At 71.0% G+C, this 57,671-nt stretch carries 43 protein-coding genes, 2 pseudogenes and 1 riboswitch (2 of these 46 running past the window's edge); of the genes and pseudogenes, 25 read left to right on the top strand and 20 right to left on the bottom strand.

Going from position 1 to position 57,671, the window contains the following annotated elements; genetic code table 11:
- Positions 1-47, bottom strand: the 5' end (the start) of a protein-coding gene (locus AC067Z_RS18630; RefSeq protein ID WP_478790612.1) for a DUF456 domain-containing protein. The gene continues 436 nt to the left of window position 1, outside the view; 47 of the gene's 483 nt are visible here — the first part of the coding sequence; it begins with the start codon at positions 45-47; the stop codon falls past the left edge of the window.
- 17 nt (positions 48-64) lie between these two features.
- Positions 65-1,066, bottom strand: coding sequence for a helix-turn-helix domain-containing protein (locus AC067Z_RS18625; RefSeq protein WP_478790611.1), 1,002 nt, complete (start codon positions 1,064-1,066; stop codon positions 65-67).
- A gap of 191 nt (positions 1,067-1,257) precedes the next feature.
- On the opposite strand from AC067Z_RS18625, the gene AC067Z_RS18620 reads away from it, so the two are divergent.
- From AC067Z_RS18620 to AC067Z_RS18610, 3 genes are all read left to right on the top strand, one after another.
- On the top strand, positions 1,258-4,995 hold the full coding sequence (locus AC067Z_RS18620; RefSeq protein ID WP_478790610.1) for a S8 family serine peptidase: 3,738 nt from the start codon (positions 1,258-1,260) through the stop codon (positions 4,993-4,995).
- 137 nt (positions 4,996-5,132) lie between these two features.
- Positions 5,133-6,533, top strand: a complete 1,401-nt coding sequence (locus AC067Z_RS18615; protein ID WP_478790609.1) for a protein phosphatase 2C domain-containing protein — start codon at positions 5,133-5,135, stop codon at positions 6,531-6,533.
- Positions 6,534-6,591: 58 nt separating this feature from the next.
- A complete protein-coding gene (locus AC067Z_RS18610; protein ID WP_478790608.1) occupies positions 6,592-8,334 on the top strand; it encodes a pyruvate dehydrogenase in 1,743 nt (580 codons plus the stop codon).
- 24 nt (positions 8,335-8,358) lie between these two features.
- Here the strand turns inward: AC067Z_RS18610 and AC067Z_RS18605 are convergent, their stop codons facing one another.
- On the bottom strand, positions 8,359-11,454 hold the full coding sequence (locus AC067Z_RS18605; RefSeq protein WP_478790607.1) for an alpha-mannosidase: 3,096 nt from the start codon (positions 11,452-11,454) through the stop codon (positions 8,359-8,361).
- A gap of 106 nt (positions 11,455-11,560) precedes the next feature.
- Between AC067Z_RS18605 and AC067Z_RS18600 the strand changes: the two genes are divergently transcribed.
- A complete protein-coding gene (locus AC067Z_RS18600) occupies positions 11,561-11,995 on the top strand; it encodes an ATP-binding protein (protein WP_478790606.1) in 435 nt (144 codons plus the stop codon).
- A gap of 78 nt (positions 11,996-12,073) precedes the next feature.
- Here the strand turns inward: AC067Z_RS18600 and AC067Z_RS18595 are convergent, their stop codons facing one another.
- Both AC067Z_RS18595 and AC067Z_RS18590 read right to left on the bottom strand, forming a co-directional pair.
- Positions 12,074-13,168: a DUF2637 domain-containing protein gene (locus AC067Z_RS18595; RefSeq protein WP_478790605.1), complete on the bottom strand. Its 1,095-nt coding sequence runs from the start codon at positions 13,166-13,168 to the stop codon at positions 12,074-12,076.
- Positions 13,169-13,392: 224 nt separating this feature from the next.
- Positions 13,393-14,238, bottom strand: a complete 846-nt coding sequence (locus AC067Z_RS18590; protein ID WP_478790604.1) for a (2Fe-2S)-binding protein — start codon at positions 14,236-14,238, stop codon at positions 13,393-13,395.
- A 147-nt stretch (positions 14,239-14,385) separates the two neighbouring features.
- Between AC067Z_RS18590 and AC067Z_RS18585 the strand changes: the two genes are divergently transcribed.
- The 3 genes from AC067Z_RS18585 to AC067Z_RS18575 all read left to right on the top strand — a co-directional run bounded on the left by AC067Z_RS18585 (position 14,386) and on the right by AC067Z_RS18575 (position 16,848).
- Positions 14,386-15,150 (top strand): GntR family transcriptional regulator, encoded by a 765-nt coding sequence (locus AC067Z_RS18585; RefSeq protein WP_478790603.1) that lies wholly within the window; start codon positions 14,386-14,388, stop codon positions 15,148-15,150.
- Positions 15,151-15,161: 11 nt separating this feature from the next.
- The gene (locus tag AC067Z_RS18580; protein ID WP_478790602.1) at positions 15,162-16,403 is read left to right on the top strand and encodes a WD40 repeat domain-containing protein; all 1,242 of its coding nucleotides are present in this window, start codon (positions 15,162-15,164) and stop codon (positions 16,401-16,403) included.
- An 85-nt stretch (positions 16,404-16,488) separates the two neighbouring features.
- Positions 16,489-16,848, top strand: coding sequence for a hypothetical protein (locus tag AC067Z_RS18575; protein WP_478790601.1), 360 nt, complete (start codon positions 16,489-16,491; stop codon positions 16,846-16,848).
- Positions 16,849-16,857: 9 nt separating this feature from the next.
- On the opposite strand, the gene AC067Z_RS18570 is transcribed toward AC067Z_RS18575, so the two are convergent.
- From AC067Z_RS18570 to AC067Z_RS18555, 4 genes are all read right to left on the bottom strand, one after another.
- On the bottom strand, positions 16,858-17,370 hold the full coding sequence (locus AC067Z_RS18570; RefSeq protein WP_478790600.1) for a protein-tyrosine phosphatase family protein: 513 nt from the start codon (positions 17,368-17,370) through the stop codon (positions 16,858-16,860).
- Positions 17,367-18,179 carry a hypothetical protein gene (locus AC067Z_RS18565; RefSeq protein ID WP_478790599.1) on the bottom strand — a complete coding sequence of 271 codons (813 nt, stop codon included), beginning with the start codon at positions 18,177-18,179 and terminating at the stop codon, positions 17,367-17,369. Before AC067Z_RS18565 ends, AC067Z_RS18570 begins: the two co-directional genes overlap by 4 nt.
- 101 nt (positions 18,180-18,280) lie before the next feature.
- Positions 18,281-18,538, bottom strand: a complete 258-nt coding sequence (locus AC067Z_RS18560; RefSeq protein ID WP_478790598.1) for a hypothetical protein — start codon at positions 18,536-18,538, stop codon at positions 18,281-18,283.
- Positions 18,539-18,704: 166 nt separating this feature from the next.
- Positions 18,705-20,402 carry a PucR family transcriptional regulator gene (locus AC067Z_RS18555; RefSeq protein ID WP_478790597.1) on the bottom strand — a complete coding sequence of 566 codons (1,698 nt, stop codon included), beginning with the start codon at positions 20,400-20,402 and terminating at the stop codon, positions 18,705-18,707.
- 293 nt (positions 20,403-20,695) lie between these two features.
- Here AC067Z_RS18555 and AC067Z_RS18550 point away from each other — a divergent pair, with 293 nt between their 5' ends.
- From AC067Z_RS18550 to AC067Z_RS18525, 6 genes are all read left to right on the top strand, one after another.
- Positions 20,696-21,586, top strand: a complete 891-nt coding sequence (locus AC067Z_RS18550) for an FAD binding domain-containing protein (protein WP_478790596.1) — start codon at positions 20,696-20,698, stop codon at positions 21,584-21,586.
- A gap of 1 nt (position 21,587) precedes the next feature.
- A complete protein-coding gene (locus tag AC067Z_RS18545; protein WP_478790595.1) occupies positions 21,588-22,205 on the top strand; it encodes a (2Fe-2S)-binding protein in 618 nt (205 codons plus the stop codon).
- Positions 22,206-22,207: 2 nt separating this feature from the next.
- Positions 22,208-24,613, top strand: a complete 2,406-nt coding sequence (gene pucD, locus AC067Z_RS18540) for a xanthine dehydrogenase subunit D (protein WP_478790594.1) — start codon at positions 22,208-22,210, stop codon at positions 24,611-24,613.
- 254 nt (positions 24,614-24,867) lie between these two features.
- Positions 24,868-26,349 carry an NCS2 family permease gene (locus AC067Z_RS18535; protein ID WP_478790593.1) on the top strand — a complete coding sequence of 494 codons (1,482 nt, stop codon included), beginning with the start codon at positions 24,868-24,870 and terminating at the stop codon, positions 26,347-26,349.
- Between the two features lie 37 nt (positions 26,350-26,386).
- Positions 26,387-27,538 carry an XdhC family protein gene (locus AC067Z_RS18530; protein WP_478790592.1) on the top strand — a complete coding sequence of 384 codons (1,152 nt, stop codon included), beginning with the start codon at positions 26,387-26,389 and terminating at the stop codon, positions 27,536-27,538.
- Positions 27,539-27,687: 149 nt separating this feature from the next.
- Positions 27,688-29,181: a pyridoxal phosphate-dependent aminotransferase gene (locus tag AC067Z_RS18525; protein WP_478790591.1), complete on the top strand. Its 1,494-nt coding sequence runs from the start codon at positions 27,688-27,690 to the stop codon at positions 29,179-29,181.
- 119 nt (positions 29,182-29,300) lie between these two features.
- Here AC067Z_RS18525 and AC067Z_RS18520 read toward each other — a convergent pair whose 3' ends face one another.
- The 3 genes from AC067Z_RS18520 to AC067Z_RS18510 form a co-directional block, all read right to left on the bottom strand.
- Positions 29,301-30,578: an ATP-grasp domain-containing protein gene (locus AC067Z_RS18520; RefSeq protein WP_478790590.1), complete on the bottom strand. Its 1,278-nt coding sequence runs from the start codon at positions 30,576-30,578 to the stop codon at positions 29,301-29,303.
- A complete protein-coding gene (locus AC067Z_RS18515) occupies positions 30,575-31,921 on the bottom strand; it encodes an MFS transporter (protein ID WP_478790589.1) in 1,347 nt (448 codons plus the stop codon). Before AC067Z_RS18515 ends, AC067Z_RS18520 begins: the two co-directional genes overlap by 4 nt.
- 88 nt (positions 31,922-32,009) lie before the next feature.
- Positions 32,010-33,665: an amino acid--tRNA ligase-related protein gene (locus tag AC067Z_RS18510; protein WP_478790588.1), complete on the bottom strand. Its 1,656-nt coding sequence runs from the start codon at positions 33,663-33,665 to the stop codon at positions 32,010-32,012.
- A 515-nt stretch (positions 33,666-34,180) separates the two neighbouring features.
- Between AC067Z_RS18510 and AC067Z_RS18505 the strand changes: the two genes are divergently transcribed.
- Complete coding sequence (locus AC067Z_RS18505) at positions 34,181-35,368, top strand: DUF418 domain-containing protein (RefSeq protein ID WP_478790654.1); 1,188 nt, start codon at positions 34,181-34,183, stop codon at positions 35,366-35,368.
- 79 nt (positions 35,369-35,447) lie between these two features.
- Positions 35,448-36,476, top strand: coding sequence for a S66 family peptidase (locus AC067Z_RS18500; RefSeq protein ID WP_478790587.1), 1,029 nt, complete (start codon positions 35,448-35,450; stop codon positions 36,474-36,476).
- A gap of 263 nt (positions 36,477-36,739) precedes the next feature.
- Here AC067Z_RS18500 and AC067Z_RS18495 read toward each other — a convergent pair whose 3' ends face one another.
- The gene (locus AC067Z_RS18495; RefSeq protein WP_478790586.1) at positions 36,740-37,342 is read right to left on the bottom strand and encodes a histidine phosphatase family protein; all 603 of its coding nucleotides are present in this window, start codon (positions 37,340-37,342) and stop codon (positions 36,740-36,742) included.
- A gap of 325 nt (positions 37,343-37,667) precedes the next feature.
- Here AC067Z_RS18495 and AC067Z_RS18490 point away from each other — a divergent pair, with 325 nt between their 5' ends.
- Both AC067Z_RS18490 and AC067Z_RS18485 read left to right on the top strand, forming a co-directional pair.
- Entirely contained in the window at positions 37,668-37,895 is a 228-nt protein-coding gene (locus AC067Z_RS18490) for a CbtB domain-containing protein (RefSeq protein ID WP_478790585.1), read from the top strand.
- Between the two features lie 14 nt (positions 37,896-37,909).
- Positions 37,910-38,716, top strand: a complete 807-nt coding sequence (locus AC067Z_RS18485) for a CbtA family protein (RefSeq protein ID WP_478790584.1) — start codon at positions 37,910-37,912, stop codon at positions 38,714-38,716.
- A gap of 155 nt (positions 38,717-38,871) precedes the next feature.
- Here AC067Z_RS18485 and metE read toward each other — a convergent pair whose 3' ends face one another.
- From metE to aceA, 3 genes and pseudogenes are all read right to left on the bottom strand, one after another.
- Positions 38,872-41,190, bottom strand: a complete 2,319-nt coding sequence (gene metE / locus AC067Z_RS18480) for a 5-methyltetrahydropteroyltriglutamate--homocysteine S-methyltransferase (RefSeq protein ID WP_478790583.1) — start codon at positions 41,188-41,190, stop codon at positions 38,872-38,874.
- A gap of 163 nt (positions 41,191-41,353) precedes the next feature.
- Positions 41,354-41,574, bottom strand: a riboswitch (cobalamin riboswitch).
- A 234-nt stretch (positions 41,575-41,808) separates the two neighbouring features.
- Positions 41,809-42,315, bottom strand: a pseudogene (locus AC067Z_RS18475) (malate synthase A); the annotation flags it as partial.
- Between the two features lie 106 nt (positions 42,316-42,421).
- Positions 42,422-43,705: an isocitrate lyase gene (aceA, locus tag AC067Z_RS18470; protein WP_478790582.1), complete on the bottom strand. Its 1,284-nt coding sequence runs from the start codon at positions 43,703-43,705 to the stop codon at positions 42,422-42,424.
- A gap of 373 nt (positions 43,706-44,078) precedes the next feature.
- Between aceA and AC067Z_RS18465 the strand changes: the two genes are divergently transcribed.
- A complete protein-coding gene (locus AC067Z_RS18465; protein ID WP_478790581.1) occupies positions 44,079-45,485 on the top strand; it encodes a short-chain fatty acyl-CoA regulator family protein in 1,407 nt (468 codons plus the stop codon).
- Between the two features lie 252 nt (positions 45,486-45,737).
- Here AC067Z_RS18465 and AC067Z_RS18460 read toward each other — a convergent pair whose 3' ends face one another.
- Both AC067Z_RS18460 and AC067Z_RS18455 read right to left on the bottom strand, forming a co-directional pair.
- Complete coding sequence (locus AC067Z_RS18460) at positions 45,738-46,268, bottom strand: NUDIX domain-containing protein (RefSeq protein WP_478790580.1); 531 nt, start codon at positions 46,266-46,268, stop codon at positions 45,738-45,740.
- 1 nt (position 46,269) lies between these two features.
- The gene (locus AC067Z_RS18455) at positions 46,270-47,625 is read right to left on the bottom strand and encodes a tetratricopeptide repeat protein (RefSeq protein ID WP_478790579.1); all 1,356 of its coding nucleotides are present in this window, start codon (positions 47,623-47,625) and stop codon (positions 46,270-46,272) included.
- Positions 47,626-47,818: 193 nt separating this feature from the next.
- Here AC067Z_RS18455 and AC067Z_RS18450 point away from each other — a divergent pair, with 193 nt between their 5' ends.
- From AC067Z_RS18450 to AC067Z_RS18435, 4 genes and pseudogenes are all read left to right on the top strand, one after another.
- Positions 47,819-48,559: a hypothetical protein gene (locus AC067Z_RS18450; protein WP_478790578.1), complete on the top strand. Its 741-nt coding sequence runs from the start codon at positions 47,819-47,821 to the stop codon at positions 48,557-48,559.
- 75 nt (positions 48,560-48,634) lie between these two features.
- The gene (locus AC067Z_RS18445; protein ID WP_478790577.1) at positions 48,635-49,546 is read left to right on the top strand and encodes a phosphotransferase family protein; all 912 of its coding nucleotides are present in this window, start codon (positions 48,635-48,637) and stop codon (positions 49,544-49,546) included.
- A complete protein-coding gene (locus AC067Z_RS18440) occupies positions 49,547-50,236 on the top strand; it encodes a class I SAM-dependent methyltransferase (RefSeq protein ID WP_478790576.1) in 690 nt (229 codons plus the stop codon).
- Between the two features lie 14 nt (positions 50,237-50,250).
- Positions 50,251-50,876, top strand: a pseudogene (locus AC067Z_RS18435) (HAD domain-containing protein).
- A 101-nt stretch (positions 50,877-50,977) separates the two neighbouring features.
- On the opposite strand, the gene AC067Z_RS18430 reads toward AC067Z_RS18435, so the two are convergent.
- Positions 50,978-52,108, bottom strand: coding sequence for a magnesium and cobalt transport protein CorA (locus AC067Z_RS18430; protein WP_478790575.1), 1,131 nt, complete (start codon positions 52,106-52,108; stop codon positions 50,978-50,980).
- A gap of 140 nt (positions 52,109-52,248) precedes the next feature.
- Between AC067Z_RS18430 and AC067Z_RS18425 the strand changes: the two genes are divergently transcribed.
- Complete coding sequence (locus AC067Z_RS18425; protein WP_478790574.1) at positions 52,249-53,382, top strand: winged helix DNA-binding domain-containing protein; 1,134 nt, start codon at positions 52,249-52,251, stop codon at positions 53,380-53,382.
- Positions 53,383-53,475: 93 nt separating this feature from the next.
- Here the strand turns inward: AC067Z_RS18425 and AC067Z_RS18420 are convergent, their stop codons facing one another.
- Positions 53,476-54,288, bottom strand: a complete 813-nt coding sequence (locus AC067Z_RS18420) for a helix-turn-helix transcriptional regulator (RefSeq protein ID WP_478790653.1) — start codon at positions 54,286-54,288, stop codon at positions 53,476-53,478.
- Positions 54,289-54,431: 143 nt separating this feature from the next.
- On the opposite strand from AC067Z_RS18420, the gene AC067Z_RS18415 reads away from it, so the two are divergent.
- The gene (locus AC067Z_RS18415) at positions 54,432-56,108 is read left to right on the top strand and encodes an AMP-binding protein (protein ID WP_478790573.1); all 1,677 of its coding nucleotides are present in this window, start codon (positions 54,432-54,434) and stop codon (positions 56,106-56,108) included.
- Positions 56,105-57,671, top strand: the 5' portion of a protein-coding gene (locus AC067Z_RS18410; RefSeq protein ID WP_478790572.1) for an AMP-binding protein. The gene runs 44 nt beyond the window's last position; 1,567 of the gene's 1,611 nt are visible here — the first part of the coding sequence; the start codon lies at positions 56,105-56,107; its stop codon lies off the right edge, out of view. Before AC067Z_RS18415 ends, AC067Z_RS18410 begins: the two co-directional genes overlap by 4 nt.

Genomic DNA, 57,671 nt, shown 5'->3' with positions numbered 1-57,671 from the left:
CCCAGCAGCATCACCCCGCCCACCATCAGCAGCTGCCACACGCTCATCTGCCCAGCGTGCAGGATCAGGGGCGTTCCTGCAGGTCGCGAGCCACCCAGCCCTTCGCGTACGCATGCCAGCCCAACTGCAGCCGGGTGGTCACCCCGGTCAGCTCCATCAGCCCCTTGACCCTGCGCTGCACCGTCCGCAGCCCCAGATCGAGCTGCTTGGCCACGCTCGCGTCCGTCATCCCGGCGAGCAGCAGCGACAGGACCTCCAGGTCCGTGCTGTCGGGGCCCGGCTCGGCCTCCTCCACCACCGAATCGCCGGCGCGGCCCAGCCGCAGCGGCAGGGCGTCCCGCCACACAGCCTCGAACAGACCCATCAGCGACTCCAGCAGCCCGCTCGCGTGCACGACGAGCGCGGCCGGCTCGGCGCCGCGTCCGGTGAGCGGCACCATCGCCAGCGACCGGTCCGCGACCACCAGCTTGGTCGGGACCCGGTCGACCACCCGCACCTGCTCGTCACGGCCGAGCGCCGCGGTCAGCTCCGTGATCCCGTCCGGAAGCGTCAGCACCTCGCGCTCGACGACCACCCGGTACGCCACCCCGCGGGTGGACGCCTTCTCCTCGGCCTCGTTGTCCATCCCGCTGACCGCGATCGGCCTGCCGGTGACCAGCGCACACACTTCTTCCGTCGCGCCCAGCTGCAACTGGACGAACCGGTGCGTGACGGCGCTCGCCCCCGTCACCATCTCCACCAGGTCATGCACCGCCGGTTCGTCCGACTCCGTGCGGAACTCCTCCGCGAGCAAGGCCGCCGCCAGCTCGGCCTGCTCCAACTCGTGCCGCTGCTGGGTGAGCAGCGCGCCCAGCGCCACCCCCGGTGGCGCAGCCACCCAGCGACCGGTCCGCGCCGACGACTGCGCGGCCAGCCCCTGCTGCTCCAGCCGGCGCAGTGCGCGCTCGGTGTCCGGCTCCGGCAGGGCGAGCCGGTGCGCGAGATCGGAGATCTCCGCCGCCCCCAGCGCGACGAGCGCGCGGTACGCCGACTCCTGCCTCTCGTCGAGACCTATCGCTCCCAGCATCGTGGACCCCTCCCGGACCTGCCCTTACCCGCCGCCGTGGCGGAAATCGGCCACGGCGTAAACCCGCCGCCGTACATCATCCCCGTACCGGCCGGTCCTCTGCCAATGTGGCGCCCACCGCAGCACCAACAGCCTCCGGCAACCGGGCATTTGTGCCCATTTTTCGCGGCCGGATTCGGATTTGGAGAGCGATGCGCCCGATATCGCGTACGGCACTGGGAGCGGCCACCGCCGCCGTCCTCGCCGTCACGACACTCGCGCCGGCAGCCGCCGCGCCCCGGCAGGACCAGGCCGGCGAACGACCACTGACCGGCAGCGCGGCAGCGGCACGGCAGAACGAGCAGCCGGTCACGGTCACCCTCGTCACCGGCGACCGGGTCCTGGTGAGCCGGGACACCGCGGGTACTCCCGCGGCGACCGTACTGCCCCGCCCGGACGGCACCACGCCACTCGTCCAGACCCGCAGGGCGGGCGACGACCTGTACGTCTACCCGCAGGACGCGACTGCGGCGCTCGCCGCGGGCACCGTCGACGAGCAGCTGTTCAACGTCACCGGACTGATCCGTCAGGGCTACGACGACGCCCACTCCGCGTCCCTGCCGCTGATCGCCACGTACCGCTCCGACGTCGCCCGGACCGCGCCCGTCACCCCGCGCGGAGCCGACCGCGGTCTCGTCCTCGACGCCGTCGACGGTGTCGCGCTCAAGGCGGACAAGAAGAAGACCGCCGACTTCTGGGCGGACGTCACCAACTCCCGTTCCCGCTCCGCCGCCGGGCTCAAGAAGCTCTGGCTCGACCGCCAGGTCCACGCCGCCCTCGACCGCTCCACCAAGCAGGTCGCCGCCGACGCCGCCTGGGCCGCAGGATTCGACGGCAAGGGCACCAAGGTCGCCGTCCTCGACACCGGCGTGGACGCCGAACACCCCGACCTCAAGGGTCGGGTGACGGCGGCGGAGAACTTCACCGACTCCAGCACCCCCGACGACCGGCAGGGCCACGGCACCCACACCATCTCCACCGTCGGCGGCTCCGGTGCCGCGAGCGACGGGAAGAACAAGGGCGTCGCCCCCGGCGCCGACCTGCTCAGCGGCAAGGTCCTCAACGACTCCGGCTCCGGTGCCGAGTCCTGGATCATCGCCGGAATGCAGTGGGCCGTCGACCAGCAGGCCGATGTCGTCTCCATGAGCCTGGGCAGCCGGGAGCCCACTGACTGCACCGACCCCATGAGCGCGGCAGCCGAGGAACTCGCCCGGACCGAGCGCACGTTGTTCGTCGTCGCCGCGGGCAACGCGGGCCCGTCGCTGAACACCGTCTCGTCGCCGGGCTGCGTACCCGGCGTCCTCACCGTCGGCGCCGTCGACCGTGACGACACCACCGCGCAGTTCTCCAGCCGCGGACCGGCCGTCGGATCGCACACCCTCAAGCCCGAGATCGCCGCCCCCGGCGTCTCCATCTCCGCCGCGGCTGCAGGCGGCCGGGGCATGTACGCCTACCGTTCGATGTCCGGCACCTCCATGGCCACCCCGCACGTCGCGGGCGCCGCCGCCATCGTCAAGCAGCGCCACCCCGACTGGACGGCGCAGCAGATCAAGGCCGCGCTGGTGTCCTCCGCCAAGTCGTCCGTGCCGGGCGACGTACGCGAGACCGGAGGCGGCCGCCTCGATGTGAAGGCCGCGATCGACACCACGGTCACCGGCTCGCCCGCAGTTCAGGGCGGCACCTTCAACTGGCCCCAGGACAGCAGCGACCGCACCACCGTCCAGGTGCCCTACACGAACACCGGCGACAAGGCCGTCACCCTCGACCTGGAGGTGCGGGCGGTCACCGGCAACGACGGATCCCGCATCCGCTCCGGCCTCGCCCGACTCGGCGCGCGGAAGGTCACCGTCCCGGCGGGCGAGACGGTCACCGTCCCGCTCACCCTCGACCCGTCCGCCCGCATCGACCGTGCGCAGTACGGCGACATCACCGGCCGCGTCGTCGCCACCGCGAAGGGGGTCGGCGTCTCCACACCGTTCTCCCTGTACGTGGAGCCTGAGACCGTCACCCTGCGCGTCAAGCTCGTCGACCGTGCCGGCAACCCGGCGACCGGCTCCTCGTCGCTCGACGTCATAGGCACCGACACCGCGACCGGGGAGCGCCGCTTCAACGAGGGCGCGGCCGACCAGGTCTACCGCCTGCGGCCCGGCGCCTACCTGCTGTCCTCGTTCGTCACCTCGCCCGACGGCACGGTCGGCTACCTGGGCCGCCCGCAGGTCGAGCTGACCAAGGACACCACGGTCGTCCTCGACGCCCGCAAGGCGCACCGCCTGCGCATCGACACCGACCGCCGGTCCGAGACCCGCAGCGCCACGCTCGCCTTCGCGCGCAGCTGGGACGACACCTGGCTGCACGCCGGATCCGTCACGGGCTCCCGTCTGGTCACCGGCTACTACGCCGACGTGCAAGGCCGCGCGCACGACGGTGAGTTCGAGCTCAACAGCTTCTGGCGCGCACAGGCCCCCCTGATCGAGAAGCTGTCGGTCGAGGGTGGCGGGGAACTGCATCCGCTGGTCGCGAACGTCGGCTCCGTCAACCTCGACGGCACCGGCGAGGCCGACGTCGTCGACGCCGGCACCGGAACCCCCGCCGAGCTCGAAGCAGCCGGTGTGAAGGGCAAGTTCGCGCTGGTCCGGCTGCCGGACGGCAACCCGGCGGCAGCGACCGTGGCGCGCAACGCCAAGACCGCGGGCGCACTCGCGGTGATCGTCCACCGCACCGCCCCCGGCCGCTGGCTTCCCTCCACCGGCTTTGGCGCGGCGCCGCACCCCGTGCTCGGCATCGAGGCCACCGAGGCCGCGTCCCTGCTGGAACGCCTCGCCGAGGGCACCGTCACCCTGCGCTGGAAGGCCACCGCGAAGAGCCCGTTCGTCTACAACCTGGGCTTCACCGAGGACGGAACGGTCACCTCGGACCGGACCTACCGGGTACGTGACAGCACGCTCGCCAGGACCCAGGCCACGTACCACGCGGTGGGCGTGGAAACCGACTTCATCGACAGCGTCGTCGCCTACCGGCCGAGCGGTGCCGCCTCCTCGGTCGCCGTGACGGACCTGGTGCACGCACCCGGCACCCGCACCGAGTACCACACGCCGGGTGACACCGCCTTCGACCACCACGTCTCGTCCAGCTTCCCCTGGGGCGAGTCGATGATCTCCCCGGCGCGCACCCATCGCACGGGTGAGGTGCGCAAGGAGACCTGGTACGGCGGCGTCCTCACACCCGTCGCGCCCCGCGACGCCACCGGCAAGGCGGCGCTCGCGGCGGAACGACAGGGCAACCTCATCGGCATGGCGACCGCGTTCTGGGGCGACAGCGAGCACATGGGCGCGGCGGGGTCCTTCGGTGACATCGGCAATGTGCGCCTGCTGCGCGACGGCAAGGAGATCGGCGAGAGCTCCTACCCGTTCGGGGTGTTCGAGGTCCCGGCCGAGGACGCGGCGTACGAGATGACGCAGACCACGATGAAGGTCGGTCAGCCGGCCGCCGTCTGGAAGCGTTCCACGCAGGTGCAGACGACTTGGAAGTTCCGCTCGGAGCTCGACGAGAACATCTACTCGCAGGGCATTCCGATGCTCTTCCCTGGGTACGACATTCCGGAGGACGGCCTCAAGACCATCGCGGCGAGCGACGGTCAGAAGATCACCCTGAGCGCCGGCGGCCACGCGGGTTACCAGCCCGGTGCGCTGACGGCCGCGAAGCTGTCGTACTCGTACGACGGCGGCGAGACGTGGACCGAAGCGGCCACGCAGCAGCGGGGTGACGCCTGGACCGCAACCGTGAACCACGCGGACGCGGCGGGCAGGCCGGTCACCCTGAAGACCGAACTGACGGACGCCAAGGGCAACTCCGTCTCCCAACTCGTGGTCGACGCATACGCCGTGCGCTGATCACGACCGGTCCGCCGGGCGTCCTTCCCGTGGGGGGTTGGGGCGCCCGGCGGACCTCTTTACCGCAGACGCCGGTCGCACATCCAAATTTCCGGATGCCCCGTTTTCGGGCGCCCCTCGCGGTGGACAATAAGGGCATGAGCGAGCAGGGGGAGAGGCCGTCCCGGCCGGCCGGCGAGGACGACTGGTGGAACAAGCTCTATGACGACTCCGCCGCGGACACGGGCGCGTCCGAGCCGACGGGCGACACACTCGACGACCGCTTCGACTCCGCGTCGGGCACGGTGTCCCGCCCGAGGGCGTGGTGGGACCGAGCGCCGTCGCCGGCCGGCCGGGATCCGCAGGCTCCCGACGGCGTCGGCGTGCCCTTACCTCCCGTGCCCCCGCCCCGTGACGGCGGTGGGCGGCCGACCAGTGGCGGGCGCCGCGGCGCGGACAAGGCAACCGCACAGCCAGGAGGGGTCCCCGACGACCGCCGGGGCCCGGCGCGCGACCCGAGGGCCGGCGCCGACCCGCCCGCCCCAGCCTCCACCACCGCGCCCGGCGCGGACCCGCGGCCGGCCGTCCAGGTCGTCGGTGGCGGGCCGCCCACCTATGACCCCGAGCCCACCGCCCTGCCCGCCGCGCAGGCCGCCGAGCTGCACCACCTCGTCGCCGACACCGTCCTCGACGGCGCCCGGTACGGGACGTACACCCTCAGGGCCGCGTCCGTCAGAGGTGACTCCGCCCGCTTCCGGGGCGAGCCCCGGCGCGACGCCCTCCTCACCGCCAGGTTCGGCGCAGGGGCCGAAGCCCTTGTGCTCGTCGCCGTCGCCGGCGGCAGCAGGCACTCCGAGAACGCCCACCTCGCCGCCGCAGACGCCTGCCACTGGATCGGCGCTGCCGTCGGCCGCAGCCACGCCCGCCTCTGCGAGGACATAAGGGCCGGACGCCGCGGCGACCTCAAGTCCGGTCTGCACCGGCTCGTCGACCGCAGCCTCGGCAAGCTGCGCGCCCGTGCCGCCGAGCGCGGACTCGAACCGGAGGAGTACACCGCCGGCTTCCGCTGTCTCCTGCTGTCCGCCGACCCCGACTGCCGCACCCGGGTCTTCTTCGGAGTCGGCGGCGGCGGACTGTTCCGGCTGCGTGACGGCGCCTGGCAGGACCTCGAGCCCCTGGTCGACAAGCCCGCCGCCGAGCCCGGCCCGCCTGTCGTCGGATACGGGTCCTCGCCGCCCGAGGCCGGCCCCGACGGCGACCGGCTCACCATGGACCTGAACATCGCCACGCCTCCGTCGCCGTACATCGAAGCCCCGCCCCCACCACCCGCCGAACCCTTCCGCTTCCGCGCCTCCGTCGCCCGTCCGGGCGACACCCTGCTGCTGTGCAGCAACGGCCTCGCCGAACCGCTGCGCGGCGAGGCCGCCCTCGCCGACGAGCTGGCCGCACGGTGGAACGGCCCCGAGCCGCCGGGCATGACGCAGTTCCTCGCCGACGTCCAGCTGCGCGTGAAGGGGTACGCCGACGACCGGACGGCGGTCGCCGTCCGGGAGGCGTAGCCCGCCGGGCCATGGGTTCATGGGGAGCGAGGTCCACCCGGAAAGGGGCGCGCATCCCATGGCCAAGCAGAACGTGGCGGAGCAGTTCGTCGACATCCTGGTCCGTGCCGGGGTCCAGCGGCTGTACGGCGTCGTCGGCGACAGTCTCAACCCCGTCGTCGACGCCATCCGCCGTACCCCCGGCATCGACTGGATCCAGGTCAGGCACGAGGAAACCGCTGCCTTCGCGGCCGGCGCCGAGGCACAGATCACGGGCCGTCTCGCCGCCTGCGCCGGATCCTGCGGCCCCGGCAACCTCCACCTGATCAACGGCCTCTACGACGCGCACCGCTCCATGGCGCCGGTGCTCGCCCTCGCCTCCCACATCCCCTCCGGCGAGATCGGGCTCGGCTTCTTCCAGGAGACGCACCCCGACCAGCTCTTCCGGGAGTGCAGCCACTACTGCGAGCTGATCTCCAGCCCGCAGCAGATGCCCCGCCTCCTGCAGACCGCGATCCAGCACGCCATCGGCCGCAGCGGTGTCAGCGTGGTCTCGCTGCCGGGCGACATCGCCGACCGGTCCGCTCCCGAGAGGACCATCGAGCACGCGCTCGTCACCACCCGCCCCACCGTCCGCCCGGGGGACACCGAGCTGGACAAACTCGTCGCCATGATCGACGAGGCGGAACGGGTGACCCTCTTCTGCGGCAGCGGCACGGCCGGCGCACACGCCGAGGTGATGCAGTTCGCGGAGCGCATCAAGTCACCCGTCGGACATGCGCTCCGTGGCAAGGAGTGGATTCAGTACGACAATCCCTACGACGTCGGTATGAGCGGGCTGCTCGGCTACGGCGCGGCGTACGAGGCCACCCACGAGTGCGATCTGCTGATCCTCCTCGGCACGGACTTCCCCTACTACGCGTTCCTGCCCGACGACGTGAAGATCGCTCAGGTCGATGTCCGCCCCGAGCACCTCGGCCGCCGTTGCAAGCTCGACCTCGCCGTATGGGGCGACGTGCGCGAGACGCTGCGCTGTCTGATCCCGCGGGTCAGGGCCAAGACCAACCGCCGCTTCCTCGACAAGATGCTGAAGAAGCACGCCGACGCGCTGGAGGGCGTGGTCAAGGCGTACACCCGCAAGGTGGAGAAGCACGTTCCGATCCACCCCGAGTACGTGGCGTCCGTCCTCGACGAACTCGCCGACGACGACGCCGTGTTCACCGTCGACACCGGCATGTGCAACGTATGGGCGGCCCGCTACATCTCGCCCAACGGCCGACGGCGCATCATCGGTTCGTTCAGCCACGGCTCGATGGCCAACGCGCTGCCGCAGGCGATCGGCGCGCAGTTCATCGACCGCGGCCGACAGGTCGTGTCCATGTCGGGAGACGGCGGGTTCTCCATGCTGATGGGGGACTTTCTGACCCTGGTCCAGTACGACCTGCCGGTGAAGATCGTGCTGTTCAACAACTCCGCGCTGTCCATGGTCGAGCTGGAGATGCTGGTCGCCGGGCTGCCCTCGTTCGGTACCACCTACCGCAACCCCGATTTCGCGGCCGTCGCCCGGGCAGCGGGCGCCTTCGGTGTACGGGTGGAGAAGCCCAAGCAGCTCGTGGGCGCGCTCAAGGACGCCTTCAAGCACAAGGGGCCGGCCCTGGTCGACGTCGTCACCGACCCGAACGCGCTGTCCATCCCGCCGAGGATCAGCGCCGACATGGTGACCGGCTTCGCCCTGTCCGCCGGCAAGATCGTGCTGGACGGCGGGGTCGGCCGGATGCTGCAGATGGCCCGCTCCAACCTGCGGAACGTGCCGAGGCCCTGACCCGCGGGGCCCCGGCACGGGGCGTCACGCCGGTGTCAGCCGCAGGGTCAGGATCTGGAACGGTCGAAGCCGCAGGGTCAGCCCCTGCTCGCCGGTCTCCGCGTCGTGCAGAGGCCGCTCCAGCAGGTCGGTGACCTGGGCCCGCACGACGGGGAACCCGACCTGCACGGTCGACTCGGCGCGGCCGCCGCCCGATTCGTACAGCCGCACGATCACATCGCCGCTGCGGTCCTCGGCGAGCTTGACCGATTCGACGGTGACCGAGGGGTGCGGGATCTGCACCAGCGGGACGGCCGGCGGAACCGTAGCCGTGCGCAGCGGCAGGTTCAGCGCCAGACCGTCCCGCACCGTGTCCGCCAGCGTCCCGCCGGGCAGCAGCGCATACGTGAAGCGGTGCGTGCCGAGATCGGCCTCCGGGTCCGGGCTGTGCGGGGCGCGCAGCAGTGTCAGCCGCACAGTCGTACCGAGACCCGAATCGTGCGGCGCCCGGGTCACGTCGTGGCCGTACATGGAGTCGTTGAGCACCGCGACGCCGTACGCCGGCTCGGCGACCCTCAGCCAGCGGTGGGCACAGATCTCGAACCTGGCCGCGTCCCAGCCCGTGTTGTCGTGCGTGGCGCGGTGGACGTGGCCGAACTGGATCTCCGCCGTGGACCGTTCGGCATGGACGTCCAGCGGGAACGCCGCCTTGAGGACCTTCTCCGACTCCTGCCAGTCGACGTCGGTGACGAAGTCGATGCGACGGCCCTGCGCCAGGCGGATCTCCTGGGTGATCCGGGAGCCGCCGAAGGCGCGGACGACGCGGACCGCGGCACGCAGCGGCCCCTCCTCCACCACCTCGACGGACTCGACGGCCGTCAGGTCCGTGTGCTTGCGACGATAATGCTGGTCGATGTCCCACGCGTCCCACTGATTGGGATGGTCGGGGTGGAGCTGGAGAAGATTGCCTCGGCTGCCGGGCGCCAGGACCTCGCGACGGTCGGTGAGGTCGTACACCGACGAGAGCAGTCCGTCGCCGTCGACGACGACCCTGACCCATCCGTTCTCCAACGTGATGCTCCCGGCGTCCGCGACGGCTCGCACGGGTGCCTGCCCGAAGTCGCCGCACACACCCGGGGCGTGGGCAGCCGCCTCGACGGTGGCGAGCACACGGCCGTCGGCCAGCGCCTGTGCCGTCACCCCGTCCGGGACCTGGTCCGCTTCGAACGCGACCGGCTCCACGCGGGCGTACGGCGACGCGTTGAGCGCCGCCGGCGCCGCCCCGGCGCCGCCGCCGAGCGCCGCGACCGCCCCGGCGACGATCTCCTCCAGCTCGGCCCGCACCATCTCGAAGGTGTCCCGCGCTTCACGGTGCACCCAGGCGATGGACGAGCCCGGCAGAATGTCGTGGAACTGGTGCAGCAGCACCGTCTTCCAGATCCGGTCCAGCGTGTCGTAGGGATAGGCGTACGACGGGACATGCAGGGTGGCGGCCGTCGCCCACAGCTCGGCCTCCCGCAACAGGTGTTCGCTGCGGCGGTTGCCCTGCTTGGTCTTGGCCTGGGTGGTGTACGTCGCCCGGTGCAGCTCCAGATACAGCTCGCCGGACCAGACCGGCGCGGCCGGTCCGTACTCCCGCTCCGCCGCGGCGAAGAACGCCGACGGCCGCTCCACCGTGACCCGTGGCGATCCCTCCAGATCGCGGAGCCGGCGGGCCTTCTCCAGCATCTCGCGCGTCGGACCACCGCCGCCGTCGCCCCACCCGAACGGCACCAGGGAGCGCGTCGCCCGGCCCTTGTCGGCGAAATTCCGCTCGGCGTGGGCCAGTTCGGCGCCGTGCAGCTGGGAGTTGTACGTGTCCACGGGCGGGAAGTGCGTGAAGACCCGGGTGCCGTCGATGCCCTCCCACCAGAAGGTGTGGTGGGGCATCCTGTTGGTCTGGTTCCACGACAGCTTCTGCGTCAGGAACCACTTCACCCCCGCGAGCTTCGCCAGCTGCGGAAAGGCCGCGGTGTAGCCGAAGGAGTCGGGCAGCCAGATCTCCTTGGTCTCCACGCCCAGCTCCGCGGCGAAGAAGCGCTTCCCGTGCACGATCTGGCGGGCCAGCGCCTCGCCTCCGGGCATGTTGGCGTCCGACTCCACCCACATCGAGCCGACCGGAGACCAATTGCCCTCGCGGACCGCTTTCTTGATGCGCTCCCAGATGTGCGGCTGGTGCTCCTTCACCCAGGCGTACTGCTGGGCCTGCGAGCAGGCGAACACGAGCTCGGGATAGTCGGCCGCCAGCGCCGTCACGTTGGCGAAGGTCCGGGCGGCCTTGCGCACCGTCTCGCGCAGCGGCCACAGCCACGCCGAGTCGATATGGGCGTGTCCGGCCGCGGAGATCCGGTGGGCGCTGGGCGTCGCGGGGCTGGACAGTGCCTCGGCGAGCTCGGCACGGGCCGCGGCCGCCGTCCCCGCGACATCGTGCAGATCGAGCGTGTCGAGCATGGTCTCCAGGGCTCGCAGGATCTCGTGGCGTCGTGAGCGGTCCACGGGCAGCTCGCGCATCAGCTCCGACAGCACCTCGATGTCCAGTACGAGGTGCCACACCTCCTCGTCCAGGACGGCCAGATCCGCCGAGGCGAAGCGGTACAGGGGCCGGTCGCCCGCGGTCAGCACGTCTCCGAGCAGGGTCGGGGCGAAGTCGTGGAGCACGGCCGGATTGGCCGCGGCCTCCAGCAGCAGACCGACCTGCTCGCCGCCCGACGCCGGGGCCGCGACGGGGATGTGCCGATTGCGTGGATGGATGCCCTTGATCGGCACGCCCGCCGCGTCGTACACCAGCCCCTCGGCCTGGAAACCGGGGCCCTCGCCGGTGAAACCCGGGTCGACGACCGCCTCGACCCGGCGGCCCGCCCACGCGGGCGGCACGGTGCCCTCCAGCCGGAACCAGCTGGTGGACCAGGGCGCACCCCACTCGGTGCCTGCTTCGAACGGCTCGTAGGCGCCCTTCAGCGCCTCGGCGACGGGAACCGGCTCGCCCGGGGCGTGCCACACCCCGAGCGCGAGCGGTGTCCGCTCCCCGTACTGCGCGGGACGGATGAACTGGCGCAGGGCGCGCTCGAGGCGCCCTTCCACCAAAGTGCGGTCGTCATGCATCACGATTCCTCTCGGCGAATCCCATGAGTGGTGTTCCCCGCGTGGGGCATGCATCCCGAGAACGCTTACGAAGCATGAACTCGTTCCGACGTGTGGGTGGGGGATGATGACTGGACGTCACGGGGGCCCGGGTGTGCGCGGCAGGCTGCACCGCAGACTCGGCAGCGGTGATCTGACCGCTGTGCCCGAAGTACGGCATGCGTTACGCGACCTGCTGGTGAAGTGGCCCGAGTCCGATGCGGCCACCCCGGCGGACGCGGCGCACGTCGCCGAGCTGCTGGCCAGCGAACTGGTGACCAATGCGCTGATCCACACCGACCGGGGAGCGGTGGTCACGGCCACCGTCGAGGACTCGCGCCTGCACGTGGAGGTCCGGGACTTCATGGCAGGACTGCCCGTGACCGACACCGCGCCCGTCGACCTCGGCACGAGCGGCAGGGGACTGGTCCTGGTGGAGACCCTGGCGGACGCATGGGGCGTGCGTACGGCTCAGGGGGTGGGCAAGGTGGTCTGGTTCGAGCTGTACGCAGGGGCGGCCTGACCGCTGGCCCGAGCTGCACGCAGGGGCGGCCCGAGCCGCGGTCCTCCGCGCCCTGCCACCCCTGCCACAGACTGCACATCAGCCGAACTGCTGCTCCAGATCCTTGAGTTTCCGCTCCAGCGAGTCGAGACGCGGCAGGGCCTGGGTGTCGTCCTCCGCCGTGAGGTCCACGGTGACGGGTTCGGGCCCCTTCGCCTTGACCGCCTGCAGGGAGGGCCGGGCGCGCACGGGCAGCTGTCCGTGCTCCGCTATGACGGGCTCCACTACGGATCCCGCGGGCTCCACCACGGATCCCGCGGGCGGAGCCTGTCCCTGCTGGCCGGCCGGGGCGAGGGCGGGGAGTTCCGCCGGACGACCGGCCCGCCCCAGCCCCCAGGCCCGGTGCTGCCGGTTGTACGCCCGGATCCTGGCCCGCTCCAGCTTTTCGCGGCCCCGACGGTTCAGCCGGTTCTGCTCCCTCTCCCGCCGGTCCTCGCGCACCTCGTCGACCGCCTCGTCGAGGGTGCGCACACCTTCGAGGAGCATCAGCGACCAGGCGGCGAACGTCTCGCGGGGCGCCCGCAGCCACCGGACGACCCGGATCTGCGGCAACGGACGCGGCACCAGGCCCTGTTCGCGCAGTGCGGCCCGCCGGGTCTGCTTCAGCGCGCGGTCGAACAGGACGGCGGCGGACAGGGACATGCCCGCGAAGAACTGCGGGGCGCCCGCGTGACCCATCCCGCGCGGTGCGTGCACCCAGTTGAACCAGGCCGCAGCCCCGGCGAACGTCCACACGAGCAGCCGCGAGCCGAGCGCGGCGTCACCGTGGCTCGCCTCGCGCACGGCGAGGACGGAACAGAACATGGCCGCCCCGTCCAGCCCGAACGGGACAAGGTACTCCCAGCCGCCGGAGAGGTTGAGGTTCTGCCGTCCGAAGCCCACGAGGCCGTGGAACGAGAGTGCGGCGGCCACCGCGGCACAGCAGAACAGCAGGACGTAGGAAGCGGTGCCGTAGACGGCTTCCTTCCGTCTGCGGCGTTCCTCGCTGCGTTCCCAGGAGTCGTCGGCCGCGGCCTTGCCCCCGGCGATTCCGGCGCGTTTGCCGCGCGTGAGCACCGCAATCGCCGCCAGGACTCCCAGGAGCATCACGCCGACGGGGAGCAGCCAGTCCAGCGATATGTCGGTCAGTCTCATGCGGTGTCCCTTGCATCGCGGTAGGCGTAACGGCCGCCATAGTGGCCGACGCTGCGGCGCGTCCAAGGGCTTTCGGCGCAAGAGCACGCCAACGGGGCGGTTCCGCGCACGGATAGGTGTGATCTGATCGAACTGTCTTATGGGCAGCTGGAGTTGTGTTCGACGGGAAGCCACTCGAAAGAGGGGCGTGGATTCGTGGAGCGAGGGTGATGCGCGGCCCGGAGTCAGGCGCTCTGCCGCAGCCGTTCCACGCGGTCCGCGTCGCACGTGCGCGGACAGGTCACGCAGGTGTCCTCGGGGCGCAATGTGTAGAACAGGCAGCAGCTCGCCCGGTCGCGGGTCGGCAGCGTCTCGCCGTCCGGCCCGGTCAGCTCCCGGAACCCGGCGGTGCCCACGTACGGTCCGGTCGTCCCCGGCAGCAGCTGCTCCAGCTGCTCGACCGCCCGGCGCTCCTCGCCGAGAAGGTGTGCGATGTACCACAGGCCCTCGACGACCTCGTCCGTCGCCATCCCCCACAGCGCGCGCGAGCCGCGGCGCATCCGGGGGCGGAAGCCGCCCAGGACCGGTTCGACGTGCTCGGCGACCGCCGCGCGGACCTCCTCGCGCAACGCCTCCTCGTCCGGGACGACGCGCGCTCCGGGAAGACCTGCGGCCGGGTCGCCCGGCAGGCAGGCGAACGAGGTCACCCGCACCGACATCCGCCCCAGCGCGCGCTGGAAGGCCACGCCCTCGACGGGCACCCGCGGCACCCGGCGGTGCAGGAACCAGGGGACGGTGATCAGCAGACAGGCAGGCCAGGCGTAGCGGTGCAGTCCGAAGCTGGCGACGACATCGGGGCGTGCCTGTTGACCGTAGTCGCGCAGCACCTGGGCGTTGTCCCAGGCCAGGAATGAGTCGAGGCCCGGCCCGCCGTCGGCAAGATCACTCGCCCGGACCCAGCCCGCACCGGACGGCGCCGGTTCGCCGTCGCGCAGCTCCGTGACGCGCAGCCCGGGGAACACCTCGGCGAGGCGTGCGTAGGCATCGGCGACGGGAGAGGCGAGGCCGGACATCAGGGTGGGAACGGTCATGCCGGGAACCACCGAATCACGATCGTTAGCAGGTTAGCCTTACCTTACCCGACCTGATCGATGTTTGAACTGCAGCCTCGCCCGCCTATCGTGCACACAGGGCCTCGCGCATGCCAGCCGGGCCACGTACCGGCGAGGAGGACCCGAGTGGAGCAGGGCGCAGCGCGCGAAGCCGCGCAGCCGTACCCGCCCGCACCCGCGGCAGCCCCGGTCCCGGGCGCCCCGCGGGTCCCGGAACAGGTCCGCGGCGAGCACACCCACAGCGAGCCGCCTGCCCCCGCACCGCGCCCCGTCCAGCGCCACTCCGTGCGCACCCAGATCCTCGAGGCCCTGCGCACGGCGCTCGTCGACGGCGACCTCGTACCCGGCGAGGTGTACTCCGCGCCCGTGCTCGGCGACCGCTTCGGCGTCTCCGCCACCCCGGTGCGCGAGGCGATGCAGCAGCTCGCGATCGAGGGCGCCGTCGAGGTCGCCCCCAACCGCGGATTCCGGGTCTGTGTGCGCAGCGCCCGCGAACTGGCGGAGCTGGCCGAGGTCCGCGCACTCATCGAGGTGCCGGTCATGCTCCGGCTCGCCCGCACGGTCCCCGCGGCCCGCTGGGCCGCGCTGCGTCCCCTCGCGGAGGCGACGGCCGCCGCGGCCGCCACCGGCGACCGCGCGAGCTACGCCGACACCGACCGCGCCTTCCACCACGCCGTCCTCGCCCTCGCCGGCAACCAGCAGCTCCTCGCGGTCGCCGACGACCTGCACCGCCGCTCCCAGTGGCCCCTCACCGACGCGCCCGCCACGCGCCGGGCCGACCTCGTCGCGGACGCCGCCGAACACACGGCCCTGCTCGAGGCATTGATCGCCCAGGACCTGACCGTCGTGCGGTCCCTGGTGCGGGAACACTTCACCGGCTCGGACGTCTGACGGGAGCAGGCTTGCGCGGCACGGTATGGGCGGTGGCCAACCAGCTCGGTGTGGTGGCCGGCACGCCCGCGGAACTCCAGTCGGCCCTCCTGTCCACCGCCCCGCGCACCCTGCGGCTGGGTCTGCCCGGTCAGAACCCGGAGCACATCGGCGAACTCGTGCGCATCCTGCGGGAGTTCGGCCATGTCCAGGTCGTCGTCGAGGCGGCCGGGGACGATCCCGGGGACGCCCCGCAGGGCGACTTGGAGGCACCGTCCGCCGACCCGGTGGACCTGGACGACCCTGCCGCGGTGTGCGCCGCCGCCCCGCTCCTCGTCACGGCCGCCTACGAGGCCGACGGCGGCATCCACGGCGGACTGCGTACCGCCTGGCTGCGCGCGGGCCAGGCCCTCATCCGGGAACCCGACCCCGGCGAGCGTGCCCTCCTCCTGCTGGCCGCCCTGCCCGCGGCCGCGGACCGGGAGACGCGCGCCGCCCTCGTGGCACTCGCCGCCCCGGCGCGCTGGACGGTGGAGTGGTCACGAGAGACGGCCGGCGCAGCGGGCGGCAGGTCACCGGACGGGTCTGCCCCGGTCGCCGCACTGACCGTTTCCGGTGGCAGGCTCCTGATGGCCGACCGGACCGGCGCCGTCCACGAGCCGGAGTCCCGGCAGCTGCTGCACCCGCCGACTCCCGTGCGGGTGAAGGCGATGGCCGCGCTGGGCGACCGCACCCTGCTGCTGCTCGACGAACGCGGCCGCCTGCACACCCGCGGGTCCGCCACCGCTCTGACCGAGGCCGTGACGGCCACACTCGCCGCCCACCCCGGCACGGCGCTGGCCACCGCGGGCGGCGCGGTCCTCGTCGGCGACCGTATGGGTTCCGTGCACGCGTTCGGCCCCGGTGGACTGCACCAGGCCGCCCCGCACTCCGGCCGGATCACAGCCCTGGCGGCCACCTCGTCACCCGCCCCGCTGGTTCACAGCGGCGGCGCCGACGGCACGGTGTGCAGCTGGGCCGTCGGCCGCACCCCGCCCGGTGAGCCGTTCGCCCGGCGCCCGTTCCCCGTCGTCGCCCTGCATGCCGCCGACACACCGCGCGGCCCGGCCGTCGCCGTCGCCTGGTCGGACGGGTTGACCGAACTGCACCACCCCGGCACGGGCGAGGTGCTGCCGCTGCGTCCCGGTCCCGCCGTCCGCGCCGTCGCGATCGCACCGGACGGACGGCTCGTCGTCGCCACCGACGAATCCCTGGTCTGCCTACGCCCGCGGTGAGTTGGGCACTGCACCCGCTGCGACGCCATGGCCAAGGCTGCATTAACCTGTCCCGCCGTGCTGTCGAACAGCGAGGGGGGCGGTCATGACCGCGGATTCACCGGAGTCGTCCATACCCGACGAGGAATGGGAGCGATTCCAGCTCGAGAGCGAGGGGCCCGCGCGGCTCCGTGCTCCCAAGGAGCCGTCCGCGCGGGCGCGGATGGTGGCCGAGCGGCTGCGGCGCGCGGACGAGGAGGCCGCGCGGCAGCAGGGGCGGGCGCGGCGTCTGACACGCCGGGGGCGACGGGTGCAGGCGCAGCCCGACGGGTGGCGCACCTGGCCGGCCTCGTCGCAGGCGCGGCGACGGCGCAGCCGGGTGTGGACGGTTGTGTGGATCGCGGTCGCGATCGGCGCGGTCCTGCTGCTCCTCAACCCCGTCCGCGCGCTGCCCTGGCTCGGGTGACGGACACGGTCACGGCGGCGGCTCCAGACCGGACAGCAGGGACGCGACATCGAGACCGGTCAGCAGGTACTGCTCGAACGCGACGTTGTGCAGGGCCCACGACGAACGCCGCTGCCTGACCCGGTCGATGGCTCCCTCGCTGTCGTGGCCGAGTTCCACGAGGGCCTGCGCGACGACCAGGCCGGACCGGTTGTAGCCCGAGTAGCACCGCACCAGGATCTTGCGGCCCGCCCGTACGGCATCGGCGGCCACCTCCGCGACACGGCGGACGCTGTCGATCTCGGCGGAGGTCAGCCAGTCGTCGGGAATGGGCACCACATGGTGCTCGACCCCGGAGGCCGGGCCGTGGCCCTCGCGTGTCCACAGGCTGACCACCAGGTCGAACTCGCGGCCCACGACCACGTCCTGATGCGGCCGCTGCCCGTCCGACCAGACATGGCCGCCCATCCACAGGCCCGTCGTGATCTCGTCCCAGCGGGACCGGGGCTCCGGAACGTCGCCTTCCCTGCGGCGGGTTCTCACTGCGGTGCGGGCTCGGGCCGGACGGCGGCCGTCTGCGGCGGCACCACGGGCGACAGTTGGGCGCTCAGCCAGACCGGCACCCCGCCCAGCAGGCGGAACAGCCGGCGCGCCTCGGCCCGCAGCCGGCCCGCCTCCGGCTCGGTCTCGCAGTCGGCGAGCCCGGCGAGTGCGGGCGCGGTCCCGATCAGATAGCCCAGCTCCTCACGGATGCGCAGACACTCCGCGAAGCCGTGCCGTGCCTGCACCAACTCGCCCTCGCGCAGGGCGATCCCGGCCAGCTGCTGCCAGGTGAAGGACTGCAGCAGCGGATCGCCGTGGGTGATGGCTCCCGCATGGGCGCGCTCGTACGCGGCGCGCGCCGCCTGCGGTGAATCGGCGATGTGCTCGGCGACCAGTCCGCGCCGGAAGTCCAGCAGCGGACGCCGGGGTGAGGAGGGCGCGAGCAGCGCCGCCGCCCGGCCGAGCGCCGAACGGGCCTCGTCGGCACGGTCCCGTACCCCGAGCCTGGTCGCGGCGTACGCCAGCCGTCCGCGTTCGCTCGCGGCCCCGCCGCGCTCCTCGTCGTCCCCGGCCACCGCTTCCGCGGTGCGCAGGGCGTCCTCGGCCTCGGCCCAGCCGTCGCAGGTGAACAGGCAGCGCTCCACGAGCAGTCCGGCCCTCTCCAGCGCCGCGGCCGGTTCCCCGGAACGGGCCGCCAGCAGGGCTGCCGCGTCGGTCCAACAGCCGCGCGAACGCAGCCGCCATACCGCGGTCTGGAGTGGATCGTCACCTGCTGTGGTTCCGGAACCAGACATGGCGGTATGCGCCACTTGCCCTCCCCGAGCACGCCATTGAGCTGTTGAGTCAGACGGCATCTCAGCACGGATCGGCACGCCCGGCCAAGAGGTCGAGTGAATTGATTCACAATCTTTCAGCTGCCGACCGGGTCGCCGTGCCTGCCGTCCTGCGGTGCGACCAGGGCGAGATGACCCCCGTCGTTGGGCGGTGTCGAGAGGGTGAGGGTCGTCGACGGAGTGTACGGGCGGGCCGCCGCGTCGGCGTCAACCAGTTGGATCTCGCCATGCACCCCACGGGTGATCGCCACGAGAGGCGATCCGGGTGACGCGGCGGTCGCCCGGCGCTGCACCCCGTCCCAGGCAGGGCCGTCCGGCCGGGGCACACCGTCCATGGCGGGCAGAGGCACCTGGGCGGCGCACCCGGGCACCGATTCCCGGCACGCCGGAGTCCGTGGCGATCAGGACCGGGGGAGGCGTCGGGCGAGGCCGGTCTTGGGGTGGCCCCACGCCACACTCACGGACCGGGCCATGCCCAGGACCGGCCGCCCCCACCCTGTCTCAGCTCATCCGCAGGGCCAGGAAGAAGTCCAGCTTGTCCTCCAGGCGCGACAGGTCCCGGCCCGTCAGTTGTTCGATCCGCCCCACCCGGTACCGCAGCGTGTTCACATGCAGATGCAGGCGCGTCGCGCAGCGCGTCCAGGAGCCGTCGCAGTCCAGGAACGCCTCCAGCGTGGGGATCAACTCCGCGCGGTGGCGGCGGTCGTAGTCCCGCAGCGGGTCGAGCAGCCGCGCGGTGAACGCGCGGCGCACGTCGTCCGGCACGAACGGCAGCAGCAGCACGTGCGAGGCCAGTTCGTGGTGCCCCGCCGCGCACACCCTGCCCGGGCGCGCCGCCGCGACACGGCGTGCGTGGCGTGCTTCCTCCAGCGCGCCGCGCAGCCCCTCCGCCGAGTGCACGGCCGCGCTGACGCCCAGCGTGACGCGGCCGTCGTCGGCGAGGCCCGCCGACAACGGGGTGCGGACGGACTCCAGCAGGACGTCGGCGTGCAGACCCGCGTCCACCGAGGGGGTGGCCTCGTCGTCCGGGCCGCCGAGCCCGCCGAGTCCCACCGCCGGCAGCGGCACCAGTGCGATCGCCTCGTCGGCGGCGTGGGCCACCGCGATCCGGTCCGTCGAGTCGGGGCCCGCGGACGACGGGTCGACCAGGATCTCCTCCAGGAGGGACTGGGCGACCGGACCGGTGTCGACGTCGGTGTCCGTGCCCCAGTCCACGCGCGCGACGACGACCTGCCAGTGCGGCGCGGTCCCCAGTCCCGGCAGCAGCACCGGCGCCGCGACCCGCAGGCGGGCCGCGATCTCCGCGGGGGCCGCGCCCGTCTGAACCAGCTCCAGGACCTCCTGCGCGAGCCTGCGCCGTACCGTGCGGGCCGCCTCGCGCCGGTCCCGCTCGACGGCGATCAGCTGGGTGACGCCCTGCAGCAGGTCGAGCCGGGCGGCCGGCCAGTCCCCGGCGTCGGCCTCGACGGCGAGCAGCCAGTCCGACAGGACGCTCTCGCGCACGTCCCGCGACGCCGGTGCCGCACCGCGCCCGGTGTTACGGATCGGGAAGAGGGAGTACGTCGTGCCCCCGACCAGCGCCCGGTGCGGTGCCCGGCGCCCGGTGCGGACCGCGGCCAGGTGCTCGCCCGCCAGGGCGGCGCCCGTCTCGGGGGCCAGCCCGTCGCCGACCCCCGCGATCTGCCGGCCGGTGGGTGACAGGACCCAGGCCCGGAGGTCGAGGTCGGAACCGAGAAGGTCCAGGACCGCGTCGGGGCCGCCGCCTGCCGGGCCCGACGTCATCAGCCTTCTGTGCCTGTCGACGACTGCTGCAAGATCCCCGGCACGTTCCCCGGAGACCTGGCGTACGACGTACTCTGTGATCGTTGCGAATGCAACGGACTCGTTCACTGCGAACAGTGGCAGCCGGTGGCGCAAACACGCCTCGACGAGATCGTCCGGAACGTCGCCGAGTTCCGCCTCGCCCGCGGCCAGACCCGCGACCTGGGCGCTCGCGAGGATCCGAACGAACGGTTCCGAGTCCTCGGGGCCGCGCCGCCACGCGAGGCCGGTCAGCACCAGTTCGCCGCCCGAGAGGTATCGGCTGGGGTCCTTGAGGTCGGTGGTCATCACGCCACGGACACCACGGTCGAGCTCGTCCTCGCCGCCGAGCAGCCGCAGCCCCAGCGCATCGGTCTCCAGCAGTGCGCGCAGCCGCATCTCGTCGCCGCCGATCTGTCTCGTTGTTGCCGGTACGGGGCGGGGACCTGTGGCCAGGGTTTCCGGGGGGAAACGGTGAGGTTGCTGATCTCCGCCTTTCGTTCGAATCTACAAGACGAGGGAGGCGGCCAGCCAACTCCTTCATGTTTTCGGTGACTGCACCCCACCGATCACGCCTTGTGTACTGGACCACATCGCGTGAACTGCACATGAACAACCAGTCGAGGGCCGGCCGTCCCGGGCCCGTTGCGACGGACCCCGATCAAGAACGATCAAGAAGAAGAGAGCCACTCATGGACTTCCTTCGCCCCGCCAGCTGGGAGGAGGCGCTCGCCGCCAAGGCCGAGCACCCCACCGCTGTCCCCATCGCGGGGGGCACCGACGTGATGGTCGAGATCAACTTCGACCACCGTCGGCCGGAGTACCTCCTGGACCTGAACCGCATCGGTGACCTGACCGAGTGGGAGGTCGGCGGCGAGAGCGTCCGGCTGGGTGCCTCCGTCCCGTACACCGCGATCATGGAGAACCTGCGCGAAGAGCTGCCCGGACTGGCGCTCGCCTCGCACACCGTCGCCTCCCCGCAGATCCGCAACCGCGGCGGCGTCGGCGGCAACCTCGGCACCGCTTCCCCGGCCGGCGACGCCCACCCGGCGCTGCTCGCCGCGGGCGCCGAGGTCGAGGCCGAGTCGGTGCGCGGCAGTCGCATGATCCCGATCGACGAGTTCTACACGGGTGTGAAGCGCAACGCGCTCGCCCCCGACGAGCTCATCCGCGCCGTGCACATCAAGAAGGCGGACGGACCGCAGCAGTACTCCAAGGTCGGGACCCGCAACGCCATGGTCATCGCCGTGTGCGCCTTCGGGCTCGCACTGCACCCCGAGACCCGCACCGTACGCACCGGCATCGGCTCCGCCGCCCCGACCCCGGTGCGCGCGAAGGCCGCCGAGGAGTTCCTGAACGCCGCGCTCGAAGAAGGCGGATTCTGGGAGAGCGGCACCATCATCACCCCCTCGATCGCCAAGCAGTTCGCGGAGCTCGCCTCCGGCGCCTGCAACCCGATCGACGACGTGCGCGGCACGGCGAAGTACCGACGCCACGCCGTCGGCATCATGGCCCGGCGCACGCTCGGCTGGACCTGGGAGCAGTACCGCGGCACCGCCCGCACGCTTGAAGGAGCTGCATGACATGCGCGTGAATTTCACCGTCAACGGACGCCGCCAGGAAGCCGACGACGTCTGGGAGGGCGAGAGCCTTCTCTACGTCCTGCGCGAGCGCCTGGGTCTGCCGGGCTCGAAGAACGCCTGTGAGCAGGGCGAGTGCGGCTCTTGTACGGTCCGCCTGGACGGCGTGCCGGTCTGTTCCTGCCTGGTCGCGGCCGGTCAGGTCCAGGACCGCGAGGTCGTCACCGTCGAGGGCCTGGCCGACTACGCCAAGCAGCGCGAGGAGCACGGCGGCTGCGCGACCGGCGCCTGTGGCAGCGACAAGGGCACGTCCCTGCAGAACGCCCAGCAGTGGAGCGCTGCGCCTCGTGACAGGGCCACTGACTCCCAGACCGGCGAGGGCACCGAGCTGTCGCCGATCCAGCAGGCGTTCATCGACGCGGGCGCCGTCCAGTGCGGCTTCTGCACCCCCGGTCTGCTGGTGGCCGCCGACGAGATGCTGGAGCGCAACGCCTCGCCGTCCGACGAGGACATCCGCGAGGCGCTGTCCGGCAACCTCTGCCGCTGCACCGGTTACGAGAAGATCCTGGACGCCGTCCGCCTCGCGGCCGCCCGCCAGGGACACCAGGAAGCGACGGTCTGACGATGACGCAGCACACCCGGGTCGCGTCCGCCCCCGCCGGCACTCCGACCAAGGTCACCCAGGGCTCGAAGGCTAAGGGCGGCATCGGCGAGTCCACGCTCCGCCCCGACGGCACCCTCAAGGTCACCGGAGAGTTCGCGTACTCCTCGGACATGTGGCACGAGGACATGCTGTGGGGCCAGATCCTCCGCTCCACGGTCGCGCACGCCGAGATCGTCTCCATCGACACCTCCGAGGCCCTCGCGCAGGCCGGCGTCTACGCCGTCCTCACCTACGAGGACCTGCCGACCGAGGTCAAGAACTACGGTCTGGAGATCCAGGACACCCCCGTCCTCGCCAACGGCGTCGTACGCCACCACGGCGAACCGGTGGCCATCGTCGCCGCCGACCACCCGGAGACCGCGCGCCGCGCCGCCGCCAAGATCAAGGTGGAGTACCGCGAGCTGCCCGTCGTCACCGACGAGGCGTCCGCGACCGCGGCCGACGCGCCGCTGCTGCACCCCGGCCGCGACGACCACCACGCCGGCCACGTCCCGCACCCGAACATCGTGCACCGCCAGCCGATCGTCCGCGGCAACGCGGACGAGGCCGCTCGGCGCGCCGACGTCGTCGTCTCCGGCGAGTACACCTTCGGCATGCAGGACCAGGCCTTCCTCGGCCCCGAGTCCGGCCTCGCCGTGCCCGCCGAGGACGGCGGCGTCGACCTCTACGTCGCCACCCAGTGGCTGCACTCCGACCTGCGCCAGATCGCGCCCGTCCTCGGCCTGCCCGAGGAGAAGGTGCGGATGACGCTCTCCGGCGTCGGCGGCGCGTTCGGCGGCCGCGAGGACCTGTCGATGCAGATCCACGCCTGCCTGCTGGCGCTGCGGACCGGCAAGCCGGTCAAGATCGTCTACAACCGGTTCGAGTCCTTCTTCGGACACGTCCACCGCCACCCGGCGAAGCTCTGGTACGAGCACGGGGCCACGCGCGACGGCAAGATCACGCACATGAAGTGCCGGATCGTGCTGGACGGCGGCGCCTACGCCTCTGCCTCCCCGGCCGTCGTCGGCAACGCCTCCTCCCTCGCCGTCGGCCCGTATGTCATCGACGACGTCGACATCGAGGCCGTCGCTCTCTACACCAACAACCCGCCCTGCGGCGCGATGCGCGGCTTCGGCGCGGTCCAGGCGTGCTTCGCGTACGAGGCGCAGATGGACAAGCTGGCGGCGAAGCTCGGGATGGACCCGGTCGAGCTCCGGCAGCTCAACGCCATGGAGCAGGGCACGCTGCTGCCGACCGGCCAGGTCGTCGACTCGCCGGCCCCGGTCGCGGAGCTGCTGCGCCGGATCAAGGCCCGCCCGCTGCCGCCCGAGCGGCAGTGGGAGACCACCGCGGGCGCCGATGTGCGCGCCCTGCCGGGCGGTCTGTCCAACACCACCCACGGCGAAGGCGTCGTCCGCGGTGTCGGCTACGCGGTCGGCCTCAAGAACGTCGGCTTCTCCGAGGGCTTCGACGACTACTCCACCGCCAAGGTGCGCATGGAGGTCATCGCCGGCGAGCCGGTCGCCACCGTGCACACCGCGATGGCGGAGGTCGGACAGGGCGGTATCACCGTCCACGCCCAGATCGCCCGCACCGAACTCGGTGTGACGCAGGTGACCATCAACCCGGCCGACACACAGGTCGGTTCGGCCGGTTCCACCTCCGCCTCCCGCCAGACGTACGTGACCGGTGGAGCGGTGAAGAACTCCTGCGAGCTGGTGCGCGAGAAGGTCCTCGAGATCGGCCGCCGCAAGTTCGGCACGTACCACCCGGCCTGGGCCACCGCCGAGCTGCTGCTCGAAGGCGGCAAGGTCGTCACCGACGGCGGCGAGGTCCTCGCCGGCCTGGTGGACGTGCTGGAGGACGAGGTCGTCGAGATCGAGGCCGAGTGGCGGCACCGCCCGACCGAGGCGTTCGACCTGCGTACCGGACAGGGCAACGGCCACGTCCAGTACTCCTTCGCCGCCCACCGCGCCGTCGTCGAGGTCGACACGGAGCTCGGTCTGGTGAAGGTCATCGAACTCGCCTGCGCCCAGGACGTCGGCAAGGCACTCAACCCGCTGTCCGTCATCGGCCAGATCCAGGGTGGCACCACCCAGGGCCTGGGCGTGGCGGTCATGGAGGAGATCATCGTCGACCCGAAGACCGCGAAGGTCAGGAACCCCTCCTTCACGGACTATCTGATCCCCACGATCCTCGACACGCCGACCATCCCGGTCGACGTGCTCGAACTCGCCGACGACAACGCCCCGTACGGGCTGCGCGGTATCGGCGAGGCCCCCACCCTGTCGTCCACCCCGGCCGTCCTCGCGGCGATCCGGAACGCGACCGGGCTGGAGCTCAACCGGACGCCGGTGCGCCCCGAACACCTCACCGGTACCTGATCCGATCCCATGAACTCTCCGGGCGGTGTGCGCCATGCCTCCAAGGAACGTCACCTTCCTCACGTGTCCGCGCCGCCCGGAGAACACCACTGCCGCACCGCTCGCGGCCGTACCCCCACGCAGTACCGCACCACCCCGCAGAGCAAGTTCGTCTCGGGCCGTCCCCCGGGTCGTGCAGCCGAAGCAGTTTCCCAAATCCCGCCATCACCACTCTTTCTCGGCGGGTGCCCCTGTGAACCTTGGGAGTAGGCACCATGACCCAGCAGTCCACTGAGCCGAGGACGACGGCGGACGACGCCGGCGCAGGTACGCGCCAGCCCGCCGGCCGCTCCTGGCTCGACCGGTACTTCCACATAACCCAGAGAGGGTCGACGCTCGGGCGGGAGGTCCGCGGCGGCATCACCACCTTCATGGCGATGGCGTACATCATCCTCCTCAACCCGGTGATCCTTTCGGTGCCCGACGTGGCCGGCCACAGGCTCGACGGCGACCAGCTGACCACCGCGACCGCGTTCGCCGCGGCCGCCACCACGATCGTGATGGGTGTGATCGGCAATGTGCCGCTCGCCCTCGCCGCCGGACTCAGCGTCTCCGCCGTGATGGCATTCCAGGTCGCTCCCGAGATGACCTGGGAAAACGCGATGGGCATGTGCGTCATCTACGGCGCCGTGATCGTCCTTCTCGTGGTCACCGGTCTCCGTGAACTGATCATGAACGCGATCCCGTTGGCGCTGAAGCACGCCATCACCATGGGCATCGGTCTGTTCGTCTGCCTCATCGGTCTCGTCCAGGCCGGATTCGTCACCTCCATGCCCGGTGACGGCGGTATCGCCGGCGCCAAGCCCATCCAGCTCGGCACCAGCGACATGCTCACCGGCTGGCCCGTGCTCTGCTTCGCCGTCACCGTGCTGCTGATCTTCCTGCTCCAGGTCCGCAAGGTGCCCGGCGCGATCCTCATCGGCATCGTCGGCGGCACCGTGTTCGCAGCCGTCGTCCACCAGTTCGCGGGCCTCGACAAGGCGGCCTGGGGCGGTCTCAACGCCCCCGAGATCACCGGCTCCGTCGTCTCCAGCCCCGACTTCGGTCTGTTCGGCGCCGTCTCTTTCGACGGCATCGGCAGCGTCGGCGGCATCACCGTCGGCGTCATCGTCTTCACCCTGGTGCTCGCCGGGTTCTTCGACGCCATGGGCACCATCATCGGCATCGGCCAGCAGGCCGACCTCGCCGACGACAAGGGCAAGATGCCCGGCCTCAACAAGGCCCTCGCCATCGACGGCGCGGGCGGCATGATGGGCGGCGTCGCAGGCGCATCGGGCCAGACCGTGTTCGTGGAGTCCACCGCCGGCGTCGGCGACGGCGCGCGCACCGGCCTCGCCTCGGTCGTCACCGGTCTCGCGTTCACGCTCTGCCTGTTCTTCACCCCGCTCGCCCAGGTCATCCCGACCCAGGTCGCCGCGGCCGCGCTCGTCGTCATCGGCGCGATGATGATGACCAACGCCAAGCACATCGACTGGAACGACTCGGCCACCTCCATCCCGGTCTTCCTGACCACCGTGCTGATGCCGTTCACGTACTCCATCACTGCGGGCATCGCCGCCGGAGTCATCGCCCACGTCCTGATCAAGGCCGTCCAGGGCCGCGCTCGGGACGTCGGCTGGCTCATGTGGGTGCTGTCCGTCGTCTTCCTGGCCTACTTCGCCCTGCATCCGATCGAGGGCTGGCTGGGAGTCAAGTAACACCCGCCGTCCCGACCACACCCCTGAGGAGACCGACATGCTGGACATCGCCGAGGAGCTGCACCGGTGGGTCGAGCAGGGCCGTTCGTTCGCCGTCGCCACGGTCGTCGCCGTCGGCGGCAGCGCGCCCCGCCAGCCGGGTGCCGCACTCGCCGTCGACAGCGACGGCACGGCGATCGGCTCGGTCTCCGGGGGCTGTGTGGAAGGTGCGGTGTACGAACTGTGCCAACAGGCGCTCCAGGACGGCGAGAGCGTCGTCGAGCGCTTCGGCTACAGCGACGAGGACGCCTTCGCCGTGGGCCTGACCTGCGGCGGCATCATCGACATCCTCGTCACCCCGGTGCCCTCGGACGCCCCCGCCAGGGACGTGTTCGCAGCTGCGCTGGCCGCCGCCGCCCGTGGGGAGGCGGCGGCGCTTGCGCGGATCACCGACGGCCCGGCCGAACTGGCCGGCCGCGCCCTGCTCGTACGCGCCGACGGAGGTTTCGACGGCACGCTGGGCGGCCATCCGGAGCTGGACCGCACCGCCGCGGCCGAGGCCGCGGCGATGCTGGACGCGGGCCGCACCGGGACCGCGCTCATCGGCGAGGACGGCTCGCGCTGCGGGCAGCCGCTGACCCTGCTCGTCGAATCCAGCGTCCCCGCGCCGCGCATGATCGTCTTCGGTGCCATCGACTTCGCGTCGGCCCTCGTGCGCGTCGGCAAGTTGCTCGGCTACCACGTCACCGTCTGCGATGCGCGCCCCGTGTTCGCGACCCGGGTGCGCTTCCCGGACGCGGACGAGATCGTCGTCGACTGGCCGCACCGCTATCTGGAGGCGACGGAGGTCGACTCCCGCACGGTCCTGTGCGTGCTGACTCACGACGCCAAGTTCGACGTACCGCTGCTGGAACTGGCGCTGCGGCTGCCCGTCGCGTACGTCGGCGCGATGGGCTCGCGCCGCACCCACGAGGACCGCAACCGCCGGCTGCGCGACGTCGGCGTCACCGAACTGGAACTGGCCCGGCTGCGCTCCCCGATCGGCCTCGACCTCGGCGCACGCACGCCCGAGGAGACGGCCCTGTCGATCGGCGCGGAGATCGTGGCCAACCGCCGCGGCGGCAGCGGCGTCTCGCTGACCGGCGCACACACCCCTATCCACCACGACGGACCGGGGGCCCCGGCGGGGCGCATCGGTTCGGTGGCCTGAGCGCTGCTCCACGAGCGGTGCCCGCACCCGGTGCTCCCGTCGCGGGGCACCGAGGGGCCGCGTCCGTTGAACACCACGCGGCGCGCGTGCGTACCTGAGAGCGGCCGGTGCGGATCCGACCGGCCGCCAAAGTCAGGGGAGGCACCGTCTTGGCCGGCAGCAATGTCACCGCTCTGTTCCGCGCTTCCACCGCGCACAGCCCGTCCTACTTCACCCTCAACAGGGCGGGCGGCGGCGCGGCCGGCGACATCGTGGACTTCTGCATCCCCTGCAACCCGTACTTCCCGACGCCCGCGATGTTCGACGAACTGGGCAGCCGGCTGCGTGAGATCCTCACCTACTACCCGAGCAGCGCCGACACCATCACCGCCGAGCTGTGCCAGGTGCTCGGCCTCAACCCGCAGACCGTCGCCATGGGCAACGGCTCCACCGAGCTGATCACCTGGATCGACCACCTGCTCGTGCGCGAGTCCCTCGCCGTACCCGTACCGACCTTCGGACGCTGGACCGACCAGCCGATGGAGACCGGCAAACGCGTCGACATGCTGCTGCTGCCCGAGGCCCGCGGATTCGCCCTCGACCCGGCGTCCTTCGTGCAGTTCATCCGCAGCAGAGGGTCGCGCGCCGCCGTCATCTGCAACCCGAACAACCCCGACGGCGGACTGCTGCCCAAACAGCAGGTCCTCTCCCTCCTCGACCAGCTGCAGGACCTCGACCTGGTCGTCGTCGACGAGTCGTTCCTCGAATTCGCCGACGGCGGGCAGGAGACGAGCGTGGCCGCCGAGGCGGTCCTGCGGCCGAACGTCATCGTGCTGCGCAGCCTCGGCAAGAACTTCGGCCTGCACGGCGTGCGCTTCGGCTATCTGGTCGCCAACCCCGGCCTCGCCGGCCGGGTACGCGCCGCGCTGCCGAAGTGGAACCTCAACTCCTTCGCGGAGACCGTGGTGTTCATGCTCAAGGAGCACCGTCAGGAGTACGCGGAGAGCCTGCGCCAGGTGTGCCGCGACCGTCAGGAGATGATCTGGCGGCTCTCCCAGCTGCCGGGCCTCACGGTCTATCCGTCGCAGGGCAACTTCGTCTACGTCCGTCTTCCGGAGGGCGCGGACGGCTCGATCCTGCGCGACCGGCTGCTGGCCGAGCACGGCGTGCTGATACGCGAGTGCGGCAACAAGATCGGCAGCTCCAGCCGTTTCGCCCGCCTCGTCGTGCGCCCCGAACAGGACGTCATGCGGCTGGTGTCGGCGATGGAACTGGTGCTCTACGGGCAGCAGACGGCGGCCACCGCGCCCCCGCCGCAACCACAACCGGAACCCGAGCCGATACGCCCGATGCTGTCCCAGGTCCCCTCGCAGCAGCAGATGCCGCCCCAGGCAGCCGTCCAGCAGCAGGCGCCGCAGCAGTCCGTCCGGGCCGCGCAGCAGGCACCGATGCTCGCGCCCGTCGGCATGGCACAGGCGGCGGCCCCGCAGCAGCAGCGGCAGTCACCGCCGCCGATGCTCGCGCTCGCCGATCAGCCAGTCGCCGCACACGGCCTCGCCCCGGCACCTCTCCAGGCACCGCGCCCCAGCGTCCCGGCCCGGGCGATGACCGCCGGGTACACCTCCGGCACCGCGGCGGTCGACCGTTTGATCGCCCAGGCCTGACCGGGTGGTGGTGGGGCGGGCGCCCGGCCGGGCGCCCGCCCGCACGGGGTGGACCTGTCGGAGCTCCGTGCGATCCCCGGCCCGGAGCGGCAACCGCCCGCCGGGCCGCCACCCCCCTACTACGCGTACGTGAACGGCTGGTACTCGCCCAGCAGTTTGAAGTCCCGGTACAGCGCCTCGAAGTCGTGGTTCCACACGAGGAACGTCCCGCCCACCGTCACCAGGTCGGACGTCCCCGCCACCCGGTCGCCGGGCCGTACCGTCCAGCGCATCTCGTACCCGCTGCCGATCGGCGGGTCCACCCGGGCGTCGACGGTCCCGGCACGCAGCGGCATGCAGGCGTCGAAGCAGTACACCTGCTCGCCCTCCCACGGCCTGCTGCGGATCCCGCTCTCGACCCCGAACGCCACATTGACCAGCGCCCGGCCGTAATGACGCTGCATCGCCGCAAGCCCCGACAGGCCCTTGAAGCGCGCACCGACCTCCAGGAAGACCAGTTCGCCGTCCGCCGTGAGGAAGAGCTCCAGATGCGAGGCGCCGTCCGGCCGGCCGAGCGCGTCCAGCGCCTGCCCGGCGAAGTCGACCATGCGTGCCACCCGCGGGTCGTCGTCGAGCAGATTGATGTCCGCGTTGACCCGTCCGCCGGCGACGTCCGCGGAGTTCACCAGATACTCGGTGACCCCGCCGAACACCGTCCGACCGGCCGCCGAGATGATGTTGACGCTGTAGATCCGGCCGTCGATGAACTCCTCGTACTCGTAGGCCCGTCCGAGGTCCCCGTCCGCGGGGAGCGCCGCGAAGTCCTCGTAGCCCTCGATCGTGACGACGCCGATGGAACCCGCCGAGTCGGTCGGCTTGAGCACGAAGGGCAACCCGACCCGGCCGGCGATCTCGTCGAAGTACGCCCTGGCCCCGGCCCGGTGGCGCTCGGGGTCCCAGGCGGCGAACGCCGGGGCGCGCACACCCGCCGCGGCCACCCGGTGCTTCATCTCCAGCTTGTCGAGGAAGGGGATCACATCGGCGGGGTGCGGCCCCGACAGACCGAACCGCTCCCGGATCTCCGCCGCTCCCAGCACGTTCTGCTCCAGATACGTGTGGACGGTCAGCCGCTCGGTGGTCGTGCCGCGCAGCAGGTCCGCGACGATCCCGCACGCCGCGGCCACGTCGATCTGCGCGGTCACCAGCGGCGACGGATCCCGCTCGGCCGTCGGTACGACATGGACCTCGGCGAACCAGCTGCGCCAGGTGTCGGTGAGATGGGCGATGTCGAGCTCGGAGAAGATGCCGACGAGCCGTACGGCCGCCGGATCCTCGAAGAGCCCCGGGTCGAATGCCTCGAGCCCGCGGGTGCCGATGAACACGGCGGTGTGCGGCGGGGCCGGAACGGCGGCGGTCATGCCGTCTCCTCCTTCGTCGTGCGCCCCGCGCCGGGGGCGGTAACCGATACGAGCAGCCGGGCGGGAGCCGTCCCGGCCGTGTGGGGGCTGTCCGCCGCGCGGTTGCGGTCGGCGAGCCGGAGCCGATGGCGGCGGGCGAAGGACTCCCAGCCCGCGACGAGCAGGACGACGAGCAGGACGTCGATGCCGATGGCCCATTCGACGCCCAGAGTGTCCATGCCCAGCGAGAAGACGAACCCGGACACCGCCATGAGGCTGTAGTAGACCGCGGTCAGCAGTCCGACGACCAAGGACACCCGCGAGTCGGGGGAGTGCGCGATGAGCTGCTTGTAGTGGTGCGCCCAGACGACTTCGCCCGCGAACACCAGCAGAACGAACACCCCGATGGCGAGGCCGAGGCTTCCCTGCGTCAGCGGCAGCGCCGCGTACATCAGTGTCGCGAAGCCGATCACGGCCACGGTGAGCCGGCCCTGGGCGCTGTCCGGGACGAGGTCACGGCGGCTCAGATACTGGTACACGAACACTCCGGCGAACACGGCGATCCACTCCGCGGTGAAGAACACCGCCATACCGGACTTGCCCATGCCGAACCAGAGTTCGGGCACCGCCGTGATGAGTACCTCGTAGGTCGCCTGCAGCGCCGTGACCGCGAGAACGATGTAGAAGAAGGCCGCGGACATCACCGGGCTGCGCGCGACGACGACTGCCGCCGAGCGCAGGTTGGCGGCCACGCTCTCCCGCACCTGCGTACTCTCCCTGCGGGCCGCCTCCATGCGCTCCCTGTTCGGCCGCACCAGGGCGAACAGGGCGGCCGACAGCAGGAACGTGCCCACGTCGAGGAGCACGACCGTGCGCAGGTCGATGAAGCGCAGGACGAAGCTGCCGACCGCGCCGGCCGCGGCGATGGCCAGGAACAGGCTGGAGTTGAAGACCGTCGAGTACGTGTCCGTCTGCTTCTCGTCGAAGAACTGCACGAGGGCCTTCACCCGCGCCGCGTTCACCGCGCTGTTCAGCAGGGCGCGCGCGAACACGATGCCGACGGCCACCGCGAACATGTCCGGCGACAGCGCTGTCAGGAACAGCAGGGTGACGGCTGCCGCCACCACGTTGAGGAGCAGGAGCAGCCGGCGCGCGTCGGCACGGTCGATGTACCGGGTGGCCAGGAGACCGACGAACAGGTTCGCGACCCAGTCGGCGGCGAAGACGGCCGACGCGAGCGTCGCGCTGCCCGTCTCTCCGTAGACGAAGGCCACGTACGAGATCATCAGCAGCTTCGAGCCGAACAGCGAGACGAACGACGCGACGTAGGAGAGAAGGAAGTTGCGGTTCAGATAGACGCCCATGACACGGTTCCTCGGTAGGCGTGCAGACGGGGCCCGCCGCCGGGAGGCGGGCAGCGGGCCCCTGCTGGTCACACGACGGGGGACGGGATCACGGTCGGTGGACGCTCTCCGGCCACTTCGCGTCCTCGTCCACACGCGACACGAGCGGGATGTCACGGATGTCGTGGTGGTTGAGGACCCACATCAGGAAGCGCTCGAGACCCATGCCGAAACCGGAGGTCCGCATGGGCAGTTCCTGCTTCATCTCGGCGTACCAGGCGTAGTCCCGCTCGGGGACGTTGTGCATCGCCAGCGCCTTGCGGATCTGCTCACCGTTGGAGTGCCGCTCGCCGGAGCCGACGACCTCGCCCATCCCGAAGAACAGGTCCGCGTTGGCAGCGGTGCGCATGTCCTCGTCGCCGAACGCCTGGTAGAAGGGCACCGACAGGTGGTCGAAGTGCGTGACCCACATGAACTCGTTGACGATCTCCATCAGCTTGTGCTCGCCACGGCGGGTCAGCGTGCGCCAGCTGCCCTCGTCACGGACGCAGCCCTCCTCACCCTTGAGGAGCGACACGGCCTCCTCGAAGGTGATCCGCGGGAAGTGCCCCTCGTGGTTGATCATGCGGCTGAGGTGCGAAGTGTCGCCGGCGGCGAGGGCGATGCGGTCGCCGTACGCCTCCAGCGCGGCCTTCGCGAGCGCCTTGACGTAGCCCTCGACATAGTCGATGAGCTCGTCGATGCCGCCGGGGATCTCGGCCTCGCTGTGGCTGTACTGGTTCAGGTGGGTCTCGTCCGGCTGCTCGCCGCGGAACGACGGCATGATGTTGTAGCAGCCGGCAGGGGTGAGACGCATGCCGTATTCCAGCATGAACTGGCTGGAGTCCGGGAGGTAGGTGTCCACACCGTTCACCGTGACCGGGACCGGCTCGGAGTCACTGCCGAGGCCCGTCGGGCAGGTGATGGTGCGCACGGTCAGCGGCAGGTAGAGGGCCTTGAGGCCGCGGGAAGCCGCGTACGAAGCCGTCGTGGAGTGGAGCAGGTCCTGGAGATCGGCTATCAGCGCGTACCAGGGCGACTTGAGCGCCTTCATGAATTCGCCCGGCTCATTTCCCCAGGCTGTCGGTGGCCGAACAGCGGCGTCCTTTACCGGGGCGGTGGTGGCTGCGGCGTCCAGAATCGTCATTCTTTCCACTCCAATTCCATGTGTGTCGGCGAAGTTCATAGGGAGTGCCGTTGGTGATTGCCCGGGGAGCGATACCGCTGCGGTGTGCGGGCGCGTGATCGCCACGTAGTCCTCGGAGTTCAGACCCACGGAAAGGTCGAGCCGGGCGGCATTGAAGAAGATCTCCTCCTGCCGGAGGAGTTCCGGGTCCACCACCAATTCGAGATCGGGGTGGAAGGAGAACGGGGTGATCGAGCCGCACACCGCACCCGCAAGTTCCTCCGCGGTCTCGCGCTGCGCGAAGGAGGCGTCCTTGCCGCCGTAGAGGCGTTTGATCTCGTCGAGGTCCACGAGCCGGTCGCCGGGCACCACGGCGAGCACGTACCGATTGGTCCTCTTGGTGATTTTGACGCGGACCACGATGCACTTGGCCGCCTGGTTCAGCGGGTGTCCCCGCAGCCGGCTCGCGACATCCGTCCGGCCTTCCGGAGCGTGCGGCAGAAGCCGGAAACGTGCCCCTTCATTTTCGAGCAGTTCCAGAATTCGTCCGCTGACTCCGGTGTCGTTCGTGCGTTCCCGGAGTTCGGATGGCGGAGCCATGGTATTTCCCCCATCTGACGCCGAAGCGATCATTCATCAGATCGCCGAGTACGCCATGACGTTAAGGTGGGGCCTGTTCGGCTGAGAATGTGCGGCGGGTGACTTCATCAAGTCCGCATTGGCGTGCGCAAGTCGGACTTCATCAAGTCCGTATTGGCGTGCGCAAGTCGGACTTCATCAAGTCCGTATTGGTGTGCCGCAAGCCATTGCGTGGCAGGCGGGATCCGGCGGGAAAACCCTCGCAAAGCACGGGGAACGGCCGCACGGACGAGTGCGGCGGCGCGGCCGGCACTCCTGCCCGGAGCGGATCCGCGCCGGGCAGGACTGCATCGAAAGTTGCAGCGGGCGATCGTCACTGTTCACGACGCCTGCCCGGTGGAGCGCCCGGACGATGGAGGGGACCCACGGCCACGGCAGCACCATGGCCACGCAGACGCGACCACCACGGGGAGCAGATGACTCACGCCACGCAACCGGGAGCGGTGCACGACGGCCCGACGGACAAGGACACGGGCATGCCCGGATCCGCCGCCCCAGCAGCCTCGACTCCCTCGGCCGGCCGCCGGATCGCGTTGCTGGACATCCTGCGCGGCGCGGCGATCCTCGGCACGCTGATGACCAACGTGTGGGTCTTCACCGGCCCGGGCGGCGAATGGGGCGTCCTCGAGTCCGGCATCTCCGCCACCGATCAGGACAGGCTTTTCGCCAGTCCCGCAGCGGCGGCGGAAGGCATCTTCCGCTTCCTCGCCGACGGCAAGTTCCTCGCCATGCTGACCGTACTGTTCGGCGTCGGCCTCGCCATCCAGTACGACTCGGCGGCGCGGCACGGCCGCCCCTGGCCCGGCCGCTACCGGTGGCGCGCCCTGTTCCTGTTCGCCGAGGGCACCGTGCACTTCGTCCTCGTCTTCGCCTGGGACGTCCTCATGGGATACGCCGTCACCGCCCTGTTCGTCGCCTGGTTGCTGGCCCGATCGCAGCGCCTGCGCACTGTCGTCATGTGGTCCGCGCTCGTCTGGCATCTCGCGCTCATGTCACTGCTCACACTCGCGCTCGCCCTCGAACCGGAATCCGGTGCCGACGCCCCGGCCCCGGGCCCCGCAGGCGACGTGTACGCCGACGGCAGCTACCTCGACCAGATCGCCTTCCGCCTCGACCACGCGCTCGTCCTACGGCTCGAGCCCGTCATCGCCTTCGGCCTGCTCGTCTTCCTCTTCCTGCTCGGCGTCCGCCTCCACCGCGCCGGAGCCTTCGCCGCCGACGTGAACGGCCGGCGCATCCGAACCCGGCTGCTGCGCTGGGGCCTTGGCGCCGGTCTGCCCCTGAACGCGGCCGCGGCGCTCGCCGGCGACGACTTCTTCGCGCTGGGCCGGTACGTCGCCGCACCGCTGCTAGCCCTCGGATACATCGGGCTCGTCGGGCTTATTGCCGAACGTGTCCGCAGGCCGGGCCCGCTCACCGCGGGGCTGACGTCCGTCGGCCGTACGGCCCTGAGCAGCTACGTCGCACAGAACGTCCTCTGCATGATCGCCGCCTACGGCATCGGACTCGGCCTCGCCGTCCGCCTGGAGGGCGAGGGCCCGTGGTGGGTGATGGGCCTGTGGGCCGCGGTCTGCCTCTTCCTCATGACCGCGTCCGCCCTGTGGCTGCGCCGCTTCCCGCACGGTCCGCTGGAGACGGTGCAGCGATGGGTGCTGCGGCGCTGAACGGACAGCGTGCAGGAGGGGGGCGCACACTCCGAAATCCGATGTCGGCCGTCGCTGACGGCGTGCCACAATCCTGCGCATGTCAGTTCGATACCCGCGCCCCCTGCGTCCCGGTGACCGCATCGGCGTCACCTCCCCCTCGAGCGGCGTCGCCAAGGACCTCCAGGAACGCCTCGGCGTGGCGATCCGCACGGTCGAGGCGCGAGGCTACGAGGTGGTCGTTGGCCGTTGCATGGACGGCACCGGGCACATCAGTGCCCCCGCCGCGGAACGCGCCCGCGAGCTGACGGAGATGCTGACCGACCCGGCCATCAGGGCCGTGGTGCCGCCCTGGGGCGGGGAGACGGCGATCGACCTGCTGCCTCTGCTCGACTGGGACCGGCTGCGCGACGCCGAGCCGACCTGGCTCGTCGGCTTCTCGGACATGTCGACCCTCATGACTCCGCTGACCCTGCTCACGGGGACGGCGACCCTGCACGGCAACAACCTGATGGACACGCCCTACCGGACCCCGGAGGGCCTGCTGTCCTGGCTCGACATCGTGACCCTGCCGGAAGGACACCGGTTCACCCAGATCCCGCCGAGCCGTCACCGTGCCTCGGGCTGGGACGACTACCAGGCTCACCCGGAGGTTGACGAGTACACCCTCGGCACTCCCGGCAGGTGGACCAGGCTCGACAGCGACGACGACGTGGTGGCCGAGGGCCGTCTCATCGGCGGCTGCATCGAGACGCTCTCCAACGTCGCGGGAACGCCCTACGGCGACGTGTCGGCCTTCGCGCGTTCCGCCGCCCCGGAAGGCCTGCTCGTCTACGTCGAGGCGTGTGAGGACAACGCGCTCCAGATCTGCCGCAACCTCCACGGGATGCGCCTCGCCGGCTTCTTCGACGCCGCGAACGCGATCCTCGTCGGCCGCACCTCGGCACCGGGAACCGCCTCGCTCTCCCAGCACGAGGCCGTGATGGACGCGCTCGGCTCCCTGAACGTCCCCGTGGTCGCAGACGTCGAGTGCGGCCACGTCCCGCCGTACCTGCCGATCGTCAACGGCGCGCGCGGCCGGATCGTCCACACGTCGGAGCGCAGCGAACTGACGCAGTCGCTGGACTGACCGTCAGGAACGGGCTTCCCGGGCGGGGCAGGTGGCGGCCGCGACCACGGCCGGGCCCGGAATCTCCAGTCCCGGCACGAGCCCGCGCGAACCGCACGGCGGTGCCGGCCCAACTGGTCCTCGGTTTCGGCACGGTCGGCAAAGATGCCATCACGGCCGGCACTGCAGCGGTGAAAGACCTGCCGAACCACGAACTGCGGTGAGGTCTCACGGTCGGTCCGACCTTCCGTCAGGCGACCGGCCGAAGCGCGCCGAGGGAGGCGTCACTGGGGTGAGAGGTCGCGAGGCCCACTTCCGTGCGGCTCCAGGGAGCGGCCGTTGCGGAGGTTCCACCGCTGGGCGCGACCGCTGAACTCGGTGGCGGTGAGCGGACGGATGTCCAGGCGCCAGAAGGCTTCGTCGGGTGCCGCAAGAGCGTGGAGCAGGGCCAGGCGGATCACGTCCGGTTCAGCGACGGCAACGATGCGTCCCGTGCGGCTGTGCAGGCTGTCCAGCCATGTCCCGACCCTGATGCGGACACTGCGCAGCGACTCGCCGCCATGGGGCGCCGCGCTCGGGTCGCCGAGCCACTGGGCGACGGCGTGCTCGTCCGCGGCCGCGAGGGCGTCGAGCGTCTGTCCTCGCCAACGCCCCATGTCGCAGGCGGCTATGGCAGGCAGCGGTGCGGCGTCCAGCCCGAGGGCCCGGGCGGTCTGACGGCACCGCAGTGACGGCGAGACGTAGCTGTGGAGGGCCGGGGGGAGCGTGCCGGCCGCAGCCTCGGCACGCGCGATGCCCGCAGGGCCGAGAGGGCTGTCGTCGTCGAACCGGACCTCGCGCAGTGCGTCGCTCGTGGCGGGGGAGACCAGCGTGAGCCGGACTGTCATCGGGTTCCTCCGGTGCGCGTCATGCGTCGTGCACCGCACGTCGTGCGTCGTGCGGCAATTGTCCGGCGCGCAGCCTACCCACGGGGGCGTACGGGCGTGACATGGGACTCACGCCCTTGGCGGCCCGACCGGCACGCGGTACGGTCTCGGCGACATTTCCAATACTGCGACGACGGCGAGACGGAAGTCCGGTGTGAATCCGGCACGGTCGCGCCACTGTATGCCACGGCGGCATCCCGGCAGGGTGACGCTGCGGCGAGTCAGACCCGTGGACCGTCGTCCTGCACCACCGTTCGGGACGCGTGTTCCCCAAGGAGGTTCCACCATGGCCGAGGCCGCTGGTTCCGCTGTCGTCTCCACCCCTTCCCTTCCCCTGCCGGCTTCTCTGCCTGTGCGCGCCGTCCTGCCCTGGGCCGTGTTCGTCGGTCTCCTGGCTCTGATCGCCCTGTACTTCGTGGGTGCCGAGCAGGGCGCCACGTCCGTGTTCGCCGGTGCCGAGGTGCACGAGTGGGTGCACGACGGACGTCATCTGCTCGGCTTCCCCTGCCACTGATAGGCGACAAGCACATGTACGCCTCAACTGTCAGAGGTCTGCTGGTCCGCGGCATGCTCGCGGGCCTGATTGCCGGGCTGTTCGCCTTCGCCGTGGCCTACACGGTGGGTGAGCCGCCCGTGGACGGCTCGATCGCGGTGGAGGAGGCCCAGGCCGCCCAGGAGGCGGCCCATGCCGGGCACGGCGCCGCCGCCGAGGAAGCCGCCGAGGAAGAGGAGGCGGTCAGTCGCTCCGTGCAGTCGACCGCCGGCCTGGCCACCGGTGTTCTGGTGTACGGGGTGGCGCTGGGCGGGATCGCGGCCCTGGCGTTCTCGTTCGCGCTGGGACGTGTGGGCCGGTTCAGCCCGCGGGCAACCGCGGCGCTCATCGCGGCGGCCGCCTTCACGACCGTCTACCTGGTGCCGTTCCTGAAGTACCCGGCCACGCCGCCCGCGGTCGGAAACCCGGACACCATCGGACAGCGCACGACACTGTTCTTTCTGATGATCCTGCTCAGTGTGCTGCTCGGCGTGGCCGCGGTCATCGCAGGGCGACGGATGGCGCCGCGCCTGGGCAACTGGAATGCCACGCTGGCTGCCGCGGCGGGTTTCGTCGTCGTGGTGGCTGTCGCTTGTGTGTTCCTGCCGGCGAACGACGACGCGGTAAAGGCCGGCTTCCCCGCAGCGCTGCTGTGGGAGTTCAGGGTCGCGTCACTGGCGATCCAGGCCGTGTTGTGGACCGTCTTCGGTACGGTCTTCGGTGTCCTGGCGCAGCGCCTCCTGGCGCCCCGACCGGTCGGGGCGGGTGCACCGGTGGAGCAGCCGGCGCCGGTTTCGGGCTGACCCGCACGGCAGGTCGGACCGGCTGGATGGTGCCGGTCCGGCGTGCCGCGCTGCACACGCTTCGGGGCCCGCCTGCCCGCGTAGCCCGGCAGGCGGCCCAAGCGGCCGGACGGCCGGGAGAATGCTCTGCGAGCGTTCTCCCGGCCGTCGGCGCGTCAGGACGTGGAGAGTTCCCCGCGCACGGCGCGGGCCGCCGCGACCAGATTCTCCAGCGAGGCACGGGTTTCGGGCCAGCCGCGGGTCTTCAGACCGCAGTCCGGGTTGACCCAGAGTCGCTCTGCCGGGATGGCTTCGAGTCCCTTGCGCAGCAGTGCCGCGGACTCGTCCGCGCCCGGAACCCGGGGCGAGTGGATGTCGTACACGCCGGGGCCGGCCTCGCGCGGGTAGCCGTGGGCGGCGAGTTCGCGGGCGACCTGCATGTGGGAGCGGGCGGCCTCCAGGCTGATCACGTCGGCGTCGAGGTCGTCGATCGCCTGCACGATGTCGCCGAACTCGGCGTAGCACATGTGCGTGTGGATCTGGGTGTCCGGCCGTACGCCACTCGTGGTGAGCCGGAACGCCTCGGTGGCCCAGGCGAGATACCCGGCGTGGTCGGCGGAACGCAGTGGCAGGGTCTCGCGCAGGGCGGGCTCGTCGACCTGGATGACGGAGGTGCCCGCGGCTTCGAGATCGCCGACCTCGTCGCGCAGGGCGAGGGCGACCTGCCGAGCGGTGTCCCCCAGGGGCTGGTCGTCGCGGACGAAGGACCAGGCGAGCATGGTGACGGGGCCGGTGAGCATTCCCTTGACCGGCCGGTCGGTGAGCGACTGCGCGTAGGTCGTCCAGCGGACGGTCATCGGCTCGGGGCGGGAGATGTCGCCGGCGAGGATCGGCGGGCGGACGTAGCGGGTGCCGTAGGACTGCACCCAGCCGTGCTGGGTGGCCAGGTAGCCGGTGAGCTGCTCGGCGAAGTACTGCACCATGTCGTTGCGTTCGGGTTCGCCGTGCACGAGGACGTCGATGCCGGTCTTCTCCTGGAAGGAGATGACCTCGCGGATCTCCGCCTCGATGCGCTTCTCGTAACCGGCGGTGTCGAGGCGGCCGCCGCGCAGGTCGGCGCGGGCGGAGCGCAGCTCCGGGGTCTGCGGGAACGAGCCGATGGTGGTCGTCGGCAGCAGGGGGAGACGGAGGTGGGCACGCTGGGCCGCGGCGCGCTCGGCGTAGGGCTGGGAGCGCCGGGCGTCGGCGCCCGTGATCGCCGCGGCGCGGGCCCGCACGGCGGGGTCGCGGGTGATGGGTGATCCGGCGCGGGAGGCCAGATCGGCCCGGTTCGCGGCGAGTTCGGCCGCGATGGCGTCGGTGCCCTGACCGAGCCCGCGGGCGAGGGTGACGATCTCGGCCGACTTCTGCCGGGCGAAGGCGAGCCAGCGCCTGATCTGCGGGTCGAGGTCACGCTCGGCCGTGGCGTCCAGCGGGACGTGCAGCAGCGAGCACGAGGCGGAGACGTCGACCCGGTCGGCCAGTCCCAGCAGTGTGCCGAGGGTGGCGAGCGACTTTCCCAGATCGTTCACCCAGATGTTGCGTCCGTTGACGACACCGGCCACCAGTCGCTTGCCGGGCAGCCCGCCCGCGGCGGCGAGATCGTCGAGGTTGGCGGCGGCCGACTCGGTGAAGTCGAGCGCGAGCCCGTCGACGGGAGCCTTCGCCAGTACGGGGAGGGCGTCCCCGAGGCGGTCGAAGTAGGAGGCGACCAGCAGCTTCGGCCTGTCCGCGAGTGCACCGAGGTTGCGGTAGGCGCGGGAGGCGGCCTCCAGCTCGGCGGTGGTGCGGTCCTGCGCGAGTGCGGGTTCGTCCAACTGCACCCACTCCGCCCCCGCGGACCGCAGATCGGCGAGCACCTCCGCGTACACGGGCAGCAGCCGGTCCAACAGACTCAGGGGCTCGAAGTCCTCGGCCACGCCCGGTGCCGGCTTGGCCAGCAGCAGATAGGTGACCGGCCCGACGAGCACCGGACGGGGCGTCAGACCGAGGGCGAGTGCTTCCTTGAACTCACCGACCTGCTTGACGGAGTCCGCGGTGAAGACGGTGTCCGGCCCCAGCTCCGGTACGAGGTAGTGGTAGTTGGTGTCGAACCACTTGGTCATCTCCAGTGGGGCCACATCCTTGGTACCGCGCGCCATGGCGAAGTAGCCGGCCAGGGCGTCGGCGTCGACGGCGGCCCGGTGGCGGGCGGGGATCGCACCGACCATGACGGTGGTGTCGAGGACGTGGTCGTAGTACGAGAAGTCACCGGTCGGGACTTCGTGGATCCCGGCTGCGGCGAGCTGCTGCCAGTTCGTCCGGCGCAGATCGGCGGCGGTGGACCGGAGGGTGTCGGCGGTGACGCGGCCCTTCCAATGGCCCTCGATCGCCTTCTTCAGTTCCCGGTTCTGTCCCTGACGGGGGTAGCCGTAGACGGTGGCCGGTGCTGCCGCGGCTGCGGACTTGGTGGTCACGGAGATCTCCTTCGCGAGATGAATCCCTGAGATCCCGGGGACGGGACGAGAACGCGAAGGGTGACGAACCGGACGGAACGAGCCTGCGCCGTACAGCGCGGTCATCCGTCTGGTGTGTTCGCCGACCCGCCCTCGAGGTCACCGGGATGTCCGCGTGCGCATGTACGCACGCGGGCAACGGGCAGGTCTTCGGACTCGCGGGCTCGTCGCCGGATTCCCGGCGGCACCTACTGGCCGTCGCTTCCCGGACCTTGTCGGGCCCAGTGCGTATGACGGCGGTCGTTCCCGCTCACCGCTGCGGGGCAGTCCCGGATTCCCACCGGGTTCCCTCTTACGACGCCTCCCGCCTGGCGGACGGGGCGAACCAGCTGCACCCGCCAGCGTACGGGGCGTCGTGTCGCCGCGGAGAATCACGTCCATCATTCGGGAGGTGAGCAGAGACACGAGGGCGGCGTGCATGCAACGCCCGAGGGCGGGAAGCGCCGCACTCCGCGCTTCCCGCCCTTCCCCTGTGGGCACCCCCGCCGGCTCCCTCGGCCGGCGGAGTGGCCCGGGCCCCTCAGCCCGGGCCCACCGGGCCCCTCAGCCCGGTCGCACCAGGTCCTCAGCCGTGGTCGTACGTGTGGAAACCGCGGCCGGTCTTGCGGCCGAGGAGCCCCGCCTCCACTCCTTGCCCTCGGGGGTGGTGAAGTCGATCCGGCGCTCGACGGCGTCGAGCAGGGTGAGCTGGCCGTCGATGATGTTGTCCCAGGCGGGGGAGGTGGCGTCCTCGAAGTCCGCCATCCAGACGTCGGCGCCGGAGTTGAGGGCGTTGACGGCCATGCGGCGGTCGGGCGGGCCCGTGATCTCGACCCGGCGGTCCGTCAGGCCGGGAGCGGGCGGGGCGACGCGCCACGACGGGTCCGCGCGCACGGCGTTGGTGACCAGGGGGAAGTCGAGCGGGGATCCCGTGGAGAGGCGTATCGCCTGCCGCCGACGCTCCTTCAGGAGCTCCTGGCGGCGCTCGTCGAAGGCTTCGACGAGGCTGCCCACGAAGTCCAGGGCGGCGGGGGTGACGATCTCGTCATGACGGTGACCGGGAGCCGCGAGGACGCGGACGCGGGGGGTCAGTGCGCTGGTGGACATGGGTTCTCCTGAGCAGGGAAGCGGAGCGGGGGCGGACGGGGACGGTCGCCCGGCCCTCGCTCGGCCAGGGGGCCGGACCGGACGGACGGATGTCCGGCTGGGTGCCCTAGTGGAACTGCTCTTCCTCCGTCGACCCGGCCAGCGCGGTGGTGGAGGAGTCGGGGTTGACGGCGGTGGAGACCAGGTCGAAGTAGCCGGTGCCGACCTCGCGCTGGTGCTTGACGGCGGTGAAGCCGTGCTCCTGCGCGGCGAACTCCCGCTCCTGCAGGTCGACATAGGCGGTCATGCCGTGCTCGGCGTATCCGCGGGCCAAGTCGAACATGCCGTGGTTGAGCGAGTGGAAGCCGGCGAGGGTGATGAACTGGAAGCGGTAGCCCATCGCGCCGAGCTCGCGCTGGAACTTGGCGATCTGGTCGTCGTCCAGCGCCGCCTTCCAGTTGAACGACGGCGAGCAGTTGTACGCCAGCATCTGGTCGGGGTACTGGGCGTGGATGGCCTCGGCGAACTCGCGGGCCTGCGCCAGGTCCGGGGTATCGGTCTCGACCCAGATCAGGTCGGCGTACGGGGCGTAGGCGAGCCCGCGGGCGATGACCGGCGCCATGCCGTTCTCGACCCGGTAGAAGCCCTCGGCGGTGCGCTCCCCCGTCACGAACCGGGCGTCGCGCTCGTCGACGTCGCTGGTGAGCAGGTTCGCGGCGAGCGCGTCGGTGCGGGCGACGATCACGGTCGGGACGTCGGCGATGTCCGCGGCGAGCCGGGCCGCGTTCAGGGTGCGGATGTGCTGGGCGGCGGGCACGAGGACCTTGCCGCCGAGGTGACCGCACTTCTTCTCGGAGGCCAGCTGGTCCTCGTAGTGGATGCCCGCCGCGCCCGCGGCGATCATCGCCTTGGTCAGCTCGAACGCGTTGAGCGGGCCGCCGAAGCCCGCCTCGGCGTCGGCGACGATCGGTGCCAGCCAGTCCGTGGTGTCCGTGCCGCCCTCGGCGGTCGCGATCTGGTCGGCGCGCAGCAGGGCGTTGTTGATCCGGCGCACCACCTGCGGGACGGAGTTGACCGGGTACAGGCTCTGGTCGGGGTAGGTGTGGCCGGCCTGGTTCGCGTCGGCGGCGACCTGCCAGCCGGACAGGTAGATGGCCTGCAGCCCCGCCCTCACCTGCTGGACGGCCTGGCCGCCGGTCAGCGCGCCCAGCGCGTGGATGTAGTCCTGCTCGTGCAGCTGACGCCACAGCCGCTCGGCGCCGCGGCGGGCCAGGGTGTGCTCCTCGCGGACGCTGCCGGACAGCCGCACGACGTCCTCGGCGGTGTACGTGCGCTCGGTGCCCTGCCAGCGCGGGTCCGTCGCCCACCGCTGCGCGAGCTCCTCGGCCGCCTTCGTCGTCGCCTCTGCCATGACCTTCACCGTCTCTCTCGGTTGTCTTGACTGCCAATCACCGCACCGGTACGCAACGGGATGGCACTGTGTGTCTCGAACGTGAGGTGGACCCGCCGGACCATCGCTGCGGAGCTGAGCAATGCTGCCGGTCAGTGTGGCGCCACGTCCGGGATCTCCGACGTCAGGGCAGTGAATCGCGCCCGGTTGGTGCGCCTGCTGTCGAAGGCCCGGCGGGCCGTGCTTGAACCTTGACACTGGCACTGAGTGCCATCAACTGGGGACGCATGCCAACTTCTGCGAATCTCCCCCCGGCTTTTGCCAACTTTGCCAAGGGTGGAATCGGTGCCGCGTCGCGTACGCTGACGACCTCCCGACCACGAAGGAGCGCGCGGTGAGCAAGACCTACGCGGGTGCGCGGCTGCGGCGGCTTCGCGAGGAGCGCCGGATGAGCCAGGCGGAGCTGGCCCGCGTCCTGGGCATCTCGCCGAGCTACCTCAACCAGATGGAGCACGATTCCCGCCCCCTCACCGTGCCGGTACTGCTCAGGCTCACGGAAAGCTTCGGCGTCGACCCGGGCTTCTTCTCCGAACGCGACACCACGCGGCTGGTGGCCGACCTGCGGGAGGCGCTGACGGGCGAGATCGCCGAATCCCGGGTGTCCCCGTCCGACCTTGCGGATCTGGCCTCGCGGATGCCCGCGGTCGCGCAGGTCCTGTTGGACCTCGGCCGCCGCAACCAGCTTCTGTCCGAGCGCCTCGCGGCAGCCGCTGACGGCCGGGACACGGCCCATGAGGGGCCACGCACACCCCACGAAGAGATCCGGGACTTCTTCTACCACCGCCAGAACTATCTCCACGCCACCGACCTCGCGGCCGAGCGCCTGGCCGAGGAGATCGGCATCCACCCCGGCGACGTCGTACGGGCCCTCACGTCACGTCTGGCCGATGTCCACGGCGTCCGTCTCACCGCGGAAAGCGGTGACCACCTGCACCACTACGACGAGACGACCCGCACCCTCCACCTGTCCGCCGGTCTGCGTCCCGGACAGCGCGCCTTCCGCATGGCCACCCAACTCGCCCTGCTCGAGTACGGCGACGAACTCGACCGCCAAGCGGCCGAGGACTTCCCCATCGGCACGCCCACCCACGCCCTGGCCCGCATCGGCATCGCCAATTACTTCGCCGCCGCGCTGATCCTCCCGTACCGGGCATTTCATGCGGCGGCCGAAGAGGTGCGCTACGACATCGAGCGCCTCACCGACCGCTTCGGGCTCGGCTACGAGACGGTCTGCCACCGCCTGAGCACCCTCCAGCGACCGCGCCTGCGCGGTGTGCCGTTCTCCTTCGTCCGGGTCGACCGCGCCGGGAACATGTCCAAAAGGCAGTCCGCGACCGGCTTCCACTTCTCCCGGGCCGGCGGCACCTGCCCGCTCTGGAACGTCTACGAAGCGTTCGCCGCACCCGGCCGCATCCACGTCCAGGCCGCTGAAATGCCCGACGGGCAACGCTACTTGTGGACCGCCCGGGCCGTCACGCGCCACCGGGGCGGATGGGGCCAGCCGGGCAAGACCTTCGCCATCGGCCTCGGCTGCGAGATCCGCCACGCCCACCGGCTCGTCTACTCCGACGGGCTCGACCTCGACAGCCCCTCCGTCGCCACGCCCATCGGCATGGGCTGCCGTGTCTGCGAACGGCTCGACTGCCCCCAGCGCGCCGCGCCGCCTCTTGGCCAACCACTGAGGATCGACAAGAACAGCAGCACCTTCGTCCCCTATCCGGTGCGGGCTGCCACGCCGTGACGGTGGGCTGATCGCGGGTGTACCCGGCCTGCTGGAGCCGGTCCCGACCCTCGATTGGTTCTCTCCAGTGCAGTTCGCCGGCTACAAGGTGATCCAGGGGAGTGCGGTCGTCATCCGCGGTTGGCGGTGCTGTGCTCTGAGCGCGGAGGTCGGTGACCGCAACGCCGGAGCGGCAGCGGACAGGGCGGCTTGCTCATCCGCGGAGAGCGTCGCCGGTGAGTCCTGAGGTTGCCTCCCTGCCCCTGCTGCGCTTCAGCGCCATCCATCCAGGGAGACGTCGGGGCCGTCACCGAGGTAGCGCCGTAGCGCGCTGGAGGTGGTGTCCACGAAGGCAGCCGGGATGGCGCCTGCGTCAACCCAACGGACCTGGGAGTGCTTGCGGGGTTCACGGTTCTCGGGTTCGCCGGTCCATTCGTGGGCGGCGAAGACGACCGTGAGGAAGCCGTTGGGTGCCTCGACGCCCCAGGCGCCGTGGATGACGTGGGCGACCTTCAGCGACTCGGGCTTCACGGTGAGGCCCGTCTCCTCGTAGAGCTCGCGGACTGCGGTTTCGGTGATGGGCTCGCCCGGCTCACTCTTGCCGACCGGCAGGTCCCACATCCCTTGGGCGAACTTGGCGTTCTCGCTGCGCTGGAGAAGCACGACGCGGTTGGTTGCCTTGTCGTGGACGATTACGGCCGCGACCAGCAGGGTCATCGATTCGAGCGCCGGCGTGAGGGCTTGGGAGCGGTCGTCGGTCTGCTGGGCCACGGTGTTCCCTTCGGCGGACGGGTTGTTGGGCATGTTAGGCGAGGGCCTCGCGGGCGCGACGGGCTAGATCGGCGGCGCCCGGGACGCGTCGGCGCTGGTAGATCGCGAGGGTGGAGCGGATCGAGGTGATGGCCTTGCGGGTTCGGTCAGAGGTCATGCCCTCCATGAGCACCAGTGCTTGGGTCCAGGCGGCTACGGCTTCGTCGGCGCGGGCTTGGGCCGCAAGGCTGTCGCCGAGGTCAGCGTGCGTGAGGGCGTGGACGCGCTTGTACTTCTCCGGGTCCCAACGGGTGAGCGCGACGCGGTGCTGCTGTTCGGTGCCGACGTGGTCGGCGAGGTCGGTCAGGGTGCGGGCGGTGTGGCTGGCCACGGTGCCGGCTGCGGGGCCGCCGACGCGGGAGAAAGTGGGCTGGGGCCCGTCCTCGCGTAGGAGGGCATCTTCGGCGGCGAGGAGGGCACGTGCGGCAGATGGGTTCTCACCGACGGCGGCGTAAGCGCGGGCGTGGGTGATGTGAAGGAGGGCTTCGGTCTGTCCGTCGACATGGCCGAGGCCGCGGGTGAGGGCGCCTTCGACGAGGTCGACGCAGTGATGGGGGTGTTTGAGGCTGAGGGCCTGGTGGGCGAGGGCGCGCATCATCCAGGCAGCGTGGCCGTGGGTGTCAGCTTCGCAGGCGAGCTGGTAGCCGACCTGGTAGTAGCGCTGGGCGGCGCCTTCGTGGCCGAGGTCGTGGTGTTTCCAGCCTGCGAGGTAGGCGAGTTCGGCGACTGCGCCGAAGGCGGCTCGGCGTGAGGGTTCAGAAGGGAACCGTCCGCGGAGCATGGGGGCTGCGGTGTCGGCGAGGTAGGCGGTGACCGTGGTCAGGCCGTGCCCGCCGCCGAGGAGTTCGTCGGCGGCGCTGAAGGCTGCCGTGATCTGCCGGACTACGTCGATGTCGTCGCTGCCGACGAGGGATCGGGCGGTGCGCGCGCGGAGCATACGGGAGGTGGCTTCGTGGTCGTGCAGGAGCGGCATGGCTACGCCGGCCGTGGTGAAGGCGGCGATGGCCAGGAAACGGCGGCGTTCGACGTCCGCGCGGCCGAGGTCCGTGACCGTGGCGACGGGGTCGGCGTCCGGTGACGACTCCGCGTCGGGTGAGTGGAGACCAAGCTCGGTCCGGGTGACGACGCGGCCCAGCCGCCGGGAGAGGGCTTCGGCGAGGTACTGGCTCGTTTGGCCGGACGGGGCTCGGGTGCCGTTCGCCCAGTGGGAGATGGCGGACTTGTTGGTCTGGAGCAGGTCGCCGTTCTCGGCGGCGATGCGACGCACGTCCTTGGCGAGTGCCTCGTACGTGCACTTGGCGGTACTGATCGTGTCGCGCAGACGGGAGTTGGGGTTGTTCGGCGCTGGCACGATCTCCTCCGCTCCGGAGCTGTAAACCGCGTATACCGCTTGGCGTCGGTCACACCGTACCCACTCTGTGTAATGGGCGGTTCACTTGTCGACAGCCGCCCACTCTTGGGCCGGGCGGCCCCCAAGTCCCGTACGCCCTACCGGGCTCGGGCATTCCTATGTCCCGGTCCGGACGATCAGAGACGGAGAAACGGTGACCACCATCGACACCGCGACCATTACGGTCGAGCTGCCCGACGCCTTCGACGCGCGCTGGAGCCGGCTGTCCGGCATCCATGTGGAAGGCCGGCGCATCACCATCGATCCGGCCGAGTACTTCTTCCGCTTCGAGTCCAACACCTGGCTCGTCGCCGACTGGGAGCTGGTCAAGGCCCAGCTCCTCGAAGTGGACGAGACGACCGAGAGCGCGGTCGAGCAGCTCGCGCTCGACTTCATCAAGAACCACGGCGAGTCCACGTCGGATACCGCCCGCGTACTGGCGACGGCTTACGAGGTCTACTCGTATCTCTTCCGCGACGAGCACCTGGCCGGCCTCGGCCTCCCGCAGATCACCGCCGACCATCTGCGCATGCTGCGCGAGGCCGCCACTCTGATGGCGCTCAACAAGGTCGAGCTGGACGGGCACATCTCCAATGTCGGCCCGTGCTGGTTCTTCCCCGCCGCCACCTTCGACCTGGACGACGAGATGGGCGGAATGCTGGACGAGGTCTACCACGGCGGCTGGTTCAACGAGCACCGCCGGATCGCGTCCATCAAGGCTCACGCCGCGCTCGGCGGCAGGCTCGTGCACGGCTGCCAGTCCGTGCCGGACCAAACCGGCGGGGTCGTCGCGCCCTACGGTGCCTCGATGGCCAACTTCCGTGACGACCTCGTCGAGTTCAAGGCGGGGTGGATCGAACAGGTCTACGCCCAACGCGTGACCACGGCCGAGTAACCCCAACCCGAGTACGGCCCCGGGGCGGGTTGACCCGCTCACCTGTCCCGGAGCCCACCAGCCCCTGGAGACCCCATGGACCAGAGCCTGACAGCCGCTCTGCTGGACGACCTGTGCACCCTCGTCGGCAAGCCCCTCCCCGAACGTGCCGAGATCCGCGTCTGGGGCATGTCCGGCGTCGAACGCGTCACCTTCCCCGACGGCACCACGGCCGTCTTCAAGTACGCCAAGGAGCCGTTCGACCGCGAGGCCCAGGCCCTACGGGTGGCCCACCAGCAGGGGCTGCCGGTCCCCGCACTCCACGCCACTGCCATGCAGGACAAGTGGCTCGGGATGCTCATGGACGACCTCGGCACCCCCGTACGGGATGCAGACGACCTCGACGGCGTCGCCGCCGCCGTGATGCTCCACGCCGCCCGCCCGGCAGGCGGCCTGCCCCTCCTCGACAGCGCGGGCCTCGCGGCCCTGCCCGAACGCGCCCTCGATCACCTCCAGCGGCTGCGGAAGGTCGACCGGTGGACGGACTGCGACGACATCGAGACCGCTCTGGGGAAGATCTCCGCTGCGGCCGGGGCCCGCGTACACCGGGCGACACTCGAACCGTTCGGCTGGATCCACTCCGAGTTCCACCCCACGAGCGTCCACATCGGGGAGAACGGCTGGCACCTCCTCGACTTCGCACGCGCCTTCACCGGTCCCGGACTGATCGACCTCGCCTCCTACCACGGCACCACCGACGCACTGAGCCCCCTGCGGCTGCGGGTGTTCCTGGAGCAGTACGTCACCGCAGGCGGCCACGAGGACGCCCTCGCCGTTCGGGGCGGCCTGGCTGCCGAGGCGTGGGCCCTGGGCTGGCACCGCATGTGGGCGGTGGAGTGGTTCATGGAGCAGTCCATCCGATGGATCAACGACCCCGCCAAGGACCTCGCCTACATCCCCGTCGTCCGCCGGCACCTGAACGACGTGGTCCAGCTCTTGGAGGTCTAGGTGCTCGCCCAGGTCCCCTGGTACGCCCACGCCGCCCAACGCATAGCCGCTTCCCCGGCCCACGCGCTCACCGCACCGGCCCGGATGGAATGGAGCACCCACCCGGGCCTCGGTCCCGGCGCCGAGATCTTTGGCCCGGACCTGCGCCGCAAGCGCATCCTGGAACTGGGCTGCGGTCCCGGTCAGAACGTGGCTCACCTCGCCAAGCACCACCAGGCCCGCGTCACTGGCGTGGACTTGGTCGGGCTCCAGATTCGCCGTGCCCGCTCCCACTACGGACATATCGACGGCGCCGGGTTCGCCGCCGGCCACGCACTGCGCCACCTGCAGGCCACCGGTCAGACTTTCGACGCGATCTACTCCGTCTTCGGCGCCATCGGCCTCGTCGCCCCCGAGCTCCTGCTCGCCGCCATTTCCCGCCGCCTGATGCCGGGCGGTGTCCTGGTCTTCTCCGTCCCCCACCCGGCACGGGCTGGAAGACGCCCATCCGCTGACGACCGTCCGCGCGAGGACTACGTCACCATGCCCGACCACACCCGACTGCCCATCGCCCGATGGGAGTTCGATGCCCACCGCTGGGGCTCCCACCTCGCGCGGACCGGCCTGCGCATCACCTCTGCCCTGGAACTCCGCCACCCGCGCCGCGACCCGTGGCCGACCACCCTCCTGATCGTCGCCCGCACACGCTGACCCCGGAGGCGCTGATGCCCCTGCCGTACCTGCTGCTGGACATCGACGGCGTCCTCATTCCGTTCCCGGCTACCGACGGCAGCACCCCGCCCACCCACGTCCGCCACACTGTCCTGCCCACTGGCCGGCACCCCGACGACCCCGTCCCCGTCTGGCTCGACCCCAACCACGGCGGCATCCTCACCTCTCTGCTGACCAGCGGCCTCCTCACCCCGTGTGGTGCACCAGCTGGCGCAAGGATGCAACCACGATCATCGGGCCCTTGCTCGGCCTCCCCGACTTCCCCTACCTCGATCTACCCCGCGCCCAGATCACCACCAGCCACCCCAACGGCTACCTCTGGAAACGCGACCACGTCGACCCCTGGCTCGGCAGAGCCCCCGCCGTCTGGATCGATGACGACTTCACCGCCCTCGACCACTCCTGGGCCGACAAGCGCACCGCCTGCGGCCATCCGACGTTGCTCGTGCAGCCCGACCCGTACACCGGCCTCCAACCGGACCATCTCGATGGCGTACGTGACTGGGTCACGACCCAAGTTGAAGGCTGGGGGTTGGCGCGGTCGAGTTCTACCGAGAATGGCTGGCGAGCAGGTCGGAAGGGACTCGGTGGTGGCCCTGCGGGCTTCCTCGGTGACTGAGTAGTAGAGATCGCGCGCGCCGATTCTGCCCAGTGGGCCCAGAAAGGCCCATTACGCGGCGTTCGCCGGAGCTAGGTCGATCAAGAGTGTGGGCCTGCCGCCTACAGCCAGTCCCGCCGCTTGAAGATGAAGTACAGGCTCGTGCAGACAACCGCCATCAGCCCGATCGCGAACGGGTACCCGAACGCCCAGTCCAGCTCCGGCATCGCGTTGAAGTTCATGCCGTAGATCGTTCCCACCAACGTGGGGGCGAACAGGATCGCCGCCCAGGACGAGATCTTCTTGATCTCCTCGTTCTGCTCGAAGCCCGCCTCCGCCAGCGCCCGCATCTCGGCGTTCTGCTGCTGCGTCACCAGCGTCGCGTTCACTGTCAGGATGTCCGCGAGCGCCTGGCGGAAGCCGTCCACGCGTTCGCTGGTGTGGGTGACGTGGTCGGCCACGTCCCGCAGGTAGCGCTGGAGTTCCTCGTGCGTGCCGTACTTCGCGAAGCCCGCCATCAGCGCATGCAGCATCGCGACGAGGGGGCGGGTGGCCCGCTGGAACTCGACCATTTCGCGGGCCAGTTCGTAGATACGGCGGGAGACGGCAGGGTCGCCGCCGAAGACCTGGGTCTCGATCTCGTCGATGTCGTTCTGCACGCCGGCGACCACGGGGGCGTAACCGTCGACGACCGCGTCCAGGATCGCGTAGAGCACCGCCTCCGGGCCCAGCGCGAGAAGCTCGGGGGTCTCCTCCATCCGGTGGCGCACCGCGGACAGATCAGGGGCGGCGCCATGGCGGACCGTGATCAGGAAGTCCTTGCCGACGAAGACGTGCAGCTCGCCGAAGTCGACCTCTTCCTGCGCGTCGAGATAGCGGGCGGCGCGCAGGACGACGAACAACGTGTCGCCGTAGCGCTCCAGCTTGGGGCGCTGATGGGCCTCCAGGGCATCCTCGACGGCCAGTTCGTGGAGATCGAACTCGGCCGCCAGCGAGTGCAGTTCGTCCTCCGTCGGGCGGTGCAGGCCGATCCAGGCCATGCCGTCGGGGTACTCGCGCAGCTGACGGAACGTCTCGGCCAGCGAGTCCGGATTGGCGACCCGGCGTCCCTCGCGGTAGAGCACCGCCTGCACCACACTGCCCTGGTCCTTGATCACGGGCGGAGGAGGCGGCTGGGGCGCGGCGGAGCCGGGCGTGGCCGGAGGCGGGGCGGGGCGCCGGTGCCACTGGGGGCGCCGGGGTGACCGTGCCATCGCGGATCTCGCCTCCCGCCTCGTACGTCTGCGTCTGCCCCGTGGGCTCACAGGGCTCGGAGCAGGATATCCAGGTCCGGTACCCCATCACCGATCATCGCGGACAGAAGCTGTCCGCAAGGCTGGGTAGCGTACGGAGCATGGCGACGAAGACGAGGAAGACCATGTACCCCGTGCTCGGCACCCGCGCACTCAACCGCGCGACGCTGGCGCGCCAGTTGCTGCTGCGACGGGCCACCCGCTCCGAGATGACCGTCGACGGGGCGGTGGAACATCTCGTCGGACTCCAGGCGCAGAACGTCAAGCCGCCCTACTACGCCCTCGCCGCACGGCTCGCGGACTTCGACCCCGAGGAGCTGTCGGCCTCCATGGCCGAACGCCGGGTCGCCCGCATGGTGACGATGCGCTCCACGATCCACACGCACACCGCCGACGACTGCATGACACTGCGGCCCCTGGTGCAGGCCGCGCGGGACAGGGAGCTCGGGCAGTTCCGCACCGGTCTGGCCGGGGTGGACCTCGCAAGGCTCACCGCCGTGGTGCGCGAACTCGTCGAGGAGGAACCGCAGACCATGAAGCAGTTGCGGGAGGCGCTGCTCGCGCACTGGCCGGACGCCGACCCCCTGGCACTGACCGTCGCTGCGCGCTGCACCCTGCCTCTTGTGCAGGTCACGCCGCGCGGACTGTGGGGGAGGAGCGGGCAGGTCACGCTGACGACGGCCGAGAAGTGGTTCGGCAGGGAGCCCGAGCCGGTGCCGGCCGCAGACGGCACCGTGCTCCGCTATCTCGCGGCGTTCGGGCCCGCGTCGGTCAAGGACATGCAGACCTGGTGCGGACTGACCCGGATGCGGGAGGTGTTCGAACGGCTGCGGCCCCGGCTGGTCGTGTTCCAGGACGACCACGGCACCGAGCTCTTCGACCTGCCGGACGCTCCGCGCCCCGACGCGAACACCCCCGCCCCGCCCCGTTTCCTTCCGGAGTTCGACAATCTGCTGCTCTCCCACGCGGACCGCAGCCGCGTCGTGAGCGCGGAGCACAAGGCGCTCACCTGGCGGGGCAACCAGGCGTACAGCACGTTCCTCGTCGACGGTTTCCTGGCGGGGATCTGGCGGCTGGAGGAGACGAAGGAGGCGGTGACGGTGACCATCCAGCCCTTCGGCTCGCTGACGCGCGTGCAGCGCGAGGAGCTCACCGCGGAGGCAGCACACATGCTGGGTGTGCTGTCGTCCGCATCCACGCACGACATCCGGTTCGCGGCCGTACGTGGGGACTAGCGGTCGTTCCCGCAGGGGCGGGGCCCGCTGTGCCGCCGGTCGGGGCCCGCCCGCAGCCTCACGGCAGCAACCCCGCGCGGCGCGCCGCCACGCTCACGGCAGCAACCCCGCGCGGCGCGCCGCCACCACCGACTCCCACCGTGTGCGCGTGCCCAGTTTGCGCATCGCCGAGCGGAGATAGGACTTCACCGTCTCGGGCCGCAGGCCGAGACGGTTCGCCGCCGCGGTGTTCGTCGCACCCGCGGCCACGCAGCTCAGCACGTCCAGTTCGCGCGGCGCGAGCGACACCCCGAGGGTCCGCGCCCCGTCGGACCCCGGCGATGCCGCCGCCAGAGAGCCGCACACCGCGAGCAGTTCCTCGCGCAGCGCCCGGTCCGCGATCCGCGGCGCCAGCGCGCGCAGCGCGCCGTGCGCCTCGCGCACCGTCTCCCAGGCTCCCGCCCCGCCTTCCGCGGGCTCCCGCGCCGCCGCGAGCAGGAGCCGCGCCTCGTCCCGTACGACGAGGGCCTGCTCCACGTCGCGTGCCGCGGCAACGGCCGCGTCGAACACCCGGTCCCCGAGAGTCAGCGGCTGGCGCAGCGCGCCGTACACGACCCCGCGCACCGCGCGGCGCACGACGACGGGAACGGCGACCACGGACCGCAGCCCCTCAGCCGCCACCGCCGCGTCGTACTCGTGACTGATGTGCCGCGCCGACGGATAGTCCGTCACCGCACACGGCCGCAACAGCGCCATCGACTTCCCGCCCAGGCCGTTGCCGCTACGGATCGCCAGCCCGCGCAGCGCACCCGTCGCGGCCCCGGTCAGCTCAGCGATGCGCAGCTGCGGGGCGGAGCCCTGAAGCAGTCCGCCGAACGCGACAGGCAGCCCGGTGGCCCGCCGCAGCCCCAGCAGCGCAGCCCGCATCTCGACCGCTTCGTCGGATCCGCTCACGCGTTGTGCCTCCAGCCGGTACCCCCGTACGGGGACGACACCCCCGTACGGGGGTAGTGATGCCTGGGTCACCGATTACACGATGTCCGTGGCCGGTCCCGCAATGAGGAGGAGACATGACGTCTGGCAGCGTGACGGAGAGGTTCCGGGCCGCCCGGGACTTTCTGCTGCAGCACCGGGAGGACTACGCGGGAGCCCGCGAGGGCTTCGGCTGGCCTCGGTTCGAGCACTTCAACTGGGCGCTCGACTGGTTCGACGTCATCGCCGAGGACAACGACCGGACCGCGCTGCGCATCGTCGAGGAGGAGGGTCCGGGCGCCACCGTCTCCTTCGCCGCGATGTCCGCGCGCTCGAACCGTGCCGCGAACTGGCTGCGTGCCCAAGGCGTGCGTGCCGGTGACCGCATCCTTGTCATGCTGGGCAACCAGACCGAGCTGTGGGAGACGGCGCTCGCCGCGATGAAGCTGCGCGCCGTGATGATCCCGGCGACCCCGCTGCTCGGCGCGGCCGATCTGCGCGACCGCATCGACCGCGGCCGGGTGCGCCATGTGATCGTGCGCGGCGAGGACACCACCAAGTTCGACGAGGTGCCCGGCGACTACACCCGGATCGTCGTCGGCGGCGACGCGCCCGGCTGGCTGGCGTACGAGGAGGCGGACGCGAGCCCGGAGTCGTTCGCGCCCGACGGGCCCACCCGCGCCGACGACCCGCTGATGCTCTACTTCACCTCCGGCACCACCGCCCGGCCCAAGCTCGTCGAGCACACCCATGTCTCCTACCCGGTGGGCCACTTGGCGACGATGTACTGGATCGGCCTGCGACCGGGCGACGTCCATCTGAACATCTCCTCGCCGGGCTGGGCCAAGCACGCATGGTCCAATCTGTTCGCCCCGTGGAACGCCGAGGCGACCGTCTTCATCCACAACTACACGCGCTTCGACGCGAGCCGGCTGATGGCAGAGATGGACCGGGAAGGGGTGACCAGCTTCTGCGCGCCGCCGACCGTGTGGCGGATGCTGATCCAGGCGGACCTGAGCCGGCTGCAGCGCGTGCCGCGCGAGGTCGTCGCCGCCGGTGAACCGCTCAACCCCGAGGTGATCGAGACCGTACGGCGCGAGTGGGGCGTCACCATCCGCGACGGGTTCGGCCAGACGGAGACGGCCGTGCAGGTCTCCAACAGCCCCGGCCAGCTGCTGAAGGCCGGCTCGATGGGCCGGCCGAGCCCCGGCTACACCGTCGAACTGCTGGACCCGGTCACCGGTGAGCCCGGCGCCGTCGAGGGGGAGATCGCCCTCGATCTGTCCTCCCGGCCGGTCGGCCTGATGACCGGCTACCACGGCGACGAGGAACGCACGGCCGAGGCCATGGCAGGCGGCTACTACCGCACAGGTGACATCGGCTCCCGTGACGCCGACGGCTACATCACCTATGTGGGCCGGTCCGACGACGTGTTCAAGGCGTCCGACTACAAGATCAGCCCCTTCGAGCTGGAGAGTGCGCTGCTGGAGCACGAGGCGGTGGCGGAGGCCGCGGTGGTCCCGGCCCCGGACCCGGTGCGTCTCGCCGTTCCGAAGGCGTACGTCGTGCTCGCCGAGGGCTGGGAGCCCGGCCCCGACACCGCGAAGCTGCTCTTCGAGCACTCCCGCGCCGTGCTGGCGCCGTACAAGCGCATCCGCCGACTGGAGTTCGCCGATCTGCCGAAGACGGTGTCGGGGAAGATCCGCCGGATCGAGCTGCGCGAGCGGACGGCCGAGGGCTCGACCGCCGAGTACAGCGAGGGAGACCTGCGATGACCCTTTCGTACGCGCACGGCACCGGCGCCACCGAGCTGCTCGGCGACACCATCGGCCGCAACCTGGACCGGGCGATCCGCGCCTGGCCGGAACGCGAGGCGCTGGTGGACGTGGCGGGCGGCACCCGCTGGACGTATGCCGAATTCGGCGCGGCCGTCGACCAGTTGGCGCGCGGACTGCTCGGGTCGGGTGTGGCCAAGGGTGACCGGGTCGGCATCTGGGCGGTCAACTGCCCGGAGTGGGTGCTGATCCAGTACGCGACCGCGCGGATCGGCGCGATCATGGTGAACATCAACCCGGCCTACCGGGCCCATGAGCTGGAGTACGTACTGCAGCAGGCCGGGATCTCGGTCCTCGTCGCCTCGCAGACGCACAAGACCAGCGACTACCGGGCCATGGTCGACGCGGTGCGCCCCGCCTGCCCGCAACTGCGGGCCGTGCACTACATCGAGGACGGCTCGTGGGACCTGCTGCTCGATGCCGCGGCGACCGTGACCGGGGAACAAGTGGCGCAGCGTGAGGCGGAGTTGTCGTGCGACGACCCCGTCAACATCCAGTACACGTCGGGGACGACGGGCTTCCCGAAGGGCGCCACGCTCTCCCACCACAACATCCTCAACAACGGCTACTTCGTGGGCGAGCTGATCGCCTACACCGAACAGGACCGTGTCTGCATCCCCGTGCCGTTCTACCACTGCTTCGGCATGGTGATGGGCAATCTTGCGGCCACCTCGCACGGCGCCTGCATGGTGATCCCGGCGCCCTCCTTCGACCCGGCGGCCACGCTGCGCGCCGTCGAACAGGAGCGCTGCACCTCGTTGTACGGGGTGCCGACGATGTTCATCGCGGAGCTGAACCTCCCCGACTTCGCCTCCTACGACCTGTCGACCCTGCGCACCGGCATCATGGCCGGCTCGCCGTGTCCGGTGGAGGTGATGAAGCGGGTCGTCGCAGAGATGAACATGGCGGAGGTGTCCATCTGTTACGGCATGACGGAGACCTCTCCCGTCTCCACGCAGACCCGCCGCGACGACGATCTGGAGCGCCGCACCGGCACGGTCGGCAGGGTCCTTCCGCACATCGAGGTGAAGGTCGTCGACCCGGTCACCGGCGTGACCCTGCCGCGCGGCGAGGCGGGTGAACTGTGCACCCGTGGATACAGCGTGATGCTCGGGTACTGGAACGAGCCGGAGAAGACCGCGGAAGCCATCGACGAGGGGCGCTGGATGCACACGGGAGATCTGGCGGTGCTTCGCGAGGACGGCTATGTGCAGATCGTCGGCCGCATCAAGGACATGATCATCAGGGGTGGCGAGAACGTCTATCCGCGCGAGATCGAGGAATTCCTGTACTCCCACCCCAAGATCGCCGATGTGCAGGTGGTGGGGGTGCCGGACGAGCGGTACGGGGAGGAGATCCTGGCCTGCGTGATCCCTCGTGATCCGCAGGATCCCCCGACCCTCGAGGACATCGCGGAGTTCTGCCGCGAGCAGCTTGCCCACTACAAGGTGCCGCGACGGCTGGAGATCCTGTCGGAGTTCCCCATGACCGTCAGTGGCAAGG

It is taken from the genome of Streptomyces sp. NPDC043812 (genome assembly GCF_056436245.1).
Note: the sequence above shows the minus strand (reverse complement) of the source record. Positions and strands in the feature narration are given on the sequence as shown.

What these genes read in the sequence shown, in the direction of transcription:
- AC067Z_RS18415 (WP_478790573.1), top strand. Translation starts at nt 54,432, where the DNA reads ATGACGTCTGGCAGCGTGACGGAGAGGTTCCGGGCCGCCCGGGACTTT.
- AC067Z_RS18590 (WP_478790604.1), bottom strand. Translation starts at nt 14,238, where the DNA reads ATGACCGTTCCCACCCTGATGTCCGGCCTCGCCTCTCCCGTCGCCGAT.
- AC067Z_RS18600 (WP_478790606.1), top strand. Translation starts at nt 11,561, where the DNA reads ATGACTGGACGTCACGGGGGCCCGGGTGTGCGCGGCAGGCTGCACCGC.
- AC067Z_RS18445 (WP_478790577.1), top strand. Translation starts at nt 48,635, where the DNA reads ATGGACCAGAGCCTGACAGCCGCTCTGCTGGACGACCTGTGCACCCTC.
- AC067Z_RS18505 (WP_478790654.1), top strand. Translation starts at nt 34,181, where the DNA reads ATGCCCGGATCCGCCGCCCCAGCAGCCTCGACTCCCTCGGCCGGCCGC.
- AC067Z_RS18460 (WP_478790580.1), bottom strand. Translation starts at nt 46,268, where the DNA reads ATGCCCAACAACCCGTCCGCCGAAGGGAACACCGTGGCCCAGCAGACC.
- AC067Z_RS18550 (WP_478790596.1), top strand. Translation starts at nt 20,696, where the DNA reads ATGGACTTCCTTCGCCCCGCCAGCTGGGAGGAGGCGCTCGCCGCCAAG.
- AC067Z_RS18595 (WP_478790605.1), bottom strand. Translation starts at nt 13,168, where the DNA reads ATGAGACTGACCGACATATCGCTGGACTGGCTGCTCCCCGTCGGCGTG.
- AC067Z_RS18430 (WP_478790575.1), bottom strand. Translation starts at nt 52,108, where the DNA reads ATGGCACGGTCACCCCGGCGCCCCCAGTGGCACCGGCGCCCCGCCCCG.
- AC067Z_RS18490 (WP_478790585.1), top strand. Translation starts at nt 37,668, where the DNA reads ATGGCCGAGGCCGCTGGTTCCGCTGTCGTCTCCACCCCTTCCCTTCCC.
- AC067Z_RS18485 (WP_478790584.1), top strand. Translation starts at nt 37,910, where the DNA reads ATGTACGCCTCAACTGTCAGAGGTCTGCTGGTCCGCGGCATGCTCGCG.
- AC067Z_RS18520 (WP_478790590.1), bottom strand. Translation starts at nt 30,578, where the DNA reads ATGACCGCCGCCGTTCCGGCCCCGCCGCACACCGCCGTGTTCATCGGC.
- AC067Z_RS18535 (WP_478790593.1), top strand. Translation starts at nt 24,868, where the DNA reads ATGACCCAGCAGTCCACTGAGCCGAGGACGACGGCGGACGACGCCGGC.
- AC067Z_RS18530 (WP_478790592.1), top strand. Translation starts at nt 26,387, where the DNA reads ATGCTGGACATCGCCGAGGAGCTGCACCGGTGGGTCGAGCAGGGCCGT.
- AC067Z_RS18625 (WP_478790611.1), bottom strand. Translation starts at nt 1,066, where the DNA reads ATGCTGGGAGCGATAGGTCTCGACGAGAGGCAGGAGTCGGCGTACCGC.
- AC067Z_RS18420 (WP_478790653.1), bottom strand. Translation starts at nt 54,288, where the DNA reads ATGCGGGCTGCGCTGCTGGGGCTGCGGCGGGCCACCGGGCTGCCTGTC.
- AC067Z_RS18560 (WP_478790598.1), bottom strand. Translation starts at nt 18,538, where the DNA reads ATGGACGGTGTGCCCCGGCCGGACGGCCCTGCCTGGGACGGGGTGCAG.
- AC067Z_RS18545 (WP_478790595.1), top strand. Translation starts at nt 21,588, where the DNA reads ATGCGCGTGAATTTCACCGTCAACGGACGCCGCCAGGAAGCCGACGAC.
- AC067Z_RS18620 (WP_478790610.1), top strand. Translation starts at nt 1,258, where the DNA reads ATGCGCCCGATATCGCGTACGGCACTGGGAGCGGCCACCGCCGCCGTC.
- AC067Z_RS18605 (WP_478790607.1), bottom strand. Translation starts at nt 11,454, where the DNA reads ATGCATGACGACCGCACTTTGGTGGAAGGGCGCCTCGAGCGCGCCCTG.
- AC067Z_RS18575 (WP_478790601.1), top strand. Translation starts at nt 16,489, where the DNA reads ATGACCGCGGATTCACCGGAGTCGTCCATACCCGACGAGGAATGGGAG.
- AC067Z_RS18425 (WP_478790574.1), top strand. Translation starts at nt 52,249, where the DNA reads ATGGCGACGAAGACGAGGAAGACCATGTACCCCGTGCTCGGCACCCGC.
- AC067Z_RS18615 (WP_478790609.1), top strand. Translation starts at nt 5,133, where the DNA reads ATGAGCGAGCAGGGGGAGAGGCCGTCCCGGCCGGCCGGCGAGGACGAC.
- AC067Z_RS18515 (WP_478790589.1), bottom strand. Translation starts at nt 31,921, where the DNA reads ATGGGCGTCTATCTGAACCGCAACTTCCTTCTCTCCTACGTCGCGTCG.
- AC067Z_RS18495 (WP_478790586.1), bottom strand. Translation starts at nt 37,342, where the DNA reads ATGACAGTCCGGCTCACGCTGGTCTCCCCCGCCACGAGCGACGCACTG.
- AC067Z_RS18610 (WP_478790608.1), top strand. Translation starts at nt 6,592, where the DNA reads ATGGCCAAGCAGAACGTGGCGGAGCAGTTCGTCGACATCCTGGTCCGT.
- AC067Z_RS18510 (WP_478790588.1), bottom strand. Translation starts at nt 33,665, where the DNA reads ATGGCTCCGCCATCCGAACTCCGGGAACGCACGAACGACACCGGAGTC.
- AC067Z_RS18500 (WP_478790587.1), top strand. Translation starts at nt 35,448, where the DNA reads ATGTCAGTTCGATACCCGCGCCCCCTGCGTCCCGGTGACCGCATCGGC.
- pucD (WP_478790594.1), top strand. Translation starts at nt 22,208, where the DNA reads ATGACGCAGCACACCCGGGTCGCGTCCGCCCCCGCCGGCACTCCGACC.
- aceA (WP_478790582.1), bottom strand. Translation starts at nt 43,705, where the DNA reads ATGGCAGAGGCGACGACGAAGGCGGCCGAGGAGCTCGCGCAGCGGTGG.
- AC067Z_RS18555 (WP_478790597.1), bottom strand. Translation starts at nt 20,402, where the DNA reads ATGCGGCTGCGCGCACTGCTGGAGACCGATGCGCTGGGGCTGCGGCTG.